General features: G+C 62.2%; 77 protein-coding genes (1 of these 77 running past the window's edge). 20 read left to right on the top strand and 57 right to left on the bottom strand.

Annotation, left to right across the window (positions count from 1 at the left end):
* The 4 genes in view from OSH12_RS24795 to OSH12_RS24780 are tightly spaced (each overlapping or abutting the next) and all read right to left on the bottom strand, a layout consistent with a single transcriptional unit that may run on beyond the window.
* On the bottom strand, positions 1-2,298 hold the 5' portion of the coding sequence (locus OSH12_RS24795; RefSeq protein WP_266346328.1) for a hypothetical protein. The gene continues 1,056 nt to the left of window position 1, outside the view; the window shows 2,298 of its 3,354 coding nt (coding positions 1-2,298); the start codon lies at positions 2,296-2,298; its stop codon lies beyond the left edge, outside the window.
* Positions 2,298-3,329: a hypothetical protein gene (locus OSH12_RS24790; RefSeq protein ID WP_266346327.1), complete on the bottom strand. Its 1,032-nt coding sequence runs from the start codon at positions 3,327-3,329 to the stop codon at positions 2,298-2,300. Before OSH12_RS24790 ends, OSH12_RS24795 begins: the two co-directional genes overlap by 1 nt.
* A complete protein-coding gene (locus OSH12_RS24785) occupies positions 3,329-4,018 on the bottom strand; it encodes a hypothetical protein (protein WP_266346326.1) in 690 nt (229 codons plus the stop codon). The genes OSH12_RS24790 and OSH12_RS24785 overlap by 1 nt, the downstream gene beginning before the upstream one ends.
* Positions 4,018-4,200, bottom strand: a complete 183-nt coding sequence (locus OSH12_RS24780; protein WP_266346325.1) for a hypothetical protein — start codon at positions 4,198-4,200, stop codon at positions 4,018-4,020. The genes OSH12_RS24785 and OSH12_RS24780 overlap by 1 nt, the downstream gene beginning before the upstream one ends.
* Before the next feature lie 1,323 nt (positions 4,201-5,523).
* Between OSH12_RS24780 and OSH12_RS24775 the strand changes: the two genes are divergently transcribed.
* Positions 5,524-7,134 carry an arylsulfatase gene (locus tag OSH12_RS24775; RefSeq protein ID WP_266346324.1) on the top strand — a complete coding sequence of 537 codons (1,611 nt, stop codon included), beginning with the start codon at positions 5,524-5,526 and terminating at the stop codon, positions 7,132-7,134.
* A gap of 246 nt (positions 7,135-7,380) precedes the next feature.
* A complete protein-coding gene (locus OSH12_RS24770; RefSeq protein ID WP_266346323.1) occupies positions 7,381-7,635 on the top strand; it encodes a MerR family transcriptional regulator in 255 nt (84 codons plus the stop codon).
* A gap of 443 nt (positions 7,636-8,078) precedes the next feature.
* Here the strand turns inward: OSH12_RS24770 and OSH12_RS24765 are convergent, their stop codons facing one another.
* The gene (locus OSH12_RS24765) at positions 8,079-9,230 is read right to left on the bottom strand and encodes an extracellular catalytic domain type 1 short-chain-length polyhydroxyalkanoate depolymerase (protein ID WP_266346322.1); all 1,152 of its coding nucleotides are present in this window, start codon (positions 9,228-9,230) and stop codon (positions 8,079-8,081) included.
* 229 nt (positions 9,231-9,459) lie between these two features.
* Here OSH12_RS24765 and OSH12_RS24760 point away from each other — a divergent pair, with 229 nt between their 5' ends.
* Positions 9,460-9,966, top strand: coding sequence for a YciE/YciF ferroxidase family protein (locus OSH12_RS24760; protein WP_266346321.1), 507 nt, complete (start codon positions 9,460-9,462; stop codon positions 9,964-9,966).
* 495 nt (positions 9,967-10,461) lie between these two features.
* On the opposite strand, the gene OSH12_RS24755 is transcribed toward OSH12_RS24760, so the two are convergent.
* The 3 genes from OSH12_RS24755 to OSH12_RS24745 form a co-directional block, all read right to left on the bottom strand.
* A complete protein-coding gene (locus tag OSH12_RS24755; RefSeq protein ID WP_323180726.1) occupies positions 10,462-10,947 on the bottom strand; it encodes a hypothetical protein in 486 nt (161 codons plus the stop codon).
* Positions 10,948-11,171: 224 nt separating this feature from the next.
* The gene (locus OSH12_RS24750) at positions 11,172-11,621 is read right to left on the bottom strand and encodes a thermonuclease family protein (RefSeq protein ID WP_266346320.1); all 450 of its coding nucleotides are present in this window, start codon (positions 11,619-11,621) and stop codon (positions 11,172-11,174) included.
* Positions 11,618-11,908 (bottom strand): helix-turn-helix domain-containing protein, encoded by a 291-nt coding sequence (locus tag OSH12_RS24745; protein ID WP_266346319.1) that lies wholly within the window; start codon positions 11,906-11,908, stop codon positions 11,618-11,620. The genes OSH12_RS24750 and OSH12_RS24745 overlap by 4 nt, the downstream gene beginning before the upstream one ends.
* A gap of 101 nt (positions 11,909-12,009) precedes the next feature.
* Between OSH12_RS24745 and OSH12_RS24740 the strand changes: the two genes are divergently transcribed.
* The 9 genes from OSH12_RS24740 (at position 12,010) to OSH12_RS24700 (ending at position 15,045) form a co-directional block, all read left to right on the top strand.
* Positions 12,010-12,177 (top strand): hypothetical protein, encoded by a 168-nt coding sequence (locus tag OSH12_RS24740; RefSeq protein WP_266346318.1) that lies wholly within the window; start codon positions 12,010-12,012, stop codon positions 12,175-12,177.
* 76 nt (positions 12,178-12,253) lie between these two features.
* Complete coding sequence (locus tag OSH12_RS24735; RefSeq protein ID WP_266346317.1) at positions 12,254-12,523, top strand: hypothetical protein; 270 nt, start codon at positions 12,254-12,256, stop codon at positions 12,521-12,523.
* A 27-nt stretch (positions 12,524-12,550) separates the two neighbouring features.
* Positions 12,551-12,790 (top strand): hypothetical protein, encoded by a 240-nt coding sequence (locus tag OSH12_RS24730; RefSeq protein ID WP_266346316.1) that lies wholly within the window; start codon positions 12,551-12,553, stop codon positions 12,788-12,790.
* Positions 12,787-13,035 carry a hypothetical protein gene (locus OSH12_RS24725; protein WP_266346315.1) on the top strand — a complete coding sequence of 83 codons (249 nt, stop codon included), beginning with the start codon at positions 12,787-12,789 and terminating at the stop codon, positions 13,033-13,035. The genes OSH12_RS24730 and OSH12_RS24725 overlap by 4 nt, the downstream gene beginning before the upstream one ends.
* A complete protein-coding gene (locus tag OSH12_RS24720; RefSeq protein ID WP_266346314.1) occupies positions 13,032-13,301 on the top strand; it encodes a hypothetical protein in 270 nt (89 codons plus the stop codon). The genes OSH12_RS24725 and OSH12_RS24720 overlap by 4 nt, the downstream gene beginning before the upstream one ends.
* A complete protein-coding gene (locus tag OSH12_RS24715) occupies positions 13,298-13,543 on the top strand; it encodes a hypothetical protein (RefSeq protein ID WP_266346313.1) in 246 nt (81 codons plus the stop codon). Before OSH12_RS24720 ends, OSH12_RS24715 begins: the two co-directional genes overlap by 4 nt.
* A 115-nt stretch (positions 13,544-13,658) precedes the next feature.
* The gene (locus tag OSH12_RS24710; RefSeq protein WP_266346312.1) at positions 13,659-13,958 is read left to right on the top strand and encodes a hypothetical protein; all 300 of its coding nucleotides are present in this window, start codon (positions 13,659-13,661) and stop codon (positions 13,956-13,958) included.
* Positions 13,959-14,570: 612 nt separating this feature from the next.
* Positions 14,571-14,762 carry a hypothetical protein gene (locus OSH12_RS24705; protein ID WP_266346311.1) on the top strand — a complete coding sequence of 64 codons (192 nt, stop codon included), beginning with the start codon at positions 14,571-14,573 and terminating at the stop codon, positions 14,760-14,762.
* A 31-nt stretch (positions 14,763-14,793) separates the two neighbouring features.
* Positions 14,794-15,045, top strand: coding sequence for a hypothetical protein (locus OSH12_RS24700; RefSeq protein ID WP_266346310.1), 252 nt, complete (start codon positions 14,794-14,796; stop codon positions 15,043-15,045).
* A gap of 51 nt (positions 15,046-15,096) precedes the next feature.
* On the opposite strand, the gene OSH12_RS24695 is transcribed toward OSH12_RS24700, so the two are convergent.
* The 10 genes from OSH12_RS24695 to OSH12_RS24650 form a co-directional block, all read right to left on the bottom strand.
* Positions 15,097-15,297 carry a hypothetical protein gene (locus OSH12_RS24695; RefSeq protein WP_266346309.1) on the bottom strand — a complete coding sequence of 67 codons (201 nt, stop codon included), beginning with the start codon at positions 15,295-15,297 and terminating at the stop codon, positions 15,097-15,099.
* The gene (locus OSH12_RS24690; RefSeq protein ID WP_266346308.1) at positions 15,294-16,499 is read right to left on the bottom strand and encodes a hypothetical protein; all 1,206 of its coding nucleotides are present in this window, start codon (positions 16,497-16,499) and stop codon (positions 15,294-15,296) included. The genes OSH12_RS24695 and OSH12_RS24690 overlap by 4 nt, the downstream gene beginning before the upstream one ends.
* 14 nt (positions 16,500-16,513) lie before the next feature.
* Positions 16,514-16,867, bottom strand: coding sequence for a hypothetical protein (locus OSH12_RS24685; RefSeq protein WP_266346307.1), 354 nt, complete (start codon positions 16,865-16,867; stop codon positions 16,514-16,516).
* A gap of 28 nt (positions 16,868-16,895) precedes the next feature.
* A complete protein-coding gene (locus OSH12_RS24680) occupies positions 16,896-17,132 on the bottom strand; it encodes a hypothetical protein (RefSeq protein ID WP_266346306.1) in 237 nt (78 codons plus the stop codon).
* A gap of 165 nt (positions 17,133-17,297) precedes the next feature.
* On the bottom strand, positions 17,298-17,651 hold the full coding sequence (locus OSH12_RS24675; protein WP_266346305.1) for a hypothetical protein: 354 nt from the start codon (positions 17,649-17,651) through the stop codon (positions 17,298-17,300).
* Positions 17,648-17,932: a hypothetical protein gene (locus OSH12_RS24670; protein ID WP_266346304.1), complete on the bottom strand. Its 285-nt coding sequence runs from the start codon at positions 17,930-17,932 to the stop codon at positions 17,648-17,650. The genes OSH12_RS24675 and OSH12_RS24670 overlap by 4 nt, the downstream gene beginning before the upstream one ends.
* Position 17,933: 1 nt before the next feature.
* On the bottom strand, positions 17,934-18,428 hold the full coding sequence (locus OSH12_RS24665) for a TIGR02594 family protein (RefSeq protein ID WP_266346303.1): 495 nt from the start codon (positions 18,426-18,428) through the stop codon (positions 17,934-17,936).
* 35 nt (positions 18,429-18,463) lie between these two features.
* A complete protein-coding gene (locus OSH12_RS24660) occupies positions 18,464-18,880 on the bottom strand; it encodes a hypothetical protein (protein WP_266346302.1) in 417 nt (138 codons plus the stop codon).
* Complete coding sequence (locus OSH12_RS24655) at positions 18,880-19,638, bottom strand: hypothetical protein (protein ID WP_266346301.1); 759 nt, start codon at positions 19,636-19,638, stop codon at positions 18,880-18,882. Before OSH12_RS24655 ends, OSH12_RS24660 begins: the two co-directional genes overlap by 1 nt.
* 10 nt (positions 19,639-19,648) lie before the next feature.
* Complete coding sequence (locus OSH12_RS24650) at positions 19,649-21,706, bottom strand: M15 family metallopeptidase (protein WP_266346300.1); 2,058 nt, start codon at positions 21,704-21,706, stop codon at positions 19,649-19,651.
* A gap of 28 nt (positions 21,707-21,734) precedes the next feature.
* Between OSH12_RS24650 and OSH12_RS24645 the strand changes: the two genes are divergently transcribed.
* The gene (locus OSH12_RS24645; protein ID WP_266346299.1) at positions 21,735-22,031 is read left to right on the top strand and encodes a hypothetical protein; all 297 of its coding nucleotides are present in this window, start codon (positions 21,735-21,737) and stop codon (positions 22,029-22,031) included.
* A 388-nt stretch (positions 22,032-22,419) separates the two neighbouring features.
* Here OSH12_RS24645 and OSH12_RS24640 read toward each other — a convergent pair whose 3' ends face one another.
* The 39 genes from OSH12_RS24640 to OSH12_RS24450 all read right to left on the bottom strand — a co-directional run bounded on the left by OSH12_RS24640 (position 22,420) and on the right by OSH12_RS24450 (position 47,438).
* Positions 22,420-25,263, bottom strand: a complete 2,844-nt coding sequence (locus OSH12_RS24640) for a peptidoglycan-binding domain-containing protein (protein ID WP_266346298.1) — start codon at positions 25,261-25,263, stop codon at positions 22,420-22,422.
* On the bottom strand, positions 25,264-26,445 hold the full coding sequence (locus OSH12_RS24635; protein WP_266346297.1) for a hypothetical protein: 1,182 nt from the start codon (positions 26,443-26,445) through the stop codon (positions 25,264-25,266).
* 1 nt (position 26,446) lies between these two features.
* Positions 26,447-27,445 (bottom strand): hypothetical protein, encoded by a 999-nt coding sequence (locus tag OSH12_RS24630; protein WP_266346296.1) that lies wholly within the window; start codon positions 27,443-27,445, stop codon positions 26,447-26,449.
* A 51-nt stretch (positions 27,446-27,496) separates the two neighbouring features.
* On the bottom strand, positions 27,497-27,844 hold the full coding sequence (locus OSH12_RS24625; RefSeq protein WP_266346295.1) for a hypothetical protein: 348 nt from the start codon (positions 27,842-27,844) through the stop codon (positions 27,497-27,499).
* Entirely contained in the window at positions 27,844-29,283 is a 1,440-nt protein-coding gene (locus tag OSH12_RS24620; protein WP_266346294.1) for a hypothetical protein, read from the bottom strand. Before OSH12_RS24620 ends, OSH12_RS24625 begins: the two co-directional genes overlap by 1 nt.
* Positions 29,280-29,894 carry a phage adaptor protein gene (locus OSH12_RS24615; protein ID WP_266346293.1) on the bottom strand — a complete coding sequence of 205 codons (615 nt, stop codon included), beginning with the start codon at positions 29,892-29,894 and terminating at the stop codon, positions 29,280-29,282. Before OSH12_RS24615 ends, OSH12_RS24620 begins: the two co-directional genes overlap by 4 nt.
* On the bottom strand, positions 29,894-30,190 hold the full coding sequence (locus OSH12_RS24610) for a hypothetical protein (protein WP_266346292.1): 297 nt from the start codon (positions 30,188-30,190) through the stop codon (positions 29,894-29,896). The genes OSH12_RS24615 and OSH12_RS24610 overlap by 1 nt, the downstream gene beginning before the upstream one ends.
* An 11-nt stretch (positions 30,191-30,201) precedes the next feature.
* On the bottom strand, positions 30,202-30,480 hold the full coding sequence (locus OSH12_RS24605) for a hypothetical protein (RefSeq protein ID WP_266346291.1): 279 nt from the start codon (positions 30,478-30,480) through the stop codon (positions 30,202-30,204).
* Positions 30,480-31,298 (bottom strand): hypothetical protein, encoded by an 819-nt coding sequence (locus OSH12_RS24600; protein WP_266346290.1) that lies wholly within the window; start codon positions 31,296-31,298, stop codon positions 30,480-30,482. Before OSH12_RS24600 ends, OSH12_RS24605 begins: the two co-directional genes overlap by 1 nt.
* Before the next feature lie 2 nt (positions 31,299-31,300).
* Positions 31,301-31,594, bottom strand: a complete 294-nt coding sequence (locus OSH12_RS24595) for a hypothetical protein (RefSeq protein ID WP_266346289.1) — start codon at positions 31,592-31,594, stop codon at positions 31,301-31,303.
* A 2-nt stretch (positions 31,595-31,596) separates the two neighbouring features.
* Positions 31,597-31,965, bottom strand: coding sequence for a hypothetical protein (locus OSH12_RS24590; RefSeq protein WP_266346288.1), 369 nt, complete (start codon positions 31,963-31,965; stop codon positions 31,597-31,599).
* Between the two features lie 62 nt (positions 31,966-32,027).
* Complete coding sequence (locus tag OSH12_RS24585) at positions 32,028-32,981, bottom strand: DUF5309 domain-containing protein (protein WP_266346287.1); 954 nt, start codon at positions 32,979-32,981, stop codon at positions 32,028-32,030.
* 9 nt (positions 32,982-32,990) lie between these two features.
* Positions 32,991-34,028: a hypothetical protein gene (locus OSH12_RS24580; protein ID WP_266346286.1), complete on the bottom strand. Its 1,038-nt coding sequence runs from the start codon at positions 34,026-34,028 to the stop codon at positions 32,991-32,993.
* Positions 34,029-34,051: 23 nt separating this feature from the next.
* Positions 34,052-34,342: a hypothetical protein gene (locus OSH12_RS24575; protein WP_266346285.1), complete on the bottom strand. Its 291-nt coding sequence runs from the start codon at positions 34,340-34,342 to the stop codon at positions 34,052-34,054.
* Positions 34,339-36,393, bottom strand: coding sequence for a portal protein (locus OSH12_RS24570; protein ID WP_266346284.1), 2,055 nt, complete (start codon positions 36,391-36,393; stop codon positions 34,339-34,341). The genes OSH12_RS24575 and OSH12_RS24570 overlap by 4 nt, the downstream gene beginning before the upstream one ends.
* Complete coding sequence (locus tag OSH12_RS24565) at positions 36,393-37,682, bottom strand: PBSX family phage terminase large subunit (protein WP_266346283.1); 1,290 nt, start codon at positions 37,680-37,682, stop codon at positions 36,393-36,395. The genes OSH12_RS24570 and OSH12_RS24565 overlap by 1 nt, the downstream gene beginning before the upstream one ends.
* Positions 37,654-37,932: a hypothetical protein gene (locus tag OSH12_RS24560; RefSeq protein ID WP_266346282.1), complete on the bottom strand. Its 279-nt coding sequence runs from the start codon at positions 37,930-37,932 to the stop codon at positions 37,654-37,656. Before OSH12_RS24560 ends, OSH12_RS24565 begins: the two co-directional genes overlap by 29 nt.
* 29 nt (positions 37,933-37,961) lie before the next feature.
* Positions 37,962-38,126, bottom strand: coding sequence for a hypothetical protein (locus OSH12_RS24555; protein WP_266346281.1), 165 nt, complete (start codon positions 38,124-38,126; stop codon positions 37,962-37,964).
* Positions 38,123-38,377, bottom strand: coding sequence for a hypothetical protein (locus tag OSH12_RS24550; protein ID WP_266346280.1), 255 nt, complete (start codon positions 38,375-38,377; stop codon positions 38,123-38,125). The genes OSH12_RS24555 and OSH12_RS24550 overlap by 4 nt, the downstream gene beginning before the upstream one ends.
* A gap of 77 nt (positions 38,378-38,454) precedes the next feature.
* Complete coding sequence (locus OSH12_RS24545) at positions 38,455-39,084, bottom strand: hypothetical protein (protein WP_266346279.1); 630 nt, start codon at positions 39,082-39,084, stop codon at positions 38,455-38,457.
* A 185-nt stretch (positions 39,085-39,269) separates the two neighbouring features.
* A complete protein-coding gene (locus OSH12_RS24540; protein WP_266346278.1) occupies positions 39,270-39,461 on the bottom strand; it encodes a hypothetical protein in 192 nt (63 codons plus the stop codon).
* Positions 39,458-39,775 carry a hypothetical protein gene (locus tag OSH12_RS24535; RefSeq protein WP_266346277.1) on the bottom strand — a complete coding sequence of 106 codons (318 nt, stop codon included), beginning with the start codon at positions 39,773-39,775 and terminating at the stop codon, positions 39,458-39,460. The genes OSH12_RS24540 and OSH12_RS24535 overlap by 4 nt, the downstream gene beginning before the upstream one ends.
* Positions 39,776-39,789: 14 nt before the next feature.
* Positions 39,790-39,954, bottom strand: coding sequence for a hypothetical protein (locus OSH12_RS24530; protein ID WP_266346276.1), 165 nt, complete (start codon positions 39,952-39,954; stop codon positions 39,790-39,792).
* 57 nt (positions 39,955-40,011) lie between these two features.
* Complete coding sequence (locus tag OSH12_RS24525; protein ID WP_266346275.1) at positions 40,012-40,365, bottom strand: hypothetical protein; 354 nt, start codon at positions 40,363-40,365, stop codon at positions 40,012-40,014.
* 226 nt (positions 40,366-40,591) lie between these two features.
* Positions 40,592-40,972: a DUF2264 domain-containing protein gene (locus OSH12_RS24520; RefSeq protein ID WP_266346274.1), complete on the bottom strand. Its 381-nt coding sequence runs from the start codon at positions 40,970-40,972 to the stop codon at positions 40,592-40,594.
* A gap of 55 nt (positions 40,973-41,027) precedes the next feature.
* Entirely contained in the window at positions 41,028-41,948 is a 921-nt protein-coding gene (locus OSH12_RS24515; RefSeq protein WP_266346273.1) for a hypothetical protein, read from the bottom strand.
* Positions 41,945-42,487, bottom strand: a complete 543-nt coding sequence (locus tag OSH12_RS24510; RefSeq protein ID WP_266346272.1) for a helix-turn-helix domain-containing protein — start codon at positions 42,485-42,487, stop codon at positions 41,945-41,947. Before OSH12_RS24510 ends, OSH12_RS24515 begins: the two co-directional genes overlap by 4 nt.
* Positions 42,484-42,879, bottom strand: coding sequence for a VRR-NUC domain-containing protein (locus OSH12_RS24505; RefSeq protein ID WP_266346271.1), 396 nt, complete (start codon positions 42,877-42,879; stop codon positions 42,484-42,486). The genes OSH12_RS24510 and OSH12_RS24505 overlap by 4 nt, the downstream gene beginning before the upstream one ends.
* Positions 42,876-43,229: an HNH endonuclease signature motif containing protein gene (locus OSH12_RS24500; RefSeq protein WP_266346270.1), complete on the bottom strand. Its 354-nt coding sequence runs from the start codon at positions 43,227-43,229 to the stop codon at positions 42,876-42,878. Before OSH12_RS24500 ends, OSH12_RS24505 begins: the two co-directional genes overlap by 4 nt.
* Entirely contained in the window at positions 43,226-43,630 is a 405-nt protein-coding gene (locus OSH12_RS24495; protein WP_266346269.1) for a recombination protein NinB, read from the bottom strand. Before OSH12_RS24495 ends, OSH12_RS24500 begins: the two co-directional genes overlap by 4 nt.
* A 9-nt stretch (positions 43,631-43,639) precedes the next feature.
* Positions 43,640-44,086, bottom strand: coding sequence for a single-stranded DNA-binding protein (ssb, locus tag OSH12_RS24490; protein WP_323180725.1), 447 nt, complete (start codon positions 44,084-44,086; stop codon positions 43,640-43,642).
* Complete coding sequence (locus OSH12_RS24485) at positions 44,086-44,790, bottom strand: Rad52/Rad22 family DNA repair protein (protein WP_266346268.1); 705 nt, start codon at positions 44,788-44,790, stop codon at positions 44,086-44,088. Before OSH12_RS24485 ends, ssb begins: the two co-directional genes overlap by 1 nt.
* Positions 44,790-45,581 (bottom strand): hypothetical protein, encoded by a 792-nt coding sequence (locus tag OSH12_RS24480; protein ID WP_266346267.1) that lies wholly within the window; start codon positions 45,579-45,581, stop codon positions 44,790-44,792. Before OSH12_RS24480 ends, OSH12_RS24485 begins: the two co-directional genes overlap by 1 nt.
* Entirely contained in the window at positions 45,578-45,796 is a 219-nt protein-coding gene (locus tag OSH12_RS24475; RefSeq protein WP_266346266.1) for a hypothetical protein, read from the bottom strand. Before OSH12_RS24475 ends, OSH12_RS24480 begins: the two co-directional genes overlap by 4 nt.
* Before the next feature lie 31 nt (positions 45,797-45,827).
* On the bottom strand, positions 45,828-46,115 hold the full coding sequence (locus OSH12_RS24470) for a GapR family DNA-binding domain-containing protein (RefSeq protein ID WP_266346265.1): 288 nt from the start codon (positions 46,113-46,115) through the stop codon (positions 45,828-45,830).
* Positions 46,112-46,558, bottom strand: a complete 447-nt coding sequence (locus OSH12_RS24465) for a hypothetical protein (RefSeq protein ID WP_266346264.1) — start codon at positions 46,556-46,558, stop codon at positions 46,112-46,114. Before OSH12_RS24465 ends, OSH12_RS24470 begins: the two co-directional genes overlap by 4 nt.
* A 354-nt stretch (positions 46,559-46,912) precedes the next feature.
* Positions 46,913-47,053 (bottom strand): hypothetical protein, encoded by a 141-nt coding sequence (locus OSH12_RS24460; protein ID WP_266346263.1) that lies wholly within the window; start codon positions 47,051-47,053, stop codon positions 46,913-46,915.
* Entirely contained in the window at positions 47,050-47,238 is a 189-nt protein-coding gene (locus tag OSH12_RS24455) for a ClpX C4-type zinc finger protein (RefSeq protein WP_266346262.1), read from the bottom strand. The genes OSH12_RS24460 and OSH12_RS24455 overlap by 4 nt, the downstream gene beginning before the upstream one ends.
* Positions 47,235-47,438: a helix-turn-helix domain-containing protein gene (locus tag OSH12_RS24450; RefSeq protein ID WP_266346261.1), complete on the bottom strand. Its 204-nt coding sequence runs from the start codon at positions 47,436-47,438 to the stop codon at positions 47,235-47,237. The genes OSH12_RS24455 and OSH12_RS24450 overlap by 4 nt, the downstream gene beginning before the upstream one ends.
* A gap of 96 nt (positions 47,439-47,534) precedes the next feature.
* On the opposite strand from OSH12_RS24450, the gene OSH12_RS24445 reads away from it, so the two are divergent.
* The 7 genes from OSH12_RS24445 to OSH12_RS24415 all read left to right on the top strand — a co-directional run.
* Positions 47,535-48,104, top strand: coding sequence for an XRE family transcriptional regulator (locus OSH12_RS24445; protein WP_266346260.1), 570 nt, complete (start codon positions 47,535-47,537; stop codon positions 48,102-48,104).
* Between the two features lie 283 nt (positions 48,105-48,387).
* A complete protein-coding gene (locus OSH12_RS24440) occupies positions 48,388-48,594 on the top strand; it encodes a hypothetical protein (RefSeq protein WP_266346259.1) in 207 nt (68 codons plus the stop codon).
* Positions 48,595-48,663: 69 nt separating this feature from the next.
* On the top strand, positions 48,664-48,882 hold the full coding sequence (locus tag OSH12_RS24435; RefSeq protein WP_266346258.1) for a hypothetical protein: 219 nt from the start codon (positions 48,664-48,666) through the stop codon (positions 48,880-48,882).
* A 25-nt stretch (positions 48,883-48,907) separates the two neighbouring features.
* On the top strand, positions 48,908-49,339 hold the full coding sequence (locus OSH12_RS24430) for a hypothetical protein (RefSeq protein WP_266346257.1): 432 nt from the start codon (positions 48,908-48,910) through the stop codon (positions 49,337-49,339).
* Positions 49,339-49,734, top strand: coding sequence for a hypothetical protein (locus tag OSH12_RS24425; RefSeq protein ID WP_266346256.1), 396 nt, complete (start codon positions 49,339-49,341; stop codon positions 49,732-49,734). The genes OSH12_RS24430 and OSH12_RS24425 overlap by 1 nt, the downstream gene beginning before the upstream one ends.
* Positions 49,734-50,180, top strand: coding sequence for a hypothetical protein (locus OSH12_RS24420; protein ID WP_266346255.1), 447 nt, complete (start codon positions 49,734-49,736; stop codon positions 50,178-50,180). Before OSH12_RS24425 ends, OSH12_RS24420 begins: the two co-directional genes overlap by 1 nt.
* A gap of 205 nt (positions 50,181-50,385) precedes the next feature.
* On the top strand, positions 50,386-50,669 hold a 284-nt coding region (locus tag OSH12_RS24415), incomplete at its 3' end, for a hypothetical protein (RefSeq protein WP_266346254.1).

Here is a 50,669-nt window from a genome sequence, read left to right as displayed (position 1 = left end):
TCGCATCTGCGCGACGGCAAATCCCTGCAGGTGGCCCATGGCCCTATCGTCGCCGACCGCCTTGCGGAAGCGCTTGATGTTCTCGGCCGACCGTCCGCCAGGGAAAAACAGCTTCTCGGGGACGGCCGCGTTCTGGAGGCGGTACGGGCCTTCGCCGCCGGAGCGTCGGAGAATGGAGCCATTCGCTCCGTCGTTGAAATCGCGGGCACGCTGCTTCGTACCGGTAGATGCAGTGATCAGCCGGCCTCGGGCGGCGTCGTCAAAGTTTGGGGTGAGAGGGACATCGCCCGGTACGCCTTGATCTCCCGCAGCATCTCGAAATTGCCCTCGGCCCGGTACTTCGCCTCGACGTGCTGAAGGAACGCTGCGCGATCCGATAGGGGCATCTCTGCCACCAACCGCTCCAACGCTTTGCCCCATTCCCGCCTCGGCGGCCTGTCGATCATACCAAGCCTCCTGATCGCGCCGAAGCATAGCCGCAATCGTGTCTTCTTCGCGCATCGTCCCTGCGGCGACGGCATCGGCTTCCTGCGCTGCCTTCTGAGCAAGGACGCCTTCGACATCCTGCTCGACGGCGCCACGCAGCCGCGACAACCGAGCATAAATCGGGGTCTGGCCGTTTGTCATCATCTCCTGACGCATCAAGGTCGAGACACGGGCCCGGAGCGCTGACATCGCATTGAAGCTGATGACCGGCTTGAGCTCGCCCGCGACCTTAAAGATGGCGGCTTCCTCACCATCCATCGGCTTGGCCGTTTCGGGCATTTCCTTCCGGATGTCGGCGGCGGTGGATTTGACGTTGTCGCTCTGCAGGGCAAGCTTGCCCTCTGGGTCCACCGCCTTCCAGAGCGACCTCTCGCTGTCACGCGCCGTCGTCTCCGCATCGCGCAGGAAGGTGCGCAGGGTGTCGCCGTAAGTCTCTGCCGAGCCGTTGCCGCCCAACGCCTGGGTCTTGCCACGAGCATTCTGCAAGGCCGCCTTCAACGCGGCATCGGTCTGCCTGTCGATATCGGCGAGGCGAAAGCGGAAAGCCTGGGTGATGGCCTGCGGGTTGCCTTCAGGCTGGATAGTGCCGAGGGAATCCAGCCGGGCCGAATTCTGGTCGGCGCGGCGCTGATTGAAGGCTACCGGGTCCTGCGTCGCATATCGCCGCTCAAGGGCGCCGAGGCCCATGTCGCCGGTTTGCTGGAAGGTCGTCGGCTGCGAGCCCGGCACCATCTCGCCGGGGTTGGACAGCGCCTCTGCAACTGCATGCCGGTCTGTCGAGGCGTTTCGGATGGTATCGGCCGCAATCCGTTCGCGGCCCCCACGTGTCATTGGTGCGACCATATCCCCGGCGATACGCACACCTTCATTGGCAAGCCTAGGGAGACCGGAGGCCATTGTGCCAACCGCGCCCCCCGCCATGCCGCCAGCAAGGCCGCTGAGAGGGTCGTAACGGTCAGGGGTGGCTTCCATAGCTGCCACCGAGCCGCCGCCCGCAGCGCCGCCTGCCACCGCATTCCCAGCAACTGCCGCGGTGCTGTTCGGCCAGCCGAGCAACTGATAGGCCTTAGCCGCTGTTTCGGGTGCGAGAGCGCCGCCCCGGGCCAAGCCGCCGACTGCCACCTGCGGTCCGACTGTGTAGCCGATGCCCTCACCGACACCGCGCGCGATCCGCTCCCCCGTCGTGTGGGCCTGGACGTTGGCCGGGTCGTCGACGCCTATGGTTCCGAAGGCATTGGCAATCGACTGGCTGCCGCCGATGGGATTCTGAATCTCGGAGAGGTTCGCGCCGGTCGCGGCGTTGATGCCCTGCACGCCCTTGTTGAGCGCCCAGGTCATCGCATCGACGGGCGCGCCCGCCGTGGCATAGAGCGCGTTGTTCATGCCGGCGGCGACGTTTCGCGTGATGCCGGCGCCCGGCCCCTTTGCCTGCTGGTGCAGGGCAATCAGGTCGTCGTCGCTCATGTCCTGCAGCGACGACGCGCCGGCTTTTGCCTCTAGGCCGGCTTGCAGCTCGGGGCGCTGCGTTTGGGCGGCGATGTCGTCGAACACGCCCGACACGCGGCCTGTGCTGCCGGCCCCGACGCTGGGGGGATATTGCTGCTGCGGGCCGGCATTCGGAATCACACCCTGGCTGCCGGGGCTGCCAAGCGGGCGGGCCTGCATCGGCTCGAGGTGCGACTGATCCTTGCCGCTGCCGGCGACCGGGAGATGGTCAGCCCAAGACGTGTCCGGCGCGCCGCCACCGCCGCCGCCCTGGGTGCGGGAATAGAGGTCGCGAAGCTCGTCGTCGGAGAGCGATTGCAGATCCATTACATGATCCCCCTGCGGCGCATTTCCGCTTCGATGTCCTGAGGCTGGTAGCTCGGTGTCTGCTGTTGGGGGCTGCTGGGACCGCCGCCGATGTCGTCGAGGGACATCCCTAGGGCGGCCTCGATGAGGTCCCGGTGATAGCCCTGCTTCGCATAGGCCGTAGCCAGCTTGCGGGCCGCGTTGATGGTCGCGTTTCGCTGGCGCTCCAGGTTCGTGCGGATGGCCTCGGGCGTCATGCCCGGATTGATATCGGCCTTCTCAAACTCGCCCTTCTCGGTAGCCGTGAGGGCCGCGCCGAATAGCTTGTTTCGGACTAGGTTCTTCCGGCTCTGGTAGTCCTGCCACCAGGCCGCCTGGTCCCCATAGCCGGCCCCGACATTTCGCCCGAGCAGGTTTTGGGAGTCGCCAATCCAGCCGGCCGATTTGCCGCCGAAGTCATCCTTGAACCCGCCCGTAATGCGGCCCATGTCCTCGGCCGCTTGGCCGTACTCGCCAAGGTCCTTGATGGAGGCGTTAGGGAGCGGCCTTGCCGGCCGCCCTTCGCCCCGAGCGCCAGCCAAGCCGCTTACGACGCTGGGGTCTGCAGGGCCGCCGGGAATGAAGGTCAGGCCACCGCCAGGCGCCTGCTGGTAGCCGTTAGGGACGCCGGCCGTGTTGGTCTTCGCACCTCCAACAGGGCGGAAGCCGGTCGGAGATTCCGGGTCATAGATACCCTTCGTCTCCTGGCCATCCGGCGTGTAGAACGTCTCGATGTTCGGGCGCCCAAGCCGTTCTGCGTTGCTCTGCTGGATGCCGAGCATCGAGTCTCGATAGGTGCGATTGGCGGCGAACTCATCCGCCCACTGCTTGTCCTTCACAACGTCGCGTTCGCGGTTGTACTGGTCGTTGAACATCTGGCGGGCGGCGGATTCCTGGTACTGCCGGTTGCCCTCCGCCATCTGCTGCATCTTGGCGGCGTAGTTCCGGTTTTCCTGGACAGCGTCGCCCGGAGCGGAGAACATTTCAAAAAGCTGTTTGCTGTAATCGGCCATCAGTACATCAACCCCGTTGGCTGGGTGAATCCGCCGCCGCCGAACATCTTGGCGGCCGACGAGACACCGCCGAGCGCCGCACCGATGATATTGGCCCCGGTCTGGTCCTTGCCTGCCTCGTAGCCAGCCTGCGCCTGTGCCTGGCCCGTCGCGGCGTTCCAGCCGTAGCCGGCCTTGGCGTTGCCTGCGTTGTAATCCATGCCCGCCATGCCGCCGTAGATGTTGGCTTGGCTGTCGGCTGCACCGAGCGCCTTGCCGTCATAGCCGCTGAGGCGTTCAAGCCAGTTGCCATAGTCCTGATTGGCGATGCCGTGAGCGGTGTTGATTGTGTCGATGCCGGTCTGGCCCGACCCGAGTTGCCCCTGTGCTCCTGCGCGGCGCTCTACAGCCTGCAATGCTTGGTCAAGCGAGAACTGATAGCCGGGGCTGGTCTGGTAAGCGCTCGTAGCGTTGGCATTGCCTGCTGCGCCGTTCAAACCCAGCGCGTCGGCGTACATGGACGAGCCCTTGCCGTAGGTCTCGGCGAGCGGCTGATAGAGGCCGAGCGCGGCGGCGTAGTCCGTATTTGCACCAGCCACGCCCTTGTCAATTTCGCCGTATGCGTCGGTTTTGCCGGTCTGGAAGCCAGCCTTAAGCGCGTCGGCGGCGGCCTTCTCGTTCTTGTCGGAAAAGAGATCCATCAAGGACATCAGTGTGCCCTCCCTACGCGGGGGGAACGGCGCCGATCAATCTCGCGGTAGCTGTCGATGCCCAGCGTCGAGACAATGGAATCGCGGAACACGCGGGCGACGGATTGGCCCTTTCGGGCAGCTTCCGCCCTGACCGCCTCGGAGAGATCCGGCGGCAGATAAATCGAAAACGTCAGCGGCATCTCGGCCTCCTCTGAACTGGATTTCAGTTCATTGATTCTGAGCCGATGCGGGCGCTAATGCAAGAAATTATGTAATTGAAACAAGGAGATACAATAGGATACAGTAAGATACGAAAAGATGCAGCAGGTAGTCGCGATGTAGTCCCGGCTCACGGAAGCATGACCCCTGCGCCATACTCAAGAGCTACGCATTGAAACCTGTCTTTGAGCTGCTCGTTGGTTTCAGGGTGATCCGGTAGGCTACTTCGTTATCGTTGCGCGGCAGCGTCGATATCTAAAGGCTCCTGGTTCTCGACGGCCGTCATGACCTCGGAAATCAACAGCTCCGCCATCATCAGCATTCCGGTTGCCCGCCCTAATTTCATTCGAACGCCGAACGCCTGGTTGTTAGACTTAAGATATTGGTCGGGCAATGATGAAGAGTTGGAGCTGGTCCACGCAGTGAGGGCCCTAGCTCCGCATTCAGGTGGGTGCACCGGCTAACGCCTCTCCGCTGCGACCTGCACAATTCCCCCATCCCTGATCGCCATGAGTTCGCTCAAGGCCAAGCGAATGTCTTCCCTTGAGTCCCCGTACAGCATGCAGAGTGCGGAGATGCGATTGCAGGCCCCATCGACATCCAGAACGCGCTTAGCCTGAACGGCTAGAAGCACCTCGCCCAGAACTAGCTCAATCATGAAGTTGGACACTCATTGCCTCACTGATGCGCCGGCAAAACTCATGACCTAACCATGAAGGGACTTCGGCCGGCCGCTCTGAGGCATTCTCGCCGAGAGACTGCTCCTCCCCCCACGTATGAATTTAGCCAGTCGGACGATTTCGGCTGCTCGAAGGATCGCTTCCTTCGCCTCTTTGCTAATCGCAGCGTCAGCAAGCCGCTTGAGCTCGTTAGCGGAGGGTTCTACCGGGGGCATTTTGATTGGGTCTTTAAGTGTCTCGCAACCGCGAGACGACGAGGACTCAAGGTCCATAGACGTACCCTACGACTGTTTCCCATTCGGACCTAATGGCGGCGCCGAGACCGAAGCAGACAAGCCAGACTGAGAAATCGGTGCTCGTGGACTAACCGAAAATTGAAGAGTAGGCTGGCGTTCATTACGCAGGGTAACTTATGGTCCATTCCCTTGCTAGACACGGGTGGAAATTTTGGATTGCAACGAAACGGTTTCGGCTACAGGCTCCCGCCGTTTTCGCCTTCAAAGTCGTCCTGTTAAAAAAGTTGTTCGACATGATAGGCGTGGCTGCGGCTTTCATCGTTACATCGTCCCCTAATTCGAAAACTTCTGGATAAGTTGTTTTTTACATTCGATAAGGGGATGAAGCATGAAACGACAGTTTATCAGCGCGCTATTTCTCAGCGCAGCAGTTACTCTGGGAGCTTCCAGCAGCGCGCTAGCGCAAGACAAACCGCCGAACATTGTTGTGATAATGGGCGATGATATCGGTATCTGGAACATCGGGGCTTATCATCGAGGCATGATGGCCGGCCGTACCCCCAACCTTGATAAAATCGCAGCAGAAGGGATGCTTTTCACGGACTACTATGCCGAGGCCAGTTGCACGGCTGGGCGGGCCAATTTCATTACCGGCGAACTTCCAATCCGCACCGGCATGACAACCGTTGGACAGGCCGGTGCTACAACGGGCCTCCCAGCAGAAGCGATGACGCTGGCGACCGCCCTCAAAGGCATGGGTTACGCGACGGGCCAGTTCGGCAAGAACCACCTTGGCGATTTGAACGAATTCCTACCGACCGTGCACGGCTTTGATGAGTTCTTCGGCTATCTGTATCACCTCGATGCGATGGAGGACCCCGCCCATCCGAACTACCCGCAGGATATGCTCGACAAGGTTGGGCCCCGGAACATGCTGCATAGCTGGGCAACCAATTCTGACGATACGACAGTCGATCCACGGTGGGGCAAGGTAGGCAAACAGCGGATCGAGGACGCCGGCACCCTCTACCCGCTACGCATGGAGACGGTAGACGACGAGATCCGTGATAAGGCCTTGACGTTTATCGAAAAGGCGAAGTCGGAAAACAAACCCTTCTTCGTTTGGCTGAATCCCACTCGGATGCATGTCGTCACCCATCTATCTCCGAAGTATAAAGCGCTTCAAAACTCGAAGAACGGCTGGTCCCTGCAGGAAGCGGGCATGGCTCAGCTTGATGATGACGTCGGTTTAGTGATGAAAAAGCTCGATGATTTGGGTGTCGACGACAACACCATCGTGCTCTTCACTACCGATAACGGCACGGAGACCTTCACGTGGCCCGATGGAGGAAATACCCCCTTTAAAGGGCAGAAGGGCACAATCTATGAAGGCGGCTTTCGCGTGCCGGCATTCATTCGCTGGCCCGGAAAAATCCAGCCCGGCCAGATCGAAAATGGCATCGTTTCTGGGCTCGACTGGTTGCCCACCTTTGTCGCTGCGGCCGGTAATCCAAACATCAAAACCGAACTGCTCAAAGGTAAGGTGATCGGGGATCGTACCTATAAGAACTATCTAGACGGCTATGACCAGACCGCATTGCTCACCGGAAAAGGACCGTCCGCGCGCCACGAGGTATATTACTTCGGTGAAAGCACCCTCGGAGCGGTACGCATCGACGACTACAAATACCGTTTCATCGAACAGCCCAATGGTTGGCTTGGCGCAAAGGATCATGTCGATGCACCATCGATAACGAACCTCCGCCTCGATCCGTTCGAGCGTTTGGGCACGCCTGCCAACGGAACTCTCGACGGAGCACAAGGCTATTTCAACGAATGGTTCATGTACCAGTTCTGGCGCTTCGTGTTTGTTCAGCAGGAAGTAGGCAAGCTGGCCCAAACCGCGATTGAATTCCCGCCGATGCAAAAGGGAGCTAGCTTCAATCTAGATCTGATCAAGTCACAGATCGAGGCGGCGCGGGCATCACTAGGCAAATAGCTTTTCGGTTGGACCAAGGCGCCATATTCGCACCTGCGTTCTAGCATCATGCTGTTTTGGCTCAAAACACGAAGGGCGCCTTGTCAAAAGGGCGCCCTTTTTTGCTAGGGGGCGAGCCTCCGGCCAGCAACGGATACCCACCAGCAAATGTGGAAGGTGACGCCGGCTATGAATTCGAGCCGCTATCACGAGGCCGACGCCATCGTGCGCATTGAGTAGCCCTGCAACCCCTTGAAAGTTTGAGGGATGATGATCAACCGACCCGATATTCCCGCCCCATTGCTGGCCGCGTTTTCCACTCGGGTCACGCTCCCACTTAGGGAGACGGCTCGCCTGCTCAGCATGAACGAGTCCACCCTTCGGGAGCACGCCCTCGCCGGGAACATCCGGTTCGTGCAGATAGGCCTTGGCATCAAGAGCATCCGCAGAGCGTTCCGCCTCTCCGATGTCCTGGAATTCCTCGAAAAAATGAGCCGGATCGAATCCCGCCAGTCGGGGTGAAAACGAGCGGCGTATCCCGCCCAGCAGATCCTTCCCCGGAGATTGGCTTCACGGCACGATACAAACATATGAAGGAAGAGAAGCAGAGAAAGCGGGATGCAGAGAATCGGGCCCGGCTCAGTCGACTATAAGGCTTCCTAGCCGGCGCCGAGTTGGTGCGGGCGGCTCGCTAGCTCCGCGAACTGCCGGTCTGGGATATGGTCCGAACCGCCCTGCCAAAAGCACGCCCGCGCCCAATAATCCTTGCCGATCTGTTTTGATGCCGGCTGTTGATGATTACGATATCCGCCGCGGGATTCTCCGCCTCAATTTTGTGTGGGTGTTCCGCTTTGTCAGCATGAACTCCCACGAACTGCCGGTTTGAGCTCCAAAGCCAAGCAGCGATGCTTGAGGTATGGCGCTTCCGGCTCAAAGTTCTGGGTAATAAGCCAGCGTTGATGCCCCTATTTCATCAGCCCGGCGGACCTGAGTGCTGCCTCGATGATGTCGCCAATCCGCCCTGTTTGCGCTGCTGCGCCCGATGTCGGCGCGGGCTCGAAGGGATAGCTGGGCGTGGGCATCGCGTCGGTGTGAGCATACTCGTCGCCAGAGACAGCCTCCGTCCCGCGTGTATCCGCCGTCGCTTCTCCAACTCGATCGATGAGACCCCAGCTCTTGGCAATTTCGTAAGTGGACGAAATGCCAACATCCAGCATGTAGGGGCCCGGGTGGCCATACAGATCCGGGCCTGTTGTAGCCAACGGCGTGCCATGTCCCATGCCCAGAATCCGGTGCAGCGTTACCTTCACCTGCCCATCGCGATCCGACCATTCCATTGTGGTCCAGTTTTCTATTTTTCGAGTGGCTGATGCGACTTCTTCAAGCCGATGCACCTCTCTCCATTGATCGACAATCGCATTCGCGTTGGCAGCATGGACCGTGCTGTCTGCGGTGCCTTGCCAGATCGAGATAGAGGGCCAAGGCCCTCTATGGACGGAGCCGCTTTTGAGGTTCGCCTGCAATCGTGAAGCCGGAGGCAAAGCATGCCCACGCATCCGGTCAAAGGCTTCAGGAACGCCCTTTGCAACACCGTATGCTAGGCCCGCAATGATGGCCCCTCCTGCAAAGACGTCCGGATATATCGCGAGCATCGCAGCTGCCATCGCGCCACCGGCGGACAGGCCGGTGATGAATACGCGCTGCCCGTCGATGTCGTGTATTGCGATTATTTCCTCAATCATCTGGCGAATGGAAAGAGCCTCGCCTTGGCCGCGCTGAGTCTGCTCTGGAAGAAACCAGTTGAAGCAAAGATTAGGGTTATTGGCTCGCTGTTGCTCCGGAAATAGCACGAAGAAGCCTTGCTCCTCAGCCAGTTTTGACCATCCAGATCCGTGGTCATAGCCATCGGCGGTCTGAGTGCATCCGTGAAGAACCAAGACCAGCGCAGCGTTGGCTGCTGGTCGGGAGGGTACGAACAGCTTGGCTTCAAGGTGGCCCGGATTTGAGCCGCCCCCCTCAAGCGGCACCAGTCGCGACGATCCGTATTTTGGCAACGTGGCCGCGGCCCGAGCTTTCATCGCTGCCAGCCGCGCAATTGTGTCTGAGAGGGCCCGCATTAGGCTTCCATCCGCGCTTGAACATTGAGACCGGATAATGGGAATTCATGTTGCGGTGCACAATAGAGCCGTTGGGGAGATATCCCAGGAACGGATTCGTCGGTTACGGGGTTGAAGAGGCAAGTCACCCTTTTCCAAAGTCGGCAGGAAACGCTGCCTCACCGGGACGGTCCCATCATGTGGGGTTCCAAGGGTGACGACCCACCTAATCCATTCATGGGAGGCCTAAATGGGCATGTTTTCCAAAGACATCAAAACGCTCGACGACCTGTTCGTTCATCAGCTCCAGGACATCTACTATGCCGAGAAGCAGATTCTGAAGGCCCTTCCGAAGATGATCGAAAAGGCCACGGCTCCTGAGCTTAAAAAAGGCCTGACGGACCATCTTGCCGAAACTCAGGGGCACGTGGAACGCGTCGAACAGGTTTTTGAGATGCATGGCGCCAAGGCTAAAGCCGTGGATTGCCCTGCTATCGATGGCATCCTGAAGGAGGCCGATGAAGTTGCCGGCGACGTGGCAGACAAGCAGGTTTTGGACGCGGCCATCATTGCCTCAGGGCAGGCTGTCGAGCATTACGAGATGACGCGTTACGGCACGCTGGTTGCGTGGGCTCGCCAGCTCGGTCGTGATGACTGCGCCGCGGTGCTTCAGCAGAACCTCGACGAGGAAAAGGCGGCCGATAAAAAACTCACCCAGTTGGCAGAAGGCGCGATCAACGCTGACGCCGCCGAGTAACGCTCGCCTAGCAGAGGCGACCAAGGCGGTTCTTGGTCGCCAATTTTCTCTAAATTGGAGTAGTGTTTATGAGAGACCTGCGCCGCCAGGGGGACTTTGCCCAGATGGGCAGTGCGCCGACGAATGGGCAGCTGGTCGTCGGGCGGGACGCGAGTGGTCGGGAATTTCTGATGCGCTGGCGTAGCCGAGAACTGATCCTCAAAGAGGACGGCCCAGATGATCAGAAGCCAGCATACTGGGCGCGATGGCACAGTGACGTCGCCGTCGAGCCCGTTCATTGGGCTCACACGGATCTGTCTCTGGAAGACGTGCTGGATTGGGCATAGTTCCCAGCCGGCCAAGGTTTGGAACCGCTTCTAGCGCTCCACCGTTCTCCGCGCCGCACTGCGCTGACTTGCGAGTGCTGCCGAGCATGTTTGGCGTCCTCTGTGCTGAGAACGCCCGGCAGGTCTAATAGGTCCAGAGCAGTGGACGCGGATGAACGGAGTCCCCGTATCAGCGGAGCAGGCCGTCAAGGTCGAAATTGTCCCAACCCCTTAGTGCCGGAACGGTCTCGTCAGATCTTCTGAGGCTGGCGTTGTCAGTGCTGATCTGAGCGAGCTTGCCCGACCTCTTCAAAGCGGCCTTTTGCGCGCCGCGCCGCCGGTTTTCCGCTGCGGTTTTAGCATCCTGTTCACGCCAGACTTCGGGCAGGTCACGATCCTGCACATCCTCGATGTGGCGCGGATCGAAGACATGGAACGTTATTTTCCTTGCCCGGCCACGTAGTTTTATCGTGCGGGTGCCGGCGCTTTCCAGCCGGCCATCCTTCAGCCAGCGATAGCGCTCGGCCGGCTTGATCGAGAGGATATCCTCTACCTCTCGCGGAATGACGGGCATCGCCTCAATACCGACCAGCTTCCGAGAAACAGCGTCCGCCGTCGCCGAATGGTCATCGGTATCATCCTCCGGTACCTGCAACACCAGTGTGCCGGATTCCATGCCCAATAGCTTCCGCTCCTGAAACGGAAGACCCGCGCGCACTTCGAGCAGGATTCCCTTCGCACGGACGGCAGACCCAAGCGTAGCCGAAGTGGAAAGGGCCCATTCCTTGACAACCCGGGTCGGGAGCTTCTGTTTGGGAGTCCGCGTCATCGTCCTCAAATGGCGATAGTGGAACCGGCCTTCAATAGAACGGTCCGCAGCGCGCCCTGCCTAGCGGCGGGCTAGTTCTCATGATTGGAGCACCAATGCGCTAGTCGCCGGGCCTTGGCCACCTTCCCCGGCTTATACGGCAGGGCCAGGCGGGCATTCAGCAGAGCTTGGCCCACATCGCCATCTGCCGTCTTCAGGTTCGCCAGCGTGCGCCCGTAACGGTCTTTCCGGCCGGAACGCTCGACATAGACCGTCGCGCCGCGAAGCATTTTAGCGACCCGCGCCTTGGCCCGTAGCCCGACCGCCCGTTCGTTTTCACAAGTGGGCCGGAATGTTTCGGGCGCATCAATGGCGATAAAACGGACCTTCTCCGCGCATCCTCGCGCCGGCATTGCGCACGGCAGCGCGACCGTGTCACCGTCAATGATGACGATGCGATTGCCGTCGATCACCTCGGCGCGGGCGGGGACAGACCACGCCGCAGCGACCGCTACTGCGAGAAGCGCTATCCGCCGGCTCATCCGTCGTTCTCGCTCGTCAGCTCGTCGGGGCTCTTGCCTTGATCAATCGTCGCACGCCGATGCTTCAAGCGAACACCTACACCACCACCATTCTCAGGAATGAACTCGACGCCTGCAGCCTCCAATGCGCGCTGTAGGTCCAGCAGGGTTCGGTCATACGGCGCCCTCTTGTCCGTCTCAAAGTTAGCGATTGTGGTCTTTGCGACAGCAGAGGCTAGGGCCAGCTGATCCTGAGACCAAGCGACGAGAGCCCTTGCTGCTCGGCACTGTTCAGACGTAATCGACATTTTTAGACCAACCTTGCATTAACCATGTTGACATGCGTCCTGGTATCGAGCTATATCAAAAATGCAATGTTGGTTCAATAGAGGTCGGGCGGGGGCATGGAATGAAGCGAAGTGAAATGACCCAAGCCCTCGTCACCGAGCAAAACCGCATCGCATGCGCTGGCGTGCCCATCGATATCCTGACCATCACCGGCTTCATGACAACCGCAGAGGTCGAGTCGCATCTGGCGCACTACCGGACCTATCAGCCCAGCCCACGCCCCGGCTAAGGCCGGCCAACTAACCCTCGTCCATTTTCCCATCACAGCAAGCGACGGCAACACCCTTGCCGCGAACGGAGAAGCTATGTCCGCCTTCGACCGCGCTGCCATCATGAGAGAAGCTCACGCCACGGCCCGCCGTGCTGCCAAGCCGGGCGAGTACCGGAAAACCTTCGCCTGGGCGCTCCGCAATGCATGGAATGCCGCGAAGAAGCTCGCCGGCTTCCGCGCCATCTGGGCGGCCCAGACCGACGCCCAGCGCCAGCGCGCCGACGCCATCATGGCGATTGAGACGCAGGAACGCCTCACCCCCGCCGATTACGCCCGGATCGATCAGATCCGCTGCGCCGCCTGACAGAACTCGCATTAGGAGGTACTAGACATGAGCACCGCTATGGCCAAGGGGGCAAGTGCCCCAGTCGCCCGCTTCCATGAAGTGTCGGACCATCTCTCCGAAGCTGCCCATCTTGTCGAGGCGGCTTGGATGGCTGCTGCGGACCTGAGCCAGCCCGCCGAGCGGGAGGCTATCCGGTCGGTGCTGCACTACGTGACCATTCTCGTCACCGGTGCGCGAGATGATGTTGATGCCTACCGGGCCGCCAGAAAGGCAGGGGCAGCATGACCGCTATCCCCGTTCCGACCATCGACGATATCGAAGCCCACACCCACAACCTCGTCCAGTTGCTCGACACGCTCGTCGAGAACCTGATGAACGTGACTTACCCGGCCGACATCGGGGACCTCACCCGAGTAGGTGCCCTTTCCATCATCGCTCGGGACATGAGCGAAAACATGTTGGCCAGCATCGAAGCGCGCAACCGCGCCGACTGTGACAAGCGCCAGGCTAAGGCGAGGACTGCAGCATGACCGACGCCAAGCAATTCATCGCGAGGGCCTTCGAACTATCCGGAGAGATGGAAGACACCCTCTTTGCAATCTCGCAGCTCGTGGCGGCGATAGACCTCATTGCGGAAGCGCTCGACGAAGACCCGGCCAGCGGCGCCATCATGCGCATTGCCTGGACGATAAAGGATCACGTCAAAGCGGCGGAAAGCCATCGCCGCGAGATCCGCCAGCTTTCTCACCATCTGGTGCACCCCGAGATGGCCGCTCGAAAGGCGGTGGCGGCATGAGCAGCGCGCAGGAACGAGCCGCCGCGCATGTCGAATGGACGGTAGCCGAGGGTTATTCGATTGTGCTGATCCGAGGCCGATATCGGGATGGCGAGGACGGCGTTTTAACGGCGTTCGACGTGTGCGAGCCCCGCCCCCTGGACAAAGAAACCGCCGAACTCGCCGAGAGCTACCAGCCCAACAGCGCGGAGGACCGCGCCGCCCTCAAGGCCGAGCTGATCCGCAGGGGGTGGGTGCAATGAGGCTTCTCCGCATCATCCTCGCCCGCGTGCTTTTCAGGTGCGTCGTCAAACTGATTGAGGCTGAAGAGCGGGCGATGGGACTGGCGCCGATGAAACGCCCCGACAGGTGGCGGCCATGACACATCACGTCATCCATGCCTATCGGCGCCAGCAACTCGAACTCTGGATAGAGCGGGCCATCGCGCTGCTCGACGAACTGGACGGCGACACCGACCTAGAAGCCGGTGCGGATCATGAGCGCGACGAAACGGAAATCATTTCCGATTTGACGGGCTTGGCTCAGCGCCAGTTCGTCGGGACCGGGGCGGAACACTTGAGCGTGAGGAGGAGCTACAGCGTCGCGGGGAAGGTGGATCTAGGGGTGGATCCAAAAAAGCTAAGAAGCTCTATCCTATTGGAAACAAATAGCTTTTAGCAAAAGAGTGGTGCCCAGACGCGGATTCGAACCACGGACACGCGGATTTTCAATCGCCTAGTTTGCTAATAAGATCAATGCGTTGACCATATTGGAAGCGTCTACACGCGATAAAATATCAATGACTTAGCCGCGATTTGTCTACAAGGAACCCATGCGCCACGACCGCACCACCACCCGCCTCAAGCTCCAGCTATGGATCATAGCGGGGGCTATTGTGGTTATGGCGATATCGGAATCCCGACAACGAAAAAGCCCGCCCCACCGTGAGGCAGAGGCGGGCTTGATTTGTGGCAGGTGTACCGGGATCGAACCGGCATTCTCGAACAGACTAGCCACCGCCGATCTGCCGTTACGCTCACCAGAGCCCTGCATTGGCTCACACCGAAGCGTGAGCGATAGGATCGACGCGGGCCGGGCTTGCCGGCTCCACTGTCCTTCCTCTAACCGTTGAGCACCAAGCCCGACTGTTAACGAGCGTGAGGGCCGCTCTCGTCTAGGTTGGTCGCGGGTCCATCCCCGCCGCCGCGTCGCCCGCATTCTACCCCATGCCGAATCGCGTGTGAATCCCTGCTTGACGGGGATATACTGGCGATAGCGAGGACGTTGCCGATGCCAACCGATGATGAGGACGACATCACGGTCCGCCTATCCTTGGCGGCCTTGGATCCGGAATCAGTAGAGCCATCGGCGATGGCAGAGCTATTGCTAGATGCCCTCGATACAATCGAGACGTTGCGCACGCTCATTGGCATCCGTGCCGAGATCGAGCTTGAAGATATCGAGCCTGAAGGGAACGCTTGACGGGATAGCGACGGCGTGAACAAAAGCGGGCATGAGCAGGATCGCGACAGTCGGGGAGTTTCTGAACGACGGCATGGGGCTAGGCGTCCATTGCCTGGATTGCCACCGATACGTCAAACTCGACCTGCAGCCAGTCGCCGAGAGGTTCGGCCGAGATTATCTGATTGTTGGCGTCGACACACCGTTCCGCCGCTCGCTGAAATGCTCCGCCTGCGGAAGCCGCAAGATGCAGATGACGCTTATAGCGGCGACGCCAGGCGTGAACGGCCCGCTGCCGCGCTAGTTTCACCATGGCCTCAATCTCAGAAAGAAATCGGCCCAAATATTTCTGAGGCTACGGGATGACCGGCTCCGGAGGGAATTCCACCTCCGTGAAATCCGTCGCGGGCGGGTAGACCTTGTGCATCGCCAGAGCCCTGCCTGCGTCGCAGCAGGAGGCGAACAGGTGCAGGAATTCGTACTCGGTCAGCTCCTGCCATGGCCCGTCGCTATGGAGGACGAGCTTGCCCCGGTCGAACTCGATCCGCGCCTTCATGCGGCCAGCACCGGAGCGAGGTTGACGCGGTGCCTGCCCGCCTCCCCGTCCGTCCTGTGATGGGTGATCGACTGGATCGATTGCCCGCTGTCGTAGGAGTTGGAGTGGCTGTGAGCATCCTTTGCCGCAAGGGTCTGGAAGCTCTCACAGCGAACGCCAGCCACCTCCTTGCCGGTGAAGTGGTGGATGTGCCCGCTGTAGTGGACATGGAAGCGGGTGGCGCCCCAATCCTCGCGCCGGCGGGTTGCCATGCTCATCACCAGGTCCTCGGCCTTGGCCTTGTGGCCATGGTGAGCGCCGATCAGCGTGGATCCGAAGCGGTGATAGAAGAACTCGGACGGATCCATGTCGATCGTCACACGAGGCTCGCGAGCGTAGAACGCGCCTAGCGCAATCGTCAGCGCCACACTGGCGTGCGGGTCATGATTGCCCGGCAGGTTCCGCACCAGCACGCTCTCGTGCTTCTGCAGAGCCAGGTCGATGCAATCCATCATCAGCTGCACGCCGGTAGAGAGCACCTTGAAGTACCGGCCGTCGACATCGAGGCTATGGCCGGACCGCGGCGTGACGTTGCGGCTGTCGTCGGCGTGGAAATAGTCGCCCAAATTGAGGATGATCGCCTGCCGGCTCGGGGGAGACTGCGCGACCACGCGGGCCATGCAGGCGCGGAGACGGTCGGAGCCAATGCCGAGGTCGAAGTTCTCGCCTGTCTCGCGAGCCCATGACATCAGGCCAAGGTGCTGATCAGCGATAGGATAGACGCTGAGCAAGTCGGAGTCGGTGTTGTCGGGGGCGGCGGAAGCCTCTGCCCTGCCCTGATAGGAATCGAACACGCTCTTGAGCGCTTCGATCAAGCCTTCACTGACGGTTTCCTCGCGCGTCTTAATCCAGCGCTGCACCGTCCGGCCATCGGCGTCGACCAGAGCCGAGACGCCCTTGACCGCGTGGCCTTCGGGAACCTCGAACACCTCGCCCGGCGCCTTGGCCTGCTTGACCCATGCGCCGTCAGCGGACCGGCTCGATACCGTCTTCACGGCGAAGCCAGGCATCACAGGTCCATATCCGGACAGGCCACGCTCGGCCGCCAGTTTCATCCAGTGCTGGAAGGTGGTGCGGGGGACATCTGCCGCCCGCGCCGCCTCGGATGTGCTGCCGTGCTGCCGTTTGAGTTCTAGCGCCCAGAGCAGCTTTTCATCGTCCATTGGCTGGGCTGGCATCAGGCCGACCGTCCGATCATCTCGATCAGCATGGCGAGTGGAACTCGGATGCCCACGATGAAGCAGCCGGCCGGGTTGAACAGCGCAACGAGGGCGACACCGCCGGGGGCCTTGAGCACGATCAGCGAGGCGACAGGCTGGGACGGCTTGCCGAGGGCGTCGAACATCATATCGGCGGTCTTCTGGGCGGTCGTGGCGTCGTCTATCGTGACGACCTCGCCCTTGATCTGTTGAGCGACCTCATGCGCTTGGGAGAGCGCCGTTTCCTTCGCCTGCCCGCAGGCTGGCTCATCTGCGAGGGCGGGGAGAAAGCCGGCCAGAGTCATGGCCGCAGCCGCAATCAACATGCGCATGGCAGTGCTCCTATGATGGGGTTTTGGACTACGGGCCGCCGCGAACGGCGAGATAGATCAGGCCAAGAAGGCCGGTAATCAGGATGCCGACCGCCGTCATGAGCCCCTGACGCTTGACCGTCTCGGAACTCGTGCGCCAGGCGCGGAGGTGCTGGAAATCCTTCTGCGCCTCTAGCGGCTCGTCGGTGTCGATGCCGAGGGCTAGCAGCGTCTCTTCCACGGACGCCTTGACGATGGCGCGGATCTCGTCGTCGGTACGCGTCATTTCAGGCCCTTCCGGAGGCTCTCATGGAAGGCCACAGCGTCAGCGCGCTTGCCATCGCATTTCGTGAGGGCGACGACGTAGCGGGCGATGATGCCGCGTGCGTCCGTCTCGTTGATCAGGGGGTGCTTGCAGGGCTGCTGCACTGCCGCCGGCATCTGCGGCAGGTCAGGGCGAACCGGGGGGCTGAAGCTTGCGCAGCCGGTCAATATCGTCGCGGTCAAGAATGCAGCCGGCAGGAGCCGGACGATTCGCCAGGTAGGCTTCATAGTCCAGCACCTTTTGCTCGAGCTGTTCATTCTCGGCCGCGCGGGCCAGTTCGCGGGCGACAGCCTCGTCGAGCGCCTTGGCGCGGACGTTGGCCTGCCGGGTGATCTCGGCGGCTGACGCGGCCTGCCACTTCGCTTCGTTGCGCTGCGTGCCGTGGCGGTTGCCGAGGGCGTAGGTGCCTGCGAGGAAGGCCAGCACGAACAGCGCGCCACCGATCCAGCGGCCCAAGGGTGATAGGAGCGCGGCGATCATCCTGCGAAATCCTTCGGCGGCTCGGGGGTATCCTCGGCCGGCGTCACCCGGCGCCCGCGGCTCATCGCCATGATGTTGCGGTCATCCCAGACGGCACCGAAGACGTAGGCGCCGATGACAGAGCCCGCGAGGATGATCAGGCCGTTGGCAATCGTGCTGGAGAGGTCGGTGTCCTTGCCCCAGATCGTGAGATAGGTGATCTCGGCCGCGCAGAAGATCAGCGTGGCAACGATGATGGTGCGTCGGATGCGCCACGATGGGCGCTGGAATGCCTCCGCCATCTCAAGCCTCGTTCTGGCTGAGGCGGCCATCGCTGCGAACTGTGGGAAGCTCCAGATGCGGGAGCGGAATATCCTGCGGCCAGCGGTAGCCAAGGACGCGGTCGCGGCCGAACGGCTTGATCGAAACCATGTCGCCCTGGTTCCCGCCAAGCACCATCAGATTGCCCGTCTGGTCCTTGCCGACGACGAAGCCGACATGACCTGACCAGCCCGTCTTCGAGCCGCGCCAGAACACGACAACCGCGCCGACAGCGGGTTCCGCCAGCTTGACGCCCCACTTCAGGTAGGAGCGCGCAGCGGCCGAGCGAGACGAGCGAATGCCTACCTCTTCAAGGACGCCGCCAGTAAAGCCTGCGCACCAACTCGTCTCGTCATCACGGAAGGGCGCACCGATCTTCGACCACCACGACACGATGGTCGGGTTGTGCTTCGAGCCGGGGATTTCGCGAACGCCGAGATAGCCGCGCGCCTTCGCGACCCAAGAGGGATCGGCCATGTCTTGTCTCCAGTGATGTGGGGAGGTGGGGTGCGCTAGAGCGCGGCAGCCGCTGTGAAGAAGGCGTCGATCTGCTGGGGCGTAAAACCGAGGCCTACGAAACCCTGCTGGAGCATGACGTCGTCACGAACAAAGGTGCTGGACCGCTCAAATGCGATCTGGATCGGCAACGGCTGCTGATCTATCCAGCCCTCAACGGCGTTGAGAAGCCCGTCTGCGTCGAGTTGCAGGAAGAACTGGCGACTGGTCACGCGGGCAGGAATAAGAGCTAGAGGCTCGACATAAGCCGCAATCGGGATGGCCTGCGCTTCGACGGCAGCACGAATTGCGACCGCCAACACAGCATCGTCATCCGGGCCTACTGTGTAGTCGAAAGGCGCTCCTTCGTTTGTTGTTATCGTTAAGGTATAACGGCCAGTAGCACTAACATAGTGCGCGTTGGACAGGTCCATCAGGCTTCCCTCTCATAGGTTCCAGCTGCCCATTGCACAATCGAGCCGCCGCTTATGTTCCTCCAAGTGCCCAATTGGCTGACGCCATCGTCGGTAGCGCCAGTATCAAACCACCGACATGCAGCTAGATTTGCCCCGGCGATGGTCGCCCCATCGGCAAGCGTACCGGCATTAGTTTTGATAAGTGGGATCACAGCGCCGACAGGGTAGCTAGAGCTGGTAGGGCGGACAGCGACAGCTGTCGCCAGCTTGGCCAGCGTCACGGCGCCATCTGCGATTTTTGCTGTTACGACCGCGTTCGTGGCAAGCTTTGCTTCCGTGACAGCCGCATCTCGGATTACCGCCACATTCATCAAGACGAACTTGTCGGCGGTTGGGTTATAGATGGCGAAGTAAACACCTCCATCCACGATATCACCAGCCGAAAGAGCGCTGCCGGCCTGGTTCACAATCGGCTTTGCCGTCAGGCCGTCCACCGCGAGGGTGGCTGCTCCAGTGTTGTCGCGGTCAGCCTCGAACATCAGGGTGAGCGGTGCCCCTAGCGCCGTTACGACCATGTTGGTCGAAAGGGTGTAGGCGTTGCTGGTGCCGCCAGAGATTAGTTTGCCGCCGCTATCCGCGAAATACGCCGCGAGCGCCGCCATCATCGACCGCGCCGAATTGTTCACGGTCGAAGGCATCTGACCTTCAGCCCAATTGATCGTTGGGTCTGAATTGCCGTTATCGTCGGCAGTCGTCGACCAGTCTCGAACGCCCATGATTTTATCCTTAGTAGAGATTGCCGGTGGAGGTGGTGTAGCCGCCCGTCGTGCTCGACGATGACCTCGGCTGGCCGGTCGTGCCGTAGGTGACCATTGTCATCGGGGACGGGCCGTATTGCTGCCAAGTCGAGTATGTCGTGCCGCCTGGCGTACTGGTGGTTTGGACGGGCGCGCCGCCCGGCCCGGTATTCGACCACTGCGTCATGTATCCGTTGGCGTTGTTCACTGCCTGCGCATAGGAGCTAGGGCTCGCGATGCCGTTCTGGATGTTCTGGATCGAGCCCATGCCATAGCCGGCGAAGTTTTCTGGCGTCGGCAGGTCCGTCCGGCTGAGTTTCGAGGCGAGATATTTACCCGCGTATTTCCCTGCCATTTTGCCGAGCGGGCCTGCGACCATCCCGCCAATCATCCCCCCAGCCATTCCGAGCCCGAATTTGGGCTGGAAGTACTTGGGGGTGCGGTCTTCGCCGTTGGCCATCAGCGGTGACGGGACCGAGGGAAGCGCTTGCTGCTGGACAAGAGGAGCCGCGACGGCCCCCACCTTCCGGGCGTCGTTGACGGTCGGGATCGGCACCCTCTTATAGGTGACGACGGGCTCCGGCTTCTTCGCTTCGGCCGGCAGTGTGTTCGGCGTCGGCCGGTAGGCTGCATATTGCTCGGCCATGGTCATCGGAGCCGCCATGTTGCGGTCCGGATCGCTGCCGATGCCACCGAGCGTTGATGGCGCCGGGCTGATCGTTGGGTACGTGACGGTTCGGACAGTCTCGTATTTCGGGGCGGCCGGGCTGATGGAGCCGGTCGGTTGGACAGGGCCTAGCGTCTGCGGAGCAGGCGACGAAACCGGGGAATAGTTCGGCGTTGAAGGGCTGATGGCTGGCCCAGAAGGCGCAGCCGGCGCTGAGGAATACTTCGGCTGGGCCTGCGCCACCGGCGAGGCAAACGCGCGGTCGGCATAGCCATACTTCGGTGTGGCCGGCGAGATGCTGGCAGAGGGTGACGAGGCAGAAATCTGTTGCGGGCGAACGGACGGGGTCGGGGATGGGGCCTGAGCGCCGGCGGCGTAGCGGGCAATCGTCGAGGGCGAAAGAGCGGGGCTGGTGCCGGGCGCCTGTGCTGCGGACACCCGCGCGGCAAGCTCGCTGGAGCTGACAGGTGACAAGTTCTGCGGCTTAAGATTGGGCGTCGGCCGATACTGCGCATATTGCTGCTGCATCGTGGCCGGTGTCGGCCCGAGCGACGCGCGCTGCACCGGCGCAACAGGGGCGGTAAGCGGCTGCGTGGTCAGCGAGGGGCGATATGCATTGTGGTTTGCGGCGATCTGGCGCGGAGACAGGCCAGGATGGATGTTGCGGTCCGGGTCGGAGCCGATGCCGGTAGGGGCGTAGTTTGGCGCAGGGCGCGGCGGCGGGAGGGGGGCTTGAGCGACCGGTGGCGCCACTTCGCTCCCCAGAAGCCCTGTCCTCTCCAGAAGCGACGGGGCTGGCGCGCCTGAGTACTGATCGAAGGCAGCCAGCGTCTTCGGGCCCCACTGGCCGTCAATAGGGATCTCCGCGCCACGTGAGACAAGGTACTTCTGGAGGCTGGTGATGGCCTCCTTCTCATTGGCGTTCCCTGGCCGCGTCCCAATAGTCTCGATGTGCCAATTCTCATTATTGAGCGGGAAGTAGAGGCCATGTTTCGGCGCGTTGTCATGGATCCACTTCACCACCTCTTTCGGGGCGCGGGACAGGGACTTCCCGTCGTATGCCAGATCGACGGCTTCACCCTTGTTGTGGTTCGACTTCCCGGGTGGCGCGACCCACTTTCTGGCCGCCTCGGTAGACCCATATTTTTTCACGGCCTGCGCGTAGAGTTGCGCCTGTCGAGCGGGCGATCGGTAGCCGGAATAGATCCCGAGGCCCGGCTGAATATTCGGCGGTGCCGCTGCGACGAGTGCCGCCAGCCGCGTCTTCATCTCGGGCGTCAACCCGTCAACATGCTCGGCGCTATGTCCAACTAGGATGCTCTGCAGGTTCACCGTGCGCACATAGGGCTGCCCCTGGGCGTTCTTAAACGGTCCGGCCATTGAACAACCTCAAATAAAGGGGCATGTATTGGTGATGCGCACCGCAATCATCGCAGCACTGTTGCTGGCCTCGTGGCCCACTCTCGCCGCTCAGCCCAATCCTGGCTGGGACCCGTATTCCGTTTGCCGCGAGGCTGAAGGTGAGACGGCAAGCGACGAAGCGCCAGACGAGGCGCGGGCGGCAGCATTGAACACGTGCATGGCCGCTATGAAGAACGGCGGCTCGGACGCTGCTTGTGACCGCGAAGTGGTCAAACTGCCCGTCGACTACCGCGTGCTTGGTGACTACCTCTGTAAATCAGCCGTGTTGATCAGCACTCAATAATTGTCGGGGACGGTATGAAGGCTGCAATTTGTCTTCTGTTCGCTAGCCTTGCGCTCGCTGCCTGTACGTCCACTGGAGAAAAAGACGCCCAAGAGTGCGGCGCTGGCGGAGAGCGGCCAGGGTCGGCTCTATACGAAGACTGCATGCGCTATGCTCAGGTCATCCGAAACAGCCAGGCACAACAACATCGCCAGAAGGCTAGCGATAGCTTGGACCGGTTCAGCCAATCGATGACAGCCATGGGGCAACAGCAGGAAGAGGCGAACAGACAGGCCCGTCAAAACTTGCCTCTCCGCTGCACCTCAAACCGGTACGGCAATCAGGTGAACACGACGTGCTACTGACCGCCTTCCTGATCTGCTACTTCGTTCCCTACCCGTTCAACGTCCTATTGGTTGTTGGGCTTCGCCTGATCCCAATTGGCTGGACGCGATACCGTAACGGAGAGCGGATCACGATTGTCACCGGCCAGTGCGGCTGGGAGCCCGCCCTCAACAGAGGCAGGGCCGACGATGCGGCCGATGTTCTCTTCGGCAGCGCGGAGAGCCTTCATCAGGCCGGGCCGCAGGCTGAGTTGAACCGCCGCCTGATTGAGGACCTTCGGATCATTGCTCGCCAGCATCTCCGCAATACGCCGGACGGTCCGCTGCTCGACAGTCGTTCCAGCCAGTCGCCCACCACGCACTAGCGCTGTGGTCATCAGCCATGACGGGTCGGTTGGGTTGAACCCGCCATTGATCACCGTCGAGGCCCCGCCAGCCAGGCCAAGCTCCGCAAGCTGCCGAGCGGTCGTGGAGTTTCCTTGGACGGCGCGACGCAGTAGATCCATCGTGTTCTCTGCGCGCACGAAGGCCTCCAACTCGGCCGCCTTCTGCTTGCCGAGCGCGATTTCGACACGTTCGCGCGCGGCCTTGGAATTGAAGAAGATCGAGTTGGCGATGTTGCGCCGGTCCCCGCTCTCCCGAATGCGACCGATCAAGTCACTGGCGAAGCCTTCCGCAAATAGTTCCTTTTCAGGTTTGTTCATTGCCGCGACGGCCTTGCGTGCGGCCTCGTTTTCAACCTTCGACGTGACAAAGTTTTGCCCTGCCTCCAAGGCGTCCTGAGCCCCGAAGAACGCCGACGCGCCTTGGCGCGCTTTCTGAAACTCGGGGACCTTCGTGTCTAGGTGGCCAAGAAGCTGGTTCTTCAGATCCTTGATATCGTTCGCCGCGCTATTCGCGCCTTTTCGAATGGCGACGTCGTAGTCATCCGCGAGATTGCGCTGAACGTGGTCCCAGAACTGAAGGCTGGGCAGAGACCGGTTACCCTGCGCGTCGACACGGAGTTTCAGACCGCCTGCTCCGTCCGGGACAAACGGGTTTACAGGAGGCTTGAAACCGTCTGCGGTCGCACGATTGGCGCCGGTCTTGGTCGCGTCACGGATTGCCCTCTGCACTGCTGGCGACGTCGTCAGATGCTCTAGCTGCTTGTCCCAGACCACCGGCCCCATCAGGTAAGCGTTGGCATACGCCGGCCCGTTGACGCGACGTGCAGCCGCCTTCAGGTCATCGGCGGTTTGATCGGCGCTCGCACGACGCACGAGGCCGCGGACGAAACCTTCTGTGCGGTCGCCCTGCGTTTCAAAGCGGCTATTGACGGCATGATCGATCGCCGCCCGGCCTTCTGGTGAAGAGTTCGCCGCCGAGCGCGCGAGTGCCCGCGTTGTCTCGCCGCCGGTGTCGGCTACGACCAGGGGAGCGCCGGACTGTTGCGCCTGCTGCAATGTCTGCTGAGCCTGCTGCGGCGTCACGCCGTCGCGCTGCAGAGCCGCGCCGACGCGCTTGGATGCGGCTGCCTGCGGGTCGAGCGCGGCCGCTATGGGTCGAGTGATGGGCCGAGACGCTACCTTTGCCCCAGCGACCACTGCAGGGATGGCCCCGCCGATGACTGCGCCGGACCCCGCCCCGATAGCAGCGCCGACAGCACGATCACCCAAGTCGCCGTCTGCCGCGCCAGCGCCGTACAGACCACCTGCGACAGCACCAGTCGCCGCAGCGTTGCCGATGCGCGCACCAGTGCCAGCGCCACGAATGACGTTCAAGCCGCCCATGCCGGGGATAGCCGCGGTCGCGAGAGCGCCGCCAATTTCAGAGGCGCCTGTCGTGTAGGGGTGATGTTCGCGGGCTGCCAGCAAGTCGCCGCGCTCGGCGTTGAGCTGCTTGCCGTAGTCGCCGAGGAGGCCGAAACCAGTCTTTGCCCCCGCCGCAATTTCGTCGCCGAAGCCGAAGGTGACGCCCTGCCGCGCGCCTTGGCGGAACGCTTCAAGCTGCCCCTTATCCTCGGGCTTGATGCGCGATAGCTCCGACATCTGCGCCAACGCTTCGTCGTGCGTCGGCGGACTGGCCAGCGCCTGCTGGATCTCATCATCGGTCGCATCCGGCGGGAAGGCGATGGTCTTGCCTTCGAACTGCACCAGGCGGGGCTCGGTGCGCGGCGGCGGGGTGCGCTCCCCGGCATTGGCGGAGCCGATGAACGACGGCATCTGAAAGCCAGCCTGTGGTGGCTGTGGAGCCTGCTGGGCCTGCATCTGCTGCTGGAGCGACTGACGGGCAGCGGCCATCTGTTCGGGCGTGGGCGGAGTCGGGCCGGTCTGCGGCGGCTGCATTTGCTGCTGCAACTGCGCGCGAGCTGCGGCGAACTGATCCGGTGTCGGCTGCGGGCGTTGCTGAGGCGGCTGCGCCATCTGCCCGCCGTCAGCCATGGGGCTGTTGGCGGTCTGAACGGCTGAACCATCCATAGGCATCGGCGGGCGAGCGGCGTTCGACTGGCCGGCTGCGAGCATGCCCTGATTGTAGGCGGGGAAGCCTGGGTCCACGCCCGACGTCACATTCCGGTCTGGATCGCTGCCAATGCCCGGCGGGGGAGCCTGCGGCATGGGCGGCTGTGGCGCCATCTGCATCTGCGCCGCGGCCTGCGCACCGCCTGAGCCGCCGCCGGTCATTGCCGGCTGCATCGGGGGAAACTGACGCGACGGGTCGGGTCGGGGCAACGGCGGCTGTAGGATGCCGGCCGAGCGCTGGCCGTAAGCTCCATCGGGACGGATGTTGGCGCTGCGCTGGAAAGCCTGGACGGCCTTCTGTGTCTTCTCGCCGAAGTGGCCATCGACCTTCACGTCATAGCCGTTGTCGACAAGCGCCTGCTGCAGCTTGGCTACTTCAGCGGAGCGCATGCCCTTGGCAAGTGTGACCATCTATTGAGCCCTGATGAGGTTGCCGCTCGGATCGCGGGTCCAAGTCTCGACGCCAGGCTGAGCGGGCGGCTGAACAGTCTGAGGCGCGCCCTGCGGTGGGATGGGTTGGCCAGCTTGGGGGGCCATGGGCTGCACGCCCCCCTTGCCCTGCGTAACAGTGGCTTCGATGCTCTCAAGCTCTCGGGCCAATTGGTCGATCTTGTTGTTCAGGGACTCGGCGCTGTCGGTATAGGTCGGCAGGTACCGGGCCGCATACGTGGCCGCTTCCGACGCCGGCATGCCCGCACCAGTCAACATGCGCTGCAACGAGTCGGCTCCCGACTGGATCTTGCGGTACACAGCGGCCTGCGGGCTGGATGAGTTGTTCCCAGCCATGGCTCTGTCATACATACCGGTCACAGTGCCCTTGGATACCTCGGCCTTGATCTCGGGGACCTGGTCGAGGAACGAGCGCGCCAAGCCTACGCGGCCAGCGACTTCGGCAGATAGTGCCGTGGCCGGGCCGCCGGGGATAGGCTCAAGGGTCGTGCCATCCGCCGCCCACTGGTAGCCTGTAGGGGGCTTAGCAGCGCCGCCATAGGAGACTTCGGTAGAGCCGTCCGGGTTGGTCTTGATTGTCATCCCGTTGCTCGCGGCCTTGCTGCCGCCGACGCGGTCCCAAGACCCCGACGCTTGGTTCCACTGGGCCTTGTAGTTTGTACCGGTCTTCTCGTCGTAGAAGTCCTGGACAGTCGGGGCATCGTACTTCTTCGGCTTCATGCTCTCGAGCGCCATAGCGCGGGCCGCCTCTGGGTCGGAAGCGAGATAGGCCTGCTGCTCCGGCGAGATGCCCGAAACGCCCTTGAGATAGTCGTTCATCGCCTTGCGCTGCTGGGCGGCCGCCGATGCCTGACGTACGTATTCGTCGCCTTGAGCAAGTTTTTCCTTCTCGGCGCTCTTCCCATGGGTGTAGCCGGCGAAGCCCCGCGCCAGGCTGTCCATATTGCCGTTGCCCGACATCAGCCCGATCATGGCCTGATTGTATGCATCGGAGCCGATAAAGTCCCCGACGCGGCCGGCCATCGAACTGCCGGGCGCCTGCACCTGATTGATGTAGGATTGCTGGGGCGGAGGCTGTTGGTTCAGGATGCCACCGGGGGCTTCCTGCTCGCGGCCAAAGATGTAGTCGAGAATGCCCGCCATGTTACCAGAGGCCTCCGGTCACTGCGCTGCTGCCAGCGCTGCCGAACAGATCTTTCGCGAGACTAAGGCCGGTGCCGACAGCGCCCGCGATTGCGCCATAGTTGGTCGGCGCCTTGACGCTCGACGAGGTGTTCGCAGCCCCAGACATCCCGGTGCCGACACCGAGCAGGCCGCCGTACTGCTGAAGCTGGTTGAGCGAGAGGTTCTGGTTGGCGTTCCACTTATCCAACTGATCCTGCATCGTGCGGGTCGAAAGGTCTTCGTACTGGTTGCCCACGCTAGCGAGACGATCTGCGCCGGCGTACTGCTGCGCGTAGAGGGCTGGCGACATAGCGGAGTATCCCGCGGCAAGCTGCTGCGCCTGATTGCCCGCGTTGTTGATCGCTTGTCCCGCGCCCACCTGGTTGGCGATGTTTGTGCCCTGCACCTGCCCGATCTGGTTCAGCAGCCCGGCCTGCTGCGCCATCTGTTGGTCGTAGTGATCAGACGCGGCTTTTTGCCGGAAGTCACCGACCTGGTCTGTGATGGCACCGGTCATAGCGGCCGAGCCATAGCGGCCGGCATTCGAAAAACTGCGGCCGATATCGTTCGTCATCGCGCCAGCCTGCTTGTCGAGGACGGCGTTGAAATTGTCGTTGTTCGAGTTGAGAAGGCCTTGAAGCTGCCCCTCGGTGTTGACGCGGTTCGCGCCGGTCGCGACGTCGTAGGCGCCGCCAAGCGCCCCCTTCTGCCAGTCGGACATGCCACCAGACGACAGCACGCCCTGCGCGTTGTTCATCGCGGCTTGATTGAGCTGGTCGCCCTGCCCCGCGATGCCTTGGATCTGGCCAAGAGCGTCTGTGGTCTGCTGGGCGAACGGAACGACCGTAGAGCCGGCGTATGGCTTGCCCCATTGGCCTTCCTGGTACTTGGTCTTGGCGTCCTGAAGGAACCCCGACATGTACGGCTGAAGGGTTTTCCAGGCGTCATTTGTGTTGGTCTGCGTCGTGGTCGCTGCCATGTTCTCACCCGGGTATTTAAAAAAGGTACTAGCGCTGGACATGGGGCCGCCTCATGTGCCGGAGCGGGCTTCTTCAAGCCCCGAAATGACGACGTGGACTCCCGCGCTGGCGGTCACGCGGATCTCATCGCCCGAGCGCATGGCGAGAGGTTTCAACTCGATTTCGAGGGCGCTGTTGGCGGGGATGACGGCGTCGTGTGCGAGGCAAACCGCCGTGCCCGTCTGCGCGATGAACCAGACGACTCGAGCCGTGCCAGCGGCACCATCGTTCTTCGCGGCCCGGATGGATGTGAGGCTTGCCCACTTCTTGGCCGGGACCGTGTAGCACTCAGTTTCGGAGCCATCCGCTAGGATCGTCCCGCGCGACATGTAGTTGCCGCCGATTTCGACCGAGGACATCAGCGCTTCCCGTCTTGAACGGCGTCGATATCGACACCCTGGATGTTCTGCCAATTGCCGCCAGCGGGCACCGAAACGCGGGCTCGAACAAACCTGCCGCTTGCGCGCGTCGGGCAATTGCCTTGCGCATTGATGCTGGAGGCCGTGGACCAAACCCGCGTGGACTGGAGGTTTTCGCGCGTCCCGATTTGGACTGTGACACCCGGCGCCTCAGTTAACGGTGCGACGCCGCGCACGAAGGACCGTTGGCCGGGAACAGGTTGCAGCTCGGCCGTCTCCAGCCGGGCAGCCATGTTGGCCCCGGTGAAGAAATTAAGCTGGTTGGCATCTCGGCTGAACGCCGCGAGCAGCGGTGCGCCCCCCATGAACTGGCGGCTATCAAGTGAGAAAGGAAGCGTGTCGAGGGTGTAGCCGAGGCTATCAAGGCCTTCGAGGGTCAACCCTGGGGTTGCAGCGCCCATGATGAAAGTCGCAGGAACCTGGGCGTAGGCCCAAGCCTTCAACGCAATGTCGTAGACGAGGATTTCGTTCGGACCTGCCGCCGTTTCATAGAGCCAATAGACGCGCGGACGGAGTGGGTCGGCCGCGCCTTGAATGGAGAAGCTTTCGTCTGGTGAAATACGCTTCTGGAACCAGACGTCGACGTTCTCGAAGCCAATCGGCAACGAGGCGCCGGTGCCATCGGTAGCCATGAAGCCTTCCTGGCTGAGGTAGTAAGCCACCCGGCCTCGAACGGTCAGACTATCCGGCGCCACAAGGCCGCGGGCGTCCTCGACGCGAGCAAAGGTGTAAATCGCGCGGCTGTCGACCGGCACAAACCGGCGGATGGCGGTGTCCTGGAACACCAGGCCCGCCTCAAGCGCTGTAAGGCCGCGAACGAACCCGCCATCGGGGAACACCTGCTGGTCGCAGTCCTGCTGGCCGAGCGTCCAGAATTCTGGGTTATCGCGACCGCTCCAGATGACCTTGTCAGGCTCCATCAGAAGGCCGCCGAGCCAAACCTGATCGCCAACCGTTTTGACGTAGCGGGCCCTCGGCGGTGACCCGCCAAGGTCTTCGGCCGGGGTGCTGGCGCTGATGTCGAGCTTTTGCGGGTCTGTATTGGCGTTCACGGCAATCAGCGTGTCGCCGTACTGTTCGAAGCCCCAACGCTCGCCTGGCGGGACAGCATAGGTATCGCCGGAAACATCCGTCCATGGCGTGGTTGGCCCGGTGTAGAGAAAGAGCCCCGTTGCCGTGCCGGCGTAGATCCGCAGAGCTCCGTCGCGCGCACGCGCGAGGAACCCACTCAGGACCTCAGCGCCGATGGCCTCCGAGTAAACCGCCAGAGATGGCCATGGCCGGTAAGCGGTTGCGCCTGGAAGCACGCCACGCGCCTCTCCTGCCACCGCCGAATTCAGATCGAACACGTCGGGGCGAAACGGGCCAAAAGGCGTCACGGTGTCGGGCCACTCGCACGACGAACGAAGTTGCCGGCCCGGCTGTCACGGTCGGACTGCGCGAGGCCAATCACGGCGCCAGCAGCCAACTGCCGGAACAGCGGGGCGCGTTCCATGTCCTTGGCGTAGACGCTGAGGAAATAGAGCGAGGCGTAAAGGTATGCAGTCGGCTGCCGGGTCAGGAGCCAGTTGGTCGGCTCGTCATCGGACAACGACGGGATGCTGGCGTAATAGGTCAGATCGACGTCGGTCGAGACCTGCATCTGGTTGCCGACGATGGTGTAAAACTGCGGGTATCCGCCGTCTCCGCTGGGGTAGGCTCCAGCGATCCATTCAGCCGGGGCATAGGTGAGCAGATGCCCGGCACTCGTCACAACCTGGATCGCGCCCGTAAAATCGTCCGGAAGGTCGACCACACCATTCGTCGCCACGAGAGAGGCCTTGGTCTCCATCTCTCGGGTTCGGACGGGGTCGAAATCCATCTCTTGGTCGCCGTTGTTGAACAGTGCTTCGGCCATCATGATGAAATCGGGAATGACGCCGGTAAAATCCGAGCGGGCGGCCCAATCGGCGACCTTGGCCTTGAGGTCTGAGTAGGTCCAAGCGGCCATCAGAACGCCTTATCCGTCGTGCGAAGCCAAGCGTAATCCGGGTCGCGAAGCTTGCGCTTCACCAACCGGGCAAACTCGTCTTTCGGCAGGGAGAGGTAGTTGACCCCATCCTCGTTGATCCACTTTTCCAGGATCACGCAGGGGACCGACGCGATGTGCCGGCCCCAGTCGGACTTCTGCTGTTCCGACTGAAGCCGTTTGTTGTTGGCCAGGATGGCGCCCACGTCCTGCACGCGCTGGAAGTGGAGCTTATTTTCCGACCGATCGATGTGGACGACTGTGCGGATATCACTCACTACACCCGCCCCTATTCTTCAGGCGAGGGCGGCAGGAACATCACGTCAGAATCGATCACGCGGATCTGGCAGTCCTTCAACAGGTCGAAATAGTCCGCGTACTCCGGATCATTCAGGACACGCGCTGCCACGAGCCAGTCGCCGACGATGACGCCATCGCCCGTAAGGTTCGCGAGAGGGTTGTCGATCTGGCGCCCGCCGATCTGGCGGTCTCCGTTGTCAAGTAGCTGAGCTTGTGCCCGCAACGTCGGTGTCATTCGGATCATGGCGAGGATAATCGACGTCGTCATCAAACGGCTCCTACGGCGTTGAGATAGGTGTTGAGAGCGGAACGCAGGGCGGCGTGGCCAGCTGTCCCGAGAGATGCGCCGAAGCCTGCGACGGCCATCGAAGACGCGCGATAGACCGTGCCGTTGCGGCGCATCAGGTCGAAGTCGCCGGAAACGACAGCCTCGGACGCTGCCGCGACGGTCTCAACCAGGACGCCGTCTTTGATGTGGAGGACGTCGGTGCTATTGGGGCGGTCGGCAGCAGACAGGCCGACATTGCTGACGACGGTCAAAGTGCCGGCAAGCGCGGCATTCAGGGCCGACCGAAAGATATCGCCTGTAGATCTCGGGACGAGACTGACCCGGTTCCCGGCGGACGCGCCCAGCGACGAGGTCGTTGCCGCCGCCAGCGCGCTTCTCTCCCATGTGAAAATGCACGCGCTATCTCGAATGAATTTCGGCGTAGGCGCCGTGGTCGGGTTGAAACCTGTGGCGAGATACGCCCCAACTCCGTCGCCCGCGTAGTATCGGTCAGTCACGAATGCGGGGCTTCCCACCGCTGTGAGGTTGAAGGCGTCCTGAACCCAGTTCCGTCTCGCTGCAAACGCATCGTTTGCCGTCGCATAGCCAGGGTCGTCCATGCCCATTGCAAGCAAATAGAGCGCGTCCAACTTCGTCTCGAAGGCCGCATGGTCCCGCAAGTTCACAATGAGGTCGTTCACCAGCTTGCGCCGCAGCGCGCTGGGTGTCGCTGGCAACCTAGCGAACAGTGCGGCCGCATAGGGGTCATACACCGGGCCGTGCTGACGCGGTTGCCCGCGAAGCATCAAGTTTCCCATGTCTAGAGCTCCCAGCGGGCCTTGACGGTCAACTGGGAGGTCCCCAAGTCGGTGCGCCGGACGGAGAGACGCGAGGCCCGATCTATGCCGTAGAACGTGTAGATCGCTCCCGCGGGGACCGGGAGGTAGACCGTCTCAACGCCTTGACGGACCTCAAGCCCCACCCCGGTGTCGTTCACGATGGTCAACTGTCTGGCCTGCTGGGCGGAAAACGCAGCGAAGCCCGTACCGGAGGCGTCTGTCTGGACAGCAATGTGTCCACCTTCGCCGAGAATTGGGGTCACAAAGCCTGCCATGATCAGGTCTTCCTGATGATGGCGTAGAAGTTCGCACCGATGGTCGTGCCGGAAGCGCCGGACGGGGTGAATGAGATCTGCTCGCCCTCGTTGATGTTGTTTGCGGCGGTCGGGTAACCTTCGTCCACGTCGCCAGCGGCCGAACCGGACTGTGTGATGGTGAAGCCGCCGTTTGTGACCGCCGTGCCGTTGATTGCGACGGCAATAGCGGCGTCAGCGGTCGTGATGGCGCCGTAGAGGACGGACCCGGTCTTGATCACCCTGCCGCGAACGGGCGCGACAGCGCGAGCGGGGATCGGAGTGCCGCCAACGCTGGGCGAGAATGCGTACACGACCACCTCGTTGAGGGGATGCGGAATCGGAAGGGGCATAGCCTGGCTCCAAAGAAAAGGGGCGGCCCGAAGACCGCCCTGCTGAGGGAATGCGTGGCCCCTTACGAGGTCGTGAGGTCGAAGACGCCGCCCGAAGAAAGCTCGTTGCGGCTCTCCAGCGCGTACTCAGTGATGACCTGGTGGCGGAGACTGTCGCCGGTCACAGCGAGCGGGATCGTCTTCATGTTGCGGAGCGTGGCGAGGGCCCACATGTCCGACTGGAGAACCAGGACGTCACGAGCGCGCGAGAAGCGGTTCGCCACGACCTTGAGCGTGCCGAAGTCCGACTCGTAGACGTCGACAGTCGCGACAATCTTCTTGGACTTCGTGTCCTCCATCGGCGTACCGCGGCCGGTGAAGGTGGACATGACCTGCTTGTTGAAGCCGCCCAGCATGATCTTGTCCGGGTCGCCGCCCGAGATCCAGATCTTCTGGAGCACGGCCTTCAACTGAGCCTCGGTGAAAGGACGCTGCGTTCCGTCCGTGCGGATTGCGGCGCCGTTGGCGGTTGCCGGGTCCGCGCCAGCGCCGCCACCCTTGTCGGTGTTGGTCTTGAGCCAGGAAAGCACCGAAGCCGTCTTCCGGGCCGTGCTGGCGTCGCCAGTTACCTTTGCCTGATTGGATCCGACAAGCGTCGTCTCCATGTCACGCTTCAGTTCCTTGCCCTTCAGGATCTTCTGGTAGTCCAGCTCGTTGTCGCGGCCGGCCTTGTCGATGGCCTGCTGCGTGCCGGTTACGCGAGCCACCTTGTCCGAGATCTGGTTGATGTTGCCCAGACGGACGGTCGGCGTGGCCGCGTCGGTCGTGGCATCGTCGCCTTCCAGAACAGCATTCGAAGCACTCGCAGCGGCGAGGGCCTGGGTCTGCCATTCGTGGTTGACGGCGGTCGACTTGACGCGCTCAAGGCCGCTCAGGAACGGCGTGTCGGTCGGGTCGACGTTGTAGATGATGTCTGACAGGTCTTCGCGGTTGCCCACGGAGCTGTAGGTGGTGACGGTATCGGCTGGAAGGGCCATGATGGCCTCCTATGCTTGGCGCCGGGCCCGGAGGAGCGCTACCGCGTCCTTCACGCTGCCCGTACGCTTGAGTTGAGCTTCCTGGGTCTGGATGTTCGTGGCCGAACGCTCGCCCTTGCTGGGGGAGACGCCGGCACGCTGCGCGGGTGGAACTTGCTTGGCAGAGACGGTCTGTTTCGCCTTCTGGGCGGACCGCCATTTCTGGGCATCCCGCACGATCAGCTGAATGCGATGATCGTGGAGGCTGACGCCGGCACCCTGGTTCCAAATCGCCGCCAGCTCGTCGTCGGTCATGCCGACCTCAGAGAGCATGGAGCGCACTTCTGCTCGAAGCTTGGGACCATTCTCCGGGTCCGCGAATTCAGGCGCCTTCTCGAGAAAAAGCTTCGTCTGCTCGTTCTTGAAGGCGTTGAACTGTGCAGTTCCCTCCTGGGCGCGACGCTGTTCCGCCTGCTGCGCCTCACCGAGGGCATTGGCATGCTGCTTCTGCAGAGCGTCGTACTGGAGGTATCGAATGGGGTCGTTGGACGCCATCCGTTGCACATCTTCCCAGGTCGTGATGTCGGGGAATTCCGCCGCATATTGCGACTGAATCGACTGCATCAGGTTGGGAAGCGCGGCCTCATATCGTTGCCTTGCCTGTTCCGCCGCCTGTCGCTCGGCCTCTGCGGCCTTGCGGGTTTCGGCGGCTTCGTTCTGACCCCGGCGGATCTCAACTTCGCGCGTCCGTTCCCGGTCAGCGATGCGCTGCTGATGCTCGGGAGGCAGGAGCTTGAAAGCTTCCTTCTCTTCCTTGGTCCATGAGGAAGGCGGGTTGATGTTCGGCCGCTCGGCCGGGTCATCCCGTTCTTCCGTCTCGCCGCTGGGCTCCCGTTCAGGAGGGGCGGCGTCAGCCTCATCGGCCGATGCTTCCGGGTCGCGCGCGCTCGGCTCTTCGGCCGGCGCTGCAGCTTCCTCGTTGTTCTGTTTCGGGGGCTCGCTCAGAAGAGACGCAGCCTCACGCACCGACAGCGAGCCATCGCTCGCGCCGCTTTCGATTTCAGACATGAATGCTCCGAGGATGAAGGGCGTCAGTCGACGCTGATTTCGCCCGTGGCGCCGGTGATGGTCGCAAGCTCATGCTTGGCGAGCTGGCCATCCGACAGGATGATGACGAGGTGGGACTGGACGGAGCCGACGAGTTTGACCGCCTGGAACAGGCGCTCGCGGCCTTCGGTGTCGCGGAGGTGGGAGGCTTCCCACGCCTCCAGGTAGGTCGCTTTGAGCGTGGTAAAGGCTTCGCTCAGCAGCGTGTCATTGATCAGCGCCTCGGCACGCGCGGCGCGCTCGACATCACGGCGCAGTTCGATTTCGTCGGTCATCCGGCGTCACCGCCCAAGCGGACCTGAGGCATTGTCGTGTTGGTGGCCACGCTCATGAAGCCAAGCTCGCGCTTCAACTGCAACTCGGCGGCCGCCTGCTCGCGCTTCAGCATTATCTCGGCGTCGATCTGATAGCGCTTCATCTCCATCTCGGATTGAAGCTGCTTCATCTTCAGTTCGTTGTCGGCCAAAGACTGCTGTTGCTTCATCTGCATCTCGGCCTGGCTCTGCTGCTGCTCGGCCTGGAGCTTCAGCATCTCAGGGCTTGGCGGCTTCTCCGGGGGCTTGTTCTTGGCCGGGTTCTGAACGTAGAGGTCGACGTTCTTGAGCCCGCCAAGCTCAACCCACTTCTTGAGCGAGTTGTACATGTTCTCTGGCTTCACCAGCCCCATCTCGGGCGCCATGATGGCTTTACCCTGGAAGCCAAGCAGCCTGTCGAGGAACGCCATTTGCGCCTCCTTCGAACCACTCCCCAGCCCGACATCAACCGTCAGGTCGTTGCGGGTCTTCCAGTTGCGTGGGTCGACCGTTACCCACTCGCCGCGGAGGCGAACGGTGTTCTCCTGCCGGTCGTGCTTGCGGATTACACCATGCAGGAGGTGGAACATGTCCTTGATGCCCGTCTCGGCAAAGATCCGGGCGATGAGACGCATGCGAGCCTGGGCGGCGGAGTAAACCTTGGTCACGGCGGCGGCGGTCTGGTTCTGCAGTGCGTCGGCGTCGATGCCCTGCCCCTGCCGCGTCACGCCTGTGCGCCACTCGCGGGTGGCATCCATGTATTCCATCATCGGGTAGACGAAATCCCCGATGGGCTGGTTCGGGATCGGGACCAGGCCGCCTGGCTGCTTGGTGCGGACGATGCCGCCGGGGCGGTTGGTGAGCAGGTCGTCAATCGTCTTTGGCCCAGCGTGCGAATCCGCAATCTCCATCCGCTGGTTGTTCGCCATATAGGCGTTGTCCAGCAGCGAACGCTGCAGCGCGGTCTTGATGAGCTGGATGTCCATCACGAGATCAGCGACAGACCGGCCATAGAACCGGTGCGTCATGATGATCGGCGTCATCGACGCGAAGGGCATCATGCTCATCTTGTCGATGGCTGGCTTGCCGCCTCGCATGAGGACCGTGCTCTTCTCGCCGGCCGTAGTGACACGCCAGAGCGCGACCTTGCCGTTGTCCTCATAGTCCATTCGAACGTAGTGCTCGGTGACGCGGATCTGCCGGTTGGCGTCGTTGATGGCGGAATCGGCCGTCGTGTTGGTATCGTCCACCGTATCGCGGGCCATAGCCTCTTCGGTGTCGTCCTCATCACCGGTCGGCAGGCTCTTCACCTGCTCTTCGTCAAAGCCGTCAGCGATGATGTCGGACTGCGAGCGCAGTTCCTCGTGGAAGCAATAGCCGCTGTCCTGGATCGTCTTGGCGCTGCGGGAAATGCCGAAATTCTCGGGTGCGACCACCTCAACCCGCGCGCAGCCATAGTCGCGCTTGTGCGACAACGTCACATCGTGGTTCGTCTGGCCCGTCGCCTCGTCGGGGTTCTCGGTGTGCTCTACGACCTCAATGGACGGGTCGGATACCAGCAGCGAGAACACGTCGTCGGGGACGTTCTGGAATGTCTCTTCCTCTTCCTCTTCGTGCTCCTGCCATGACACTTTGACGACGCCGTTCTTGGAGAGCAGCGCGTCCTTGATGAAGCTGTAGAGGATCAGGAAGCCGGGGTTCTTCTGCATGAAGACATGGTTGACGTAGTCCGTCTCCTGCTCGGCGGCCTGTACGTCGTCCGGCCCAACGGGCTCGAACACCACGACATCCTCACCCGAGGCGAAAATCTCCATGAGCGAGGGCATCAGCCCTTCGACAACGTCAGCGACATCGGTCGATACGGCCTTGGAACGATCAGCAGGCGCCGGCATGTCCTTCGCCATATCGCCCAGGTAGTAGTCCATCGCCTTCGAGCGCTCAGACGACAGCTTGGACGCATTTTCAGCACTGAGAGCGTCAGCGCGCTCGGCCGACAGCATCGCCGTCAGCTCGGTGTCGCTCATCTTCGCCATCAGTAAATCCCCAGGGACGGATATTCGATTGTGCGGTTGAAGTCGGAGCCGCGAGACGGCTCTTCGTAGTCGACGGCCATCAGGCCGAAGGCGTCAGCAGCGTGGGACGACCAGTCGTGATCGGGCCCAAGCCCGACGTTCCGGTTCTCGTCCTTGCGCTCGTGATAGAAGCCGAGGGCATCGCGCCCGGGCTCGGTCGTCGTCTCGTTGAACCAGATCTTCGGGAACACGCGGCGGACCGCTTCAATGCGCATCGCTGCGGCACCGCGGCCGAGGTTCTTGATCACGGTAACGTTGTTGAAGCCGGCGTCGCGGAAGTGGTCTTCGTACCGCTTGCCAGTGATGTTGTTCTCGTTCACGCCGTCATGCGGCAGGCGGATCATCAGCGTTTCATCGTAGCCGCGCCGGCGAAGCTCGGAGACGTAGTAGCCGAGCACCTGACCGACGCCCTCGATGTAGTCGAGCACCATGATCTGCTGCCCGACGAACTGGACGAGCCAGATCGCCATAGCGTCAGCGCTGGCACCGGACCCGCCGAGATCGAAGTAGGCTCGGATTGGCAGGAGTGGGTCGGCAGCAACCTTGCCGATGCGGCCTGCGGCCTTGGCGTCAGACAACACCTTGGCGAAGTACGCACCCTCGAAGGCGCGGACATAGTCACCTTCCCAGATGTGTTCGTATCGGTCGGGGTAGCGCTCCTGATCCAGGCGGCGCTCTGCGTCTAGCTCAGATGGGAACCAAGGGTTGTCGCGCCAGTTCGCCTTTACGACGGCCGCGCCATCCATCCCCTGCCCGCGTAGGAATTCATCCACCGCGTCAGACTTGCGGCGCGGGTTCCACGAAGCCCAAATCTGCGATCCTTCAGCGCGGATCGTCGGGCGGAGCAGCGTGAGGCTGCGAGTTGAAAGGGTTTGCGCCTCTTCGATCCAGGCGCGCTTGAAGCCTTCGAGCGACTTGATGCTCTCGGCCGTGTGGTTCTGCATGCCCTGGAAGATGATCAGGCCACCGCCGGGCGTTTCTATCCTGTCTTCCAACACTCGGAACTGAGAACCGACCCCCATGTTGGAAATCTTGTTCTCGATCAGGCGCTTGCTCGACTGCGCCAGCGTCTTCTGCACTTCGCGGATGCAGACTGCGGCGAGACCGGGCTCAGCCAAGCAATCCTCGACCAGCAGTTCCGCGAAGAAATGCGACTTCCCTGATCCTCGCCCGCCCCATGCTCCCTTGTACCGGGCAGGCGCCAGAAGCGGCGCGAAGACCCTAGGCGTCTCTAGCTGCAGGATCGACAATGGTGCGCCTGATCTCATGGATCAGCGGGGCGTCGGGGTCGCCGGCGATCTGCATGGGCAACACCTTGCCGAGTAGCGACATGAACGGTCCGGGGTTCGCAACGGCCTGTGCGGTCAAGTAGCCGACTAGTCCGCCATCCCGTCCAGCTGCCTCACCCGCTTTCAGGATCGCGTCCTTGAGCAGCGCGGTTGCCGGCGCGACAGCCCCAACGGGCCGGCCAGCGCCATCGCGCTTGCCACCTCGGGCCATGTTTGAATCCTTTGATTGTTTATCGAAAATCAGACGGGGCGTTGAAGCGCCCGCTCTCCGACATTCTCGATATCCTTGGCGATGACGCGCAGCCAGCTTGCGAACTGTTCGTTCGTAAGGCCTGAGGCTATGCGGGCTTGCTCTATGTGGGTGGCAGCGGCGGTGTAGCCGGCGAGAGTTGGCGCGGTGATCAATCTTCAAGCGCCTTGTCCATCAGGCCCATCTTGACCAGCTCAACCGCCCCAATCAGGCGCAGCGGCGATGTGATGTTCCCGATGATCGAGCGGCTGACGGTTTCGTCCCGATAGAGTTCGACGATGCATGTGGCGATTGTCTCGCCGGACCGTGCCCGTTCGAGCGCCCGCTCAAGTGTTGCGATCAGAGCTTCGTCTCGGTCGGCATCTGTCGGAAGCGGCGCGCCGGTGAGGGAGATGACCTCTGCCATGCCGAGCCCCTGAAACGCAAAAAGCCCCGGCTCGCGCTGGGGCTTGAATCTCTGTAGCCGGAAGTCTCCGACCTTCCTTAAACCTGCACTGATTTGCGCATGGTGTCAAGCGCGAGCCCGGATATGGACTCGTCCGATCGCCGCCCTCCCCAGTGCTTCACCTGGTCCTCGCTTCCCTCAGGTATCCCATACCAATCCGCGAGCGCCTTCAACACCCGCCGCAGCATCTTGATCATGTGCGGCGGCCAGTTAGCGGCATCCATGTCGAGGATCACTACGTTTCGCAACGTTGTCTCGACCGGGCGGCCGGTGCGGTCGTTCTGCTGGACCACGCCGATAGCGTTCATGTAGCGGTTGGTTGCCGTCTTCACGGCCTGCATGAACTCCGGCGAATTCTCGGTGTACGTTGCCCGAATGCCAGGCGTGATGCTCTTGTCCCGGTCCTTCTCATCGACCGGTTCCGCCTTCGCCACGAAGTTCCAGCAGCTCTTTGGGTTCGGGTGCGGGATACCGGTGAGGGAGTGATACCTCCACACGTCCTCCGCAAATCGATTCCCGGCCGCGTACAGGCGGTTCGTGATGGCGCCTGCGAGCATGAGCCGTCCTAGCGACGAACCAGCCTCAGCGAGTCCCGCTGTGGATTCTGAGAGGCCATGAACGCGGCGACGTGCATCGAGTACGACCACCTTGGCCTCCTTCTCGGTCATTTGGGCTTCAGTGCGGTATCGGGCGGCGGATCGGGAGAGCGCGCCGGATGGGGTGCGTGGGAGGTCTTCCTTGCGGGTGGCGGCTGCGCGCCGACGTGCGGTGCGCTGTGCTTTGCTGCGTGCCTTCATGATGTGCCCTGTCTGGTGAAAAGGTTTCCTCCCTTTTCGTCGGTCAGGTGGTGGGGTTAGACCCGGTAGAGCAGCCCCCGTTTGACGACTGGCTGGCTGAACAGCGCCTCTCGCATCTCCAACAGTTCGGCCTCGTGAGATGGGAAGCCGCAGTCCCCGTCGAGGTTGGTGTCCTTGCGCAGCATCAGGTCGACGAGCTTCGCCAGCATGACGAGCGTGAACTCCTGTTCGTTCGCTACCTCGCTCATCCCTTCACCTCATCGTGGGAGAGAGCGGCGCGATGGCCGTCGATGTAGCCAGACCTGTAGGTTGCTGCGGCGAAGGTCGGGAGCTTGTGGTTGATCCCATACTGCTCGACATCAGAGGGAACGTGGATCTCGCCAAGGGGGCGATGCATCACATCGAGAATCGCGGTCATTGGCACAATCCAAGACTGCCAGCACTCGTCTATTTTGGCCTCGCGGGCTGCGGGGTCGTTGTACTTCGTGCCGGTGATCGTTGCATCACAGGCAATCCGGCACATGCGCTCCACCATCCCCATCTCGTTGCTCTGGCCTGCCATGGGTTAGGGCTCCGCTAGACGATGATGAAATAGACGAGCCACACGACGAGCGTGGCAAAGAGCGCCAATACGCCCCGAAACAGAAACGTGAACGGCGTGCCGAAGTCGTAGAAGCCGCCACTTGGCGTCGGTTCCGGCAACATCAGGGTGACGCCCCAGATCAGAAGCGTCAGCACCACTGGGATCATCCAAAATGAAAGCGGTATCGAGATTTCCATGCTCGTCTCTCCTGACCATTATGCGGGGGTGTGGGGGATGGCGCCCGTGGCAGTGAGGCCATCGAGCAGTTCTTGTTCCGACATGGTCGGCATGGGGGCCAACGAGCCCTCGTTCTTGGTCGCCAGGCTGTCATTTGGGCTTCCACCAGCGGATATGTGCCGGTCGATGATGGAACGGACTTCCTTGACAGTTAGCGGCTTGCCCGTCGTTGGGTGCGCGAACGCAGCCGGGTCGGCCGCCATGTCGGCATAGGTAGGGGCGCAGCCAGCGCAGAGGTCGCAATCCTCGCACGACAGATACGCGTCGGTTGACCAGATTGGCTTGTCGCACCCTTCGCAGCGCGAATGCGGCTGCCATTCCTGCTCTGCCATGCTCATCGTCCTATGCTGCGGTTGCTGGGATGGGGAGGTCATGCGCCCTACTGAGGTAGTCGATCATTTCGGGCCACGTGGTGAACGCCGCGGACCTGCCGATGTAGCCGGTCTCGGCCGGTCGCTCGTGGAGCACCCAGCCTCCGTTCGATGCGGCCTCGACACGGTATCCAGCCCTAACGTCGATCGGAGTCTGTACGTCTGTAGCCATCTCACTCTTCCTCGTTCAGGCTGCGGTTGCTGTTGCGGCCGGGGGCCATTCGGTGGGGACTACGACGCCGTTGCGCGTCAGCCGTTCGATGGCTCGACGGCGTTCTTCCGGGTCGATCGGCTTCACGACCTTGGCGCGGGTGAGCTTCTGAAGGGCGGCAAGTTCCAGGTTGACCGGGCTCATGCACTCGGTCGCCAGTTCGCGCAGCCGCGCCGTGGACGGCGGGAAGTCCAGCGTCTTGCGATCCACGCCGCTGACGTCGCCCTTGAGCCAGCGTTCGGCGGCGCGCTTGATTGCCCATGCCGGCCGGTCGCTCAGCGCTTCGAGGTAGGTCTTGATCCGCGTCTTTGCCGTGTCGTCGCTGACCGCCGCCGCCGGGTAGCTGGTGAACAGCACAGCCAACACCTGCAGGATCTGGCCGCGGTCATCCGGGCCGGGCGCTCGCCATGCCTCAAGCTGCCTCGTTCGCCCGGAGATCCAGCGTGCGTCCGTCTCCGAAATCGGCGCCGTGATCTCGGCGGTCAGGAAATCCCCGATCATCGAGTTGTTCAGCCTCTTCACGGATTGCGGCCAGGTAAGCGTCGGCTCCGCTCCGGGCTCGGGAAGCTGGCTGGCCTTGACGGTTGCGAGGTTGGTCATCGATCGGCTCCGGGGAAGGCTTCAGTCGCGTGTCGCGGGCTTGAAAGACGGCTTTGGTGAAGTAGCTCCAGGACCGGATTTCCCCCGGGGGCCTCCCGGCGCTTCGGGCCGTGATGGCCGGGATGACGTCGAGATCGAGGTCGCAGCCGCTCTGGACCCAGTTGATGGGGTCGGACAGAGCGAGGAGGCCTGCGGCACCGGCAGGGTTAGCGATAGCCTTGCCTGCTGCTGAGCAAAGACGGCTCATGAGGTCAGACAGGTTCGGGCGCGCAGCGCTCGCGTTCGGTGTTGTTACTTCTTCTTCTGCTTCTGTCTCTGTCTCTGGTGAGTCACCGTCACGTGATGGTGACGTCACTGTGACGACGTCTCCCGCGTTATGGTGAACGTCACGTTGCGCCGAGTGCTTGTCACGATAACGTTTTTGGCGCTCAGCGGATCGGTCGGACTGAAACTGACGGTCGCCCCACTTCGCCACAAAACCCGCATGAAGCCTGCCAAGCTCTTCCAGAGCGACGACAACTCGCTCAATGTCAGCCTGGTCCGCTCGTAGAAAGTAGGCGACCTCGGCGGCGTCCAGTTCGAAGCGTCCATTTTCGTCAATCTCCGCAGCGCTTTCGAGGATAGCCCCCCAGACCCAGACGACGCGCTCGACCGTCTGTTTGGAGCGGATGGCAACGCTGACGAGCTTGTCGTCTCGGGCCATGCCGGCGTAGTGGCGGAACCACCTGCTCATGCCGTCGCTCCTTCTGGCTTCATCCCGCGTGGCAGAGGCAGACCGTTGCGCTTGGCGTGCTGCTGGATGCCATAGATGACGGTCGTGTGGTCGCGGCCGAATGACCGCCCAATCTCCGGCATGCTGTAAGGCGTCGCCTTCGCGCAGAGGTACATGGCCTCATGGCGGGCGGGGACGACCGTTGTCCTTTGTCTGGACCGGCCCACCAGGTCTGCCGACACAAGAAGGTGCTTCGCGGCCGTCTCGCGGATGATGTCGCCAATCGACCGGCGGACGCCGCCCAGGCGAACGTCGATGATGCGGTAGCGTGCGATGGCGTCGGCGCGGTCGACGCTTTGACTGCCCGGGCCGACATCAGCCTTCGCCTCCACGGCTTCAGGCGGTGGGACTACAGCCTTCGGACGGGCCGCGCGCGTGACATGGACGATGGAGGCTACGGTACGCGCCGACAGGGGGAGCCCCGTCGCCATGATTTGATCGATGTCGAGCCCACGAAGCGCCATGCGCTCCACGCGGGCCATGCTTTCGGTCATGTTCATGCTGCTTCCTTCCGCGCGTTCAAGGCGCCCCATTCGATGAGGATCTGAAGGGCCTGATCGATCGAGGCGGCGACGGCGTAAAGCGCGCCGCTCTTCGACACGTCGGCCGCGAAGGCCTTCTGCTCATCAGACGGTCGGCCCTTGGCTGATTTCAGCTCGAGGAATGCAGACCGGCCGCTAGGGAGGACGAGGCAGATATCCGCGACACCCCGGCGAACGCCCATGGCCTTGAGCCGGGCGCCGGTGGCCTTGGAACGGGCCTCGCCATTCGGGCAGTGGAAGTAGACGACACCAGGCGCGGCGGTCAGCTTGAGGTGCTGGATCACAGCGCGTTGGATCGATTCCTCGGACACTGGGCGCGGGTCGCGCAGGCTGATCGCATGCATGGTCATGGCTGGATCTCCGAGCGCTTGGGAAACGGGCGACTGCGCATCGGGTGCGCGGATTTGTAGATGCCGAGATGCTTCTGGCGGATGCGCTCGACCTTTGCCTTTTCGGCCACGTCGCGCGCTGTCTTCTCTCGGTGCTTGACGCGCAGGACGGGGGCGAGATTGCTCTCTCGATTTTCGCCACCGTTGCAGAGCGCGATTTTGTGATCTGTGTCCCACTCTTCGCCGGGCATGATCTTCCGGTCGGCCAAGTAACAAACACCGCCGTGCGCATCGTAGACGCGCCTTTGGACACGCGGCGGGACTGGCGTATCGTCGGTCTTGCCGATCCATTCGGGGACTGCGCGGCTCATGCTGCGTCCCTCTGCTGTTCGGCCCATTCGTCGGACCAACGAACGCCGTGACGGTCGCCATACTCCTGCATGTACGTGATGAGGTCGGCCATCTGACGAACGGTCAGGCGCGATGAGCGGAAGCCGAGAGGGAACGGTCCGGAGCCATCAAGGCCCTCGGCGAATTTCACCTGGTGACCAAGCGCATGCATGAACGCGCATTTCCAGGTCTCATCCGCCCATTGCCGTCCTTCAGGCTTAGAACGGCTGACGTCAGCGAGCATGGCCCACATTTTGTCGTTCTGGGCGTCACTGCGCTTGGCTTCCTTGACCCGGACGACAGCATTGGCCGGGGCCTTGTCGATGAGCTTCTTGGCGAAAGCGCGCTGTACGTCGCCGCGCAGAATGACGGTCTGGGCCATGGTGCGCTCCTAGAACGGGATATCGTCGTCGAGATCGGCCGCATAGTTGCCAACGGCCGAGGGCTGCGCGGCGGGTTCCTGCTGACGGCCCTCACCGTTGCCGGCCGCGCCGTCGAGCAACGTCAGCTCGCCACGGAAGCGCTGAAGAACCACCTCGGTCGAGAACTTCTCGACGCCTGCCTGGTCGTTCCACTTTCTCGTCTGGAGCTGGCCCTCAACGTAAAGGTTCGAGCCCCTCTTCAGGTATTGCTCGGCAATCTTGGCAAGGTTCTCATTGAAAATGACGACCCGGTTCCACTCCGTCTTTTCCTTGCGCTCGCCCGACTGCTTGTCGCGCCAGCTTTCCGAGGTCGCGACGCTGAGCGTCACCACCTTGTCCCCGTTGTTCATGCTGCGAACCTCGGGGTCACGGCCAAGCCGGCCTACCAAAATGACCTTGTTTACGGATCCAGACATTATGCAGCCTCGCTGAGGGTCAGTGGTTTGGGCAGGGTCTTGCTGTGTGCGGCGTACGCAACTCGGATGTCTTCTTGCTGCGCAGCAGGCAACGTCTCGATTTCAGCGGCCTGCTTCGCGCCCCAGGCTTTCAACTCGGCGCGGGTGGCCGCTTGCTTCAGGGCGAATAGGATCGTCTCGACAACCGTGCGGTCTTCCGCGTCGTCGAAGGGCGTCCCCGCGTCAGCCGCCGGTGCGGGCGCAGGTGCTTTGCGGGGGGCGACCGAGCCGGGGAGGATCTTGGCGAGCTTGGCATACTCGCCATCGGCGATTGCGTAGCTGCGGCCGGCGGCACGCAGTTCAACCCAAGGCCCTTCGACGTCGTACAGATACCGGCCGATGCCCCATTTCACGGCCGCGCGCTTGAACGCGTCGGAAATGGCGCCCTTCTCTGCCTCGACGTCGGAATCACCCGCGCCGTCAGCCTTCGTGACCCACTCGCCGTCGATCTTGACGGACAGGTAACAAACCGTGCGCGGACCGTGGAACTCGTAGCGGTCTTGCCAGCCGGCACCGCCGCACACCTGATCAAGGCGGGCCATCACGTCGCGAGCGTCGATGTAGGCGAGCGCAAGGCCCTTCTTCTTGTCAGCGGTTGTGGATCCTACGCGCCAGGAAACTTTGGCCGGGGGGAATGGGCTGGCGAGATCCTGAAGAATGTCCATCAAAGCACCTTCTCGTCGGTGATGGTGACGCCGGGGATGGTCTTCATGCCGGCAGCAACTTCGCGCCGAGCCAAGTCGGCAAGGAAAGCCAGAAGCTCGGCATTGCGGTTCGACCAGACCCACTTGGCGAAGGCGTTGGCGTCGGTGACCTCGCCCTTCCAGACCGTGCGGAGGCCGATGGCGCGGGTGCCGCCCTTGGCGTGGGCCTTGGCGCTCTCGGCGCGGTTGGCGTCTGCCTCGGACTGCTTGGCCTGCGTCAGCAGAGCTTCGGCGGCCACACGGGCTTCGAGATCCGGCTCGCCCTGACGAGCGGCGCGTATGGCCTCGACAGCGGCAGCGGCTTCCTCATCGGCCTTGCGGCGGGCTTCGACAGCAGCAGCGCGCTGTTCATCGTCCTTCTTGCGCAGCCACGGGGCGAGCGCGGCCTTGGCCGTTTCGATGGCCAGCACCGCCGCGCCCTTGACCGACTTGGTGTCGGCTATCAGCGGGGCATAGCGCGCCTGGACCTCGGCCTTGCCGTCATCGAACGGCTTGTTCTCGGCAACGCGGCGCTCGTCAGCCGTCTTGATCTCCTTGCGGAGCATGTCGATCAGCTTCGAGACAGCCTCGGCGTCGGCCTCGCTCTGGACACCAGAGCCGTCGAGCCAGTTCGAAGCCTCCATGACGAGGTCGCCAATGGCGGAAGCCGAGAGGTCGAACGGCGTCGGCTCCGGCGGGTTGTTCGCGCCGATCTGCTCGCGGAGGGGCATGGCGATGACCGAATTCGCCGGCCCGGCGAGAACGGCGCTCATGCTGCATCTCCGGTCAGGGTGTCGATATCGAGCCGAGCGTGATGCAGATACCAGCGGGCATCCGCGACGCGGCGGGCGGCGGTGGCCTGGTACTCGGCGCTAGACGTCGGCCACTGGCGGGCCATCCGCTGCCAGTCAGCAGCCGAGCGGCGGGCCGAGCCAGCGGCGTCGATCATCACGGCGATGGAAGTGCGAAGTCTTGATTTGCGGGTCATTTCGGCTTCCTCCACGAAGCTGAGAAAAGGGTCAGGCTGCTCGCGCGGGACGCGCGCCTACGCGAGGGGCGGCCAAAGCGGCGGAATACATCGCGACGATTGCCTCGCCGGTTTCGACCGCTTCGGCGTTGTTTTCGAGCGCGCGCTGATGCCGGAAAGACTCGCGCAAACGCTTGGTGTCGAGCCCGTTGGACGAGGCTTCGGCGAACAATTCCTTGGAGTCAGCAGCGGTCGCCGCCTTCTCGTCCTCAAGCCGGGCCCAGCGGTCGTAGATCGACTGCACCAGGGCGACGGAGAAGTTCTGGGGCTCGTCACTCATCGGCCTGCTCCGACCTGTCGAGACGAGCGGCCACCCATGGCGCGATCCACCGGATGAGCCCCCGGTCGAACTGAGCCATCTTCAGGGCCACGAAAGTCCGGGGCTTGAATAAGAAGGGCTTCGAGCCGCTTGATCCGCTGTTCCAGTTCAATGAATTCATGTTGGGCCTCCCGAACGAGTTTGTTTTCAGCGGCCCGCCGAATGCGGTCCATCTCATCAGCCCGGATGGTCCGTGCTTCCTGGCGCCAGATATCTTCGGCCCGGCTCGGCTTAAGGCCGGCGAGACGGGCGGCTCGATTGATCGCTTCTTTGACCGTGTCACCCACGGGCCGCGGCTCAGCGACGGTCCGAAGGAGAGACGCGGCTTCAGCGCACGCAGACATGTTGGTGGCCTCCAATTTCTCGGGACGTATTTCCGAGCGCTCGGTGAGAAATTCCGACAATTGAGTCTCCTGACCTGACACGTTGGGGTTGCGAGACACCCGCTGTGACAAGGTCAGGAGATCGGAACGATGGATGGCGAACCACGAGGCCCACCAACGAGAAGAACCTGAGGACCGAGCGTTTCCAGGAGAGGTGCGCACGCCCGGCCCTCAGATCAGCGTCGTTTCGGACGCGGACGGGGATTGGGTTTCGCTCGGAGCATTGGCCGCGACTGTTGTGAGTGGGCTGATGCTTCGACGAGCGAAGGGGGTGGGGCGACGACCGCAGGGGGAGGAAGCCCACGGTCGTCGCCGCCGTATTGCCGAAACGATGGGAGGGGACCATCTCGGCAATCTGGAATGAAGGGGCGGCGCTCATACGGCGTCGCTCAAGTTGGAGTAGTCGTCATCAGGTCGGCGACCAAAGCGACGGCGGGCCGAGATGATGACCTCGGGCAGCACCGCCAGCATGAGAAGCCCGCCGACAGCTGCGAGTATCCACCAAGGGGTGTTCATGATGCCGCTCCGTTGAGGGGGAGAATCTTGACCTTGTCGGCCAAGTGGCGGGCGATCTGCTGAACGCACTCCCCGACACAATTACTGCAGACGAAAACACCATCGGTGTTGCTCGACTTGATCATCATGGGGACCTCATCAAGCGGCGTGAGGCAGAACGAACAGGTGATACCGGTGTCGCTCATGATGCCCTCGCCTGGTCGACCAGCCAGTCGGGGAACCCGACCTTGCCGCCGGTGATCTCACTGATCAGCTGGATCGTCGCGACGTTCGGCACCCGCTGGCCATAACGCCACTTGCGGACGGCGAACTCGGAAACCCCGAGCTGAGCGCCGAAGGCCTTCTCATCGATTTTGTTGTCCGAGAGGTACGATGTGAGTTTCATAACTCAACATATACCCAAATTGGGGATGGAGCGCAAGTGATAAAGTACCCGAAACGGGGCGCGACATTTCTTCGGCGTCGCGTCAATGTCCCCACCATGGGAAACAACCTCAAACACCTCCGTGAGCGCGAAGGCTGGTCTATCGAAGCGGCCGCAAACCACTTCGGCCTGTCGCGAAGCGGGTACCAAAAGCTCGAGCGCGGCGAGCGCCGGCTGACCGACCAATACATAGCTAAGGCGGCCAGTGTTTACGGCGTGCCAGAATCCATTGTGATTGCTGAACAAGTGCGCGTTAGACTGGTCGGGTTCGTCGGGGCGGGCCACGAGATGCATCTATATGCGGACGGCGATGACCTAGCTGAGGATGTGCAATCCCCTCCTGACGTGACGGCGAGCACCGTCGCTGTGCGGGTAAAGGGGGAGTCAATGGCCGACCACATAGAGGACGGGTCGATCCTGTACTTTGATGACAGGAGAGACGCGCCTTCAGATGAATTCATCGGGCGTCTATGCGTCGTCGAATTAAAGGACGGCCGCGTTCTAGTCAAAAAGCTCGCCAAGGGCAGTGCGCCGGGGCTCTGGCATCTTCTTTCTACCAACGCGGCGCCAATGTTTGATCAGCCGGTGATCTGGGCAGCTCGGGTAACCTGGATCCGCCCAGGTTGAGAACTCACCGGGTGCACTGAAGCAAAGCATTTACTCCGAATTGAAGCCGGGGCCGGTCACAACCGCCCCGGCATTTTTGTGTTCCCACGAACTATACCCAAATTGGGGTTGACATCGTACCCATACTGGGAATACAAGTAGGCCATCAGCAAGGGGCGGCCTTGAAACCCCTCCCCTGAAGCAACCCCAGAACGGAGGTCGCCATGTAGCTGATGCCCGGAACACCGGGGAGGCCGCCGGGCTCGCAACCGGCCTCCCCATCCAGATTGATGGAGGAACGCAGATGAGTGACCCCTGCAACTGCATCGAGGCCGTCGACGAAAAGCTGAAGGAGCGCAACACACAGCTCTCTAAAGCACTGGTGTTCTCACAACCGGCCGGTGAGCGCCTGATGATCGCGACCGAGGTCGTGGAGAAGAAGCGCGGGGCGCGAGCGACCGTGATGTTCCCGAGCTTCTGCCCGTTCTGCGGGATCAAGTACGCCGCCTAAGCCCCTGCCCATTGCTGGCTGTCTCACGGCGGCCAGTCTTGGCAAGTGGCTTTGGAACCAAGGAGCTAGATGATGCCCCGCCATGAAATCCCTACGCCTGATGATCTGGTCGCAGCGCTGCAGTCTGCAGGCTCCGATCTCATCTTGGCCGCCGGCATGGTCTTCAACGAGGACGTGAATAACTGCCCCCCGCCGGCGGACGCGCTTCACCGCGCCAACATCGCCATCGGCAACGCTCGGGACGCCATCAACGCGTTCGAGCGCTCCCGCCGCCTCATCGCCGCCTAGCCCCTCCCAACAGCGAGACACGCAAATGTCCAGCATCGACACGAAGACCATCGATCGTATCAAGGCACTGCGTCGCGAAGCTGCAAATTTTGAGGGCTTCCATGCCCTCTACGCGACGAAGTACGCCCCGGATAGCAATTGTGACAAGAAGGGTTTCGGCTTCGGCCGGGACGACCGCTACTCCGCGTTCAAGATCGGCGTCTCATTCGATAGCTGGTCTGGGTACTACGGCAACAGCAGCTGCGGCCGGATTATGAACGTCCAGCACCAAGACGTTGTGGCCCCGTATCTCACCAAGGCGCTCAACGAGCACCAGAAAACGATCTTCGCCACGGTAGGGCGGCTGATGCGTGAGGACGCCGCTCGCCTGACAGGTGACGCCGCAGCGGAGGTGGCCGCGATCCAGCAGCTGCTCGCCGACGCTCAGGCCGACCTCGCTATCGAGGAGGCCGCATAATGTCCACGCAGAGCGACCGCCTCAATTTGATCCAGCACAACACTGCCAGCCTTCGGAACACCCTGCTCGCCATTGAGCCGAGCGCGGCCTACACCGACGGCGACAAGAGCGATGGTGCAGCCAAAGCTGCGCGCGATATCGTTCTTCTGGGCCATGATTTCGACCGCGCCCTCTCCGGCTATATCGCAGGCGTCGAGGCAAATTTCGGCAAGCTTACTCCCCCGTTCCACGCTGAGATCAAACGCTGCTTTGCCGGGCTGATGTCCGATGTGGTGGCCCGTGCATTCTCGGACCTCTCGACGCGCCTCGGCGAAGAAGTTGAGTACCGCGCCCCCTACGCCGCCGAATACCTGAACAACCAGACGCAAGGCGTCCGCACCGGAAGGGCCGCGTGATGGCTGATCGCATCGAAGACGGCGGGTCGGCGGACGTTGGGCGCGATCTGGTCGACAAGCTGACCGTGAAGGCCGCGATGATCAACCTCGGCGAAAAGATCGACTGGGGTTCGGAAACGGACCTGATGCACGAAGCCGCCGCCGAGATCATCCGCCTGCGCGCCCTTGTCACCAGCTCGGAACAAGACCGCTACCGCGTATGTGCTGAACTGGTTCTTCAGTTGGAGCAGGCGCGCGCGGAGAACGCCGGGATGCTGGAGGCGCTGGAGTTCTACGGCGACGAAACGGCGTGGAACCAGCCGCCGGTGAAGACGCACGCAGGTCTGCTTGGCATCGAATACGAAAACCAAGCATCGAAGGTCCAGAAGGACCGAGGCCGCCTTGCCCGTGCAGCCATCTCCCGCGCCCGTCAGATTGGCCTCTCTGTCGGGAGGGCTGAGGCATGAGCAGGACCTGTCTTTATTGCGGCAAGTCATTTGTAGCCCGCCACCCAAGCCAGAAGTTCTGCGGCAAGACGGCGTCAGGTCGGCACATCTGCAAGGACCGCTTCCACAATCGTGAGCAGTTTCGGGCTGATCGTCCGGACCCGCTGGATGCCTATGAGCGGTACCTAGACACGGTTCACCCCTTCTCTTCGGAGGCATTCGAACAATGACCGTACCAGCAATCTGGGCAGACCCCGACGGGTTGGTTGAACGGCTAGAGATCCGTGCCGCATTCGCCCGTGAAGAGTGCACTGCGACGGCGACCGTCGATGCCCTGTACTTCGAGGAGGCCGCCGCCCGCATCGCCGAGTTAGAGGCTGAGATTGCGCGCAAGGATGACGCGCTGCGCGGGCTGACATCTGAGGTCGGCGCTCTTGGTGCATTTGCCCTTGAGATCCGCATGATCGCCGGTTCCACGAACTACGCCTGCCTTATGCAGCGCCGGGATGA

This window comes from Kaistia terrae (genome assembly GCF_026344005.1).
GTDB lineage: Bacteria > Pseudomonadota > Alphaproteobacteria > Rhizobiales > Kaistiaceae > Kaistia > Kaistia terrae.
The sequence above is the reverse complement of the archived record's forward strand: the minus strand, read 5'-3'. Positions and strand labels throughout refer to the sequence as shown.

What these genes read in the sequence shown, in the direction of transcription:
- OSH12_RS24790 (WP_266346327.1), bottom strand. Translation starts at nt 3,329, where the DNA reads ATGGCCGATTACAGCAAACAGCTTTTTGAAATGTTCTCCGCTCCGGGC.
- OSH12_RS24785 (WP_266346326.1), bottom strand. Translation starts at nt 4,018, where the DNA reads ATGTCCTTGATGGATCTCTTTTCCGACAAGAACGAGAAGGCCGCCGCC.
- OSH12_RS24780 (WP_266346325.1), bottom strand. Translation starts at nt 4,200, where the DNA reads ATGCCGCTGACGTTTTCGATTTATCTGCCGCCGGATCTCTCCGAGGCG.
- OSH12_RS24775 (WP_266346324.1), top strand. Translation starts at nt 5,524, where the DNA reads ATGAAACGACAGTTTATCAGCGCGCTATTTCTCAGCGCAGCAGTTACT.
- OSH12_RS24770 (WP_266346323.1), top strand. Translation starts at nt 7,381, where the DNA reads ATGATGATCAACCGACCCGATATTCCCGCCCCATTGCTGGCCGCGTTT.
- OSH12_RS24765 (WP_266346322.1), bottom strand. Translation starts at nt 9,230, where the DNA reads ATGCGGGCCCTCTCAGACACAATTGCGCGGCTGGCAGCGATGAAAGCT.
- OSH12_RS24760 (WP_266346321.1), top strand. Translation starts at nt 9,460, where the DNA reads ATGGGCATGTTTTCCAAAGACATCAAAACGCTCGACGACCTGTTCGTT.
- OSH12_RS24755 (WP_323180726.1), bottom strand. Translation starts at nt 10,947, where the DNA reads ATGGAATCCGGCACACTGGTGTTGCAGGTACCGGAGGATGATACCGAT.
- OSH12_RS24750 (WP_266346320.1), bottom strand. Translation starts at nt 11,621, where the DNA reads ATGAGCCGGCGGATAGCGCTTCTCGCAGTAGCGGTCGCTGCGGCGTGG.
- OSH12_RS24745 (WP_266346319.1), bottom strand. Translation starts at nt 11,908, where the DNA reads ATGTCGATTACGTCTGAACAGTGCCGAGCAGCAAGGGCTCTCGTCGCT.
- OSH12_RS24740 (WP_266346318.1), top strand. Translation starts at nt 12,010, where the DNA reads ATGAAGCGAAGTGAAATGACCCAAGCCCTCGTCACCGAGCAAAACCGC.
- OSH12_RS24735 (WP_266346317.1), top strand. Translation starts at nt 12,254, where the DNA reads ATGTCCGCCTTCGACCGCGCTGCCATCATGAGAGAAGCTCACGCCACG.
- OSH12_RS24730 (WP_266346316.1), top strand. Translation starts at nt 12,551, where the DNA reads ATGAGCACCGCTATGGCCAAGGGGGCAAGTGCCCCAGTCGCCCGCTTC.
- OSH12_RS24725 (WP_266346315.1), top strand. Translation starts at nt 12,787, where the DNA reads ATGACCGCTATCCCCGTTCCGACCATCGACGATATCGAAGCCCACACC.
- OSH12_RS24720 (WP_266346314.1), top strand. Translation starts at nt 13,032, where the DNA reads ATGACCGACGCCAAGCAATTCATCGCGAGGGCCTTCGAACTATCCGGA.
- OSH12_RS24715 (WP_266346313.1), top strand. Translation starts at nt 13,298, where the DNA reads ATGAGCAGCGCGCAGGAACGAGCCGCCGCGCATGTCGAATGGACGGTA.
- OSH12_RS24710 (WP_266346312.1), top strand. Translation starts at nt 13,659, where the DNA reads ATGACACATCACGTCATCCATGCCTATCGGCGCCAGCAACTCGAACTC.
- OSH12_RS24705 (WP_266346311.1), top strand. Translation starts at nt 14,571, where the DNA reads ATGCCAACCGATGATGAGGACGACATCACGGTCCGCCTATCCTTGGCG.
- OSH12_RS24700 (WP_266346310.1), top strand. Translation starts at nt 14,794, where the DNA reads ATGAGCAGGATCGCGACAGTCGGGGAGTTTCTGAACGACGGCATGGGG.
- OSH12_RS24695 (WP_266346309.1), bottom strand. Translation starts at nt 15,297, where the DNA reads ATGAAGGCGCGGATCGAGTTCGACCGGGGCAAGCTCGTCCTCCATAGC.
- OSH12_RS24690 (WP_266346308.1), bottom strand. Translation starts at nt 16,499, where the DNA reads ATGGACGATGAAAAGCTGCTCTGGGCGCTAGAACTCAAACGGCAGCAC.
- OSH12_RS24685 (WP_266346307.1), bottom strand. Translation starts at nt 16,867, where the DNA reads ATGCGCATGTTGATTGCGGCTGCGGCCATGACTCTGGCCGGCTTTCTC.
- OSH12_RS24680 (WP_266346306.1), bottom strand. Translation starts at nt 17,132, where the DNA reads ATGACGCGTACCGACGACGAGATCCGCGCCATCGTCAAGGCGTCCGTG.
- OSH12_RS24675 (WP_266346305.1), bottom strand. Translation starts at nt 17,651, where the DNA reads ATGATCGCCGCGCTCCTATCACCCTTGGGCCGCTGGATCGGTGGCGCG.
- OSH12_RS24670 (WP_266346304.1), bottom strand. Translation starts at nt 17,932, where the DNA reads ATGGCGGAGGCATTCCAGCGCCCATCGTGGCGCATCCGACGCACCATC.
- OSH12_RS24665 (WP_266346303.1), bottom strand. Translation starts at nt 18,428, where the DNA reads ATGGCCGATCCCTCTTGGGTCGCGAAGGCGCGCGGCTATCTCGGCGTT.
- OSH12_RS24660 (WP_266346302.1), bottom strand. Translation starts at nt 18,880, where the DNA reads ATGGACCTGTCCAACGCGCACTATGTTAGTGCTACTGGCCGTTATACC.
- OSH12_RS24655 (WP_266346301.1), bottom strand. Translation starts at nt 19,638, where the DNA reads ATGGGCGTTCGAGACTGGTCGACGACTGCCGACGATAACGGCAATTCA.
- OSH12_RS24650 (WP_266346300.1), bottom strand. Translation starts at nt 21,706, where the DNA reads ATGGCCGGACCGTTTAAGAACGCCCAGGGGCAGCCCTATGTGCGCACG.
- OSH12_RS24640 (WP_266346298.1), bottom strand. Translation starts at nt 25,263, where the DNA reads ATGGTCACACTTGCCAAGGGCATGCGCTCCGCTGAAGTAGCCAAGCTG.
- OSH12_RS24635 (WP_266346297.1), bottom strand. Translation starts at nt 26,445, where the DNA reads ATGGCGGGCATTCTCGACTACATCTTTGGCCGCGAGCAGGAAGCCCCC.
- OSH12_RS24630 (WP_266346296.1), bottom strand. Translation starts at nt 27,445, where the DNA reads ATGGCAGCGACCACGACGCAGACCAACACAAATGACGCCTGGAAAACC.
- OSH12_RS24625 (WP_266346295.1), bottom strand. Translation starts at nt 27,844, where the DNA reads ATGTCCTCGGTCGAAATCGGCGGCAACTACATGTCGCGCGGGACGATC.
- OSH12_RS24615 (WP_266346293.1), bottom strand. Translation starts at nt 29,894, where the DNA reads ATGGCCGCTTGGACCTACTCAGACCTCAAGGCCAAGGTCGCCGATTGG.
- OSH12_RS24605 (WP_266346291.1), bottom strand. Translation starts at nt 30,480, where the DNA reads ATGACGACGTCGATTATCCTCGCCATGATCCGAATGACACCGACGTTG.
- OSH12_RS24600 (WP_266346290.1), bottom strand. Translation starts at nt 31,298, where the DNA reads ATGGGAAACTTGATGCTTCGCGGGCAACCGCGTCAGCACGGCCCGGTG.
- OSH12_RS24595 (WP_266346289.1), bottom strand. Translation starts at nt 31,594, where the DNA reads ATGGCAGGCTTTGTGACCCCAATTCTCGGCGAAGGTGGACACATTGCT.
- OSH12_RS24590 (WP_266346288.1), bottom strand. Translation starts at nt 31,965, where the DNA reads ATGCCCCTTCCGATTCCGCATCCCCTCAACGAGGTGGTCGTGTACGCA.
- OSH12_RS24585 (WP_266346287.1), bottom strand. Translation starts at nt 32,981, where the DNA reads ATGGCCCTTCCAGCCGATACCGTCACCACCTACAGCTCCGTGGGCAAC.
- OSH12_RS24580 (WP_266346286.1), bottom strand. Translation starts at nt 34,028, where the DNA reads ATGTCTGAAATCGAAAGCGGCGCGAGCGATGGCTCGCTGTCGGTGCGT.
- OSH12_RS24575 (WP_266346285.1), bottom strand. Translation starts at nt 34,342, where the DNA reads ATGACCGACGAAATCGAACTGCGCCGTGATGTCGAGCGCGCCGCGCGT.
- OSH12_RS24570 (WP_266346284.1), bottom strand. Translation starts at nt 36,393, where the DNA reads ATGGCGAAGATGAGCGACACCGAGCTGACGGCGATGCTGTCGGCCGAG.
- OSH12_RS24560 (WP_266346282.1), bottom strand. Translation starts at nt 37,932, where the DNA reads ATGGCCCGAGGTGGCAAGCGCGATGGCGCTGGCCGGCCCGTTGGGGCT.
- OSH12_RS24550 (WP_266346280.1), bottom strand. Translation starts at nt 38,377, where the DNA reads ATGGCAGAGGTCATCTCCCTCACCGGCGCGCCGCTTCCGACAGATGCC.
- OSH12_RS24545 (WP_266346279.1), bottom strand. Translation starts at nt 39,084, where the DNA reads ATGACCGAGAAGGAGGCCAAGGTGGTCGTACTCGATGCACGTCGCCGC.
- OSH12_RS24540 (WP_266346278.1), bottom strand. Translation starts at nt 39,461, where the DNA reads ATGAGCGAGGTAGCGAACGAACAGGAGTTCACGCTCGTCATGCTGGCG.
- OSH12_RS24535 (WP_266346277.1), bottom strand. Translation starts at nt 39,775, where the DNA reads ATGGCAGGCCAGAGCAACGAGATGGGGATGGTGGAGCGCATGTGCCGG.
- OSH12_RS24525 (WP_266346275.1), bottom strand. Translation starts at nt 40,365, where the DNA reads ATGGCAGAGCAGGAATGGCAGCCGCATTCGCGCTGCGAAGGGTGCGAC.
- OSH12_RS24515 (WP_266346273.1), bottom strand. Translation starts at nt 41,948, where the DNA reads ATGAGCAGGTGGTTCCGCCACTACGCCGGCATGGCCCGAGACGACAAG.
- OSH12_RS24510 (WP_266346272.1), bottom strand. Translation starts at nt 42,487, where the DNA reads ATGAACATGACCGAAAGCATGGCCCGCGTGGAGCGCATGGCGCTTCGT.
- OSH12_RS24505 (WP_266346271.1), bottom strand. Translation starts at nt 42,879, where the DNA reads ATGACCATGCATGCGATCAGCCTGCGCGACCCGCGCCCAGTGTCCGAG.
- OSH12_RS24500 (WP_266346270.1), bottom strand. Translation starts at nt 43,229, where the DNA reads ATGAGCCGCGCAGTCCCCGAATGGATCGGCAAGACCGACGATACGCCA.
- OSH12_RS24495 (WP_266346269.1), bottom strand. Translation starts at nt 43,630, where the DNA reads ATGGCCCAGACCGTCATTCTGCGCGGCGACGTACAGCGCGCTTTCGCC.
- ssb (WP_323180725.1), bottom strand. Translation starts at nt 44,086, where the DNA reads ATGTCTGGATCCGTAAACAAGGTCATTTTGGTAGGCCGGCTTGGCCGT.
- OSH12_RS24485 (WP_266346268.1), bottom strand. Translation starts at nt 44,790, where the DNA reads ATGGACATTCTTCAGGATCTCGCCAGCCCATTCCCCCCGGCCAAAGTT.
- OSH12_RS24480 (WP_266346267.1), bottom strand. Translation starts at nt 45,581, where the DNA reads ATGAGCGCCGTTCTCGCCGGGCCGGCGAATTCGGTCATCGCCATGCCC.
- OSH12_RS24475 (WP_266346266.1), bottom strand. Translation starts at nt 45,796, where the DNA reads ATGACCCGCAAATCAAGACTTCGCACTTCCATCGCCGTGATGATCGAC.
- OSH12_RS24470 (WP_266346265.1), bottom strand. Translation starts at nt 46,115, where the DNA reads ATGAGTGACGAGCCCCAGAACTTCTCCGTCGCCCTGGTGCAGTCGATC.
- OSH12_RS24460 (WP_266346263.1), bottom strand. Translation starts at nt 47,053, where the DNA reads ATGAACACCCCTTGGTGGATACTCGCAGCTGTCGGCGGGCTTCTCATG.
- OSH12_RS24455 (WP_266346262.1), bottom strand. Translation starts at nt 47,238, where the DNA reads ATGAGCGACACCGGTATCACCTGTTCGTTCTGCCTCACGCCGCTTGAT.
- OSH12_RS24450 (WP_266346261.1), bottom strand. Translation starts at nt 47,438, where the DNA reads ATGAAACTCACATCGTACCTCTCGGACAACAAAATCGATGAGAAGGCC.
- OSH12_RS24445 (WP_266346260.1), top strand. Translation starts at nt 47,535, where the DNA reads ATGGGAAACAACCTCAAACACCTCCGTGAGCGCGAAGGCTGGTCTATC.
- OSH12_RS24440 (WP_266346259.1), top strand. Translation starts at nt 48,388, where the DNA reads ATGAGTGACCCCTGCAACTGCATCGAGGCCGTCGACGAAAAGCTGAAG.
- OSH12_RS24435 (WP_266346258.1), top strand. Translation starts at nt 48,664, where the DNA reads ATGATGCCCCGCCATGAAATCCCTACGCCTGATGATCTGGTCGCAGCG.
- OSH12_RS24430 (WP_266346257.1), top strand. Translation starts at nt 48,908, where the DNA reads ATGTCCAGCATCGACACGAAGACCATCGATCGTATCAAGGCACTGCGT.
- OSH12_RS24425 (WP_266346256.1), top strand. Translation starts at nt 49,339, where the DNA reads ATGTCCACGCAGAGCGACCGCCTCAATTTGATCCAGCACAACACTGCC.
- OSH12_RS24420 (WP_266346255.1), top strand. Translation starts at nt 49,734, where the DNA reads ATGGCTGATCGCATCGAAGACGGCGGGTCGGCGGACGTTGGGCGCGAT.